A 57,671-nucleotide genomic window follows, 5' to 3' on the forward strand; every position below is an offset into this window, starting at 1 on the left:
ATCATGATCGTGCCGTGCATCGTGAACAGCTGGTTGTACTGCTCGTGGGACTGCACGAGCTGTAGGCCAGGCGCGAGCAGCTCAGCCCGCATCAGCAGAGCGAGCACGCCGCCGATCATGAAAAACCCGAACGAGGTGACCAGATAGAGGTACCCGATCACTTTGTGGTCGGTCGAGGTCACCCACGACACGAGCGTCTTCCCCCAGTGCTGTCTGCGCGGCGGAAGTCCAGGTACGACTCCGGTGGGCAACTCAGCGGTGGCAGCCATCACAGGCTCCTTTCGATGTCAGAGCCGGCCGGCCGGCCACGGGAGCATTCCCTCGGCCACGGTGCCCCCGCTTCGACGGGCAGACAGTCAATGAGATAATTGCCAGATGGGAGCGACCGGCACCGTGCACGGACGACCTGCCGGAGCGGGTTCGACCCGGGTACGTGTGTTGCAGACGCTGCGTGACGTGCCCGAGGGTCTGGGTGCGCACGAGCTTGCCGCCAAGCTCGACCTGCACCCCAACACGGTGCGATTCCACCTCGGCCGGCTCGAGCAGGACGGCTTGGTGCACCGTCGGGTCGCTCACCCGAGCGTTCCCGGGCGTCCCCCGCTGCGCTTCACCGCGGCCCCGCAGCCCAACGCGCTCGGCACACGGCGAGAATTTCGGGCTCTGGCAGAGGCACTGGCCAGCGTCCTCGCCGATCAGGTGCCCGGAGCGCCCGAGCTGACCGAACAGACGGGCCGGGCTTGGGCGCAGCGTCTGACGGAAGCCTGGACCGGCCCACCACCTGACGCGAACGAGGCGATCGACATGCTGGCCGACGCCTTGGCCGGCATCGGATTCGATCCGCAGATCACGTCGGACCGTCACCAGCTCTCGCTGTTGCAGCGGCACTGCCCGTTCCTCGAGGTCGCGCAGGAGCACCGGGACGTCGTCTGCTCGCTGCAGCTGGGAGTGATCCGCGGCGTGCTCGAACGTCTGGGCGCGCCCGTCGAGGTCACGCGCTTGGTGCCCTTCGCCCTTCCCCAGGGATGCTTGGTGCAGTTCACGCAGAAATAAGCGTTCCGGATCGCCGTGCCACGTACGAGCAGACGGGATCCGTGTCGTCGACGATCGGCGCCGACCTGAGCGCGCCCACCGGCTGTCCATGGAGTCACCGAAGGCTGGGCCCGTGGTCAAGGCAAGGCACGCACTTCGCGACGTAGCGCTCGCCGCGCGGCTCCCGTCGCACATGCCCCCGTTCGTCCGGTCCGGGAGTCGCGGCGAACCCGCCCCCGCCGGGACGACACGGGGACGCCACCGGGCACACAACGGGCGCTCGTGCACCCAGGTTCGGCCGCTTGCCACCGATGCACGAAACCCAAGTTCGTCGCTCACATCTGCCTCCACATGTAGGCCCTTGCATCCTCCGACGTTCCGGGAGTTAATACAAGGAGTAGTTGTACAAAGAGGAGGCGGGTGTCATGAATTCACGTGGCGCGTCGGGGTCGCCACAGAGTCCGACCGAGGGGCGTCACGCCGAGCTGTCGTCGCGGCTGACTGAGCACGCCTACGCCCTGATCGAGGCCGTGGCGCGGGCAACGGATACCGCCCCGCGAGCACCGTCCATCGAGCACGTCGTAGCCATGCGCCGCGAGTTGTCGGACTACCTCAACGGGGAGGTCCTGCCCCATCTGCGCACGGAGGAGGAAATCCTCTACAACTTCGCCCGGGGTGCCGGGCAGGGGACGCTCGTCGCCTCGATGGAGGTCGACCATCGGGCCATGCTTCGCCAGGTCGAGCAGGTTGACCGGGCCGCGAGCCCGCTCGATGCGGCCATGGCGGCCCGGGCGGTGCTGCTGCTGTTCGCCCTGCGGATCGAGAAGGAAGAGGAGGTGCTTCTACCCGGCCTCGCTCAGGTCGGGATCGACGCGGCCCTGGTGCTGGGCCGTCCTCACCACGTGCTCGGCACGCTGCCGCGCACGTAGCTGCTCCCAGGGGTGCGCCATGACCGTGAATACCCAGGACGAGACGGTGCTCGCACGCAGCCGTGGCGGGCCGGCCGAGGTGGTCGACCATGGCAGGACCGGGCCCCGCCGGCGCCGGCCTGCGGCAGAGGCTGGTGCGCCCATCGACTACGACGTCCCGCGCAAGAACGAGGACGGCGTCCAGGTGAACGCGACGACGGACGTCGAGGTCCGGCGTCCGCAGGGCTGGGCCGGGGTCGACGAGGAAGATCTCGTCGCCGGGGAGGGGCTCGAGCTGCCCGGGGCCGACCTATCGGGCGAGGAGCTCACCATCGAGGTGGTGCCACAGCAGACCGACGAGTTCGTCTGCACGCGCTGCTTCCTCGTCCACCACCGCAGCCAGCTGGCCGGCGACGTCGCCGGGCAGCCGGTGTGCAACGAGTGCGGCGCATGATCCAGGCCCCGCACGTGAGGTACGCCCGGCAGCAGTGCACGGGCCAGTCCGAGTCCATCAGTCTCGGCAGCAGTGATCGCCAGAGCACGACACCGGTAACGGGACACAACCAACACAGGGAACGCGCGCCATGCAGGCGCACCCCGGGAGGACACCATGACCATCCGCGTCGGCATCAACGGCTTCGGCCGCATCGGCCGCAACTTCACCCGCGCCGTGCTGGCCGAGGGCGCCGATATCCAGATCGTCGGTGTCAACGACCTGACCGACACCCGAACGCTTGCGCACCTGCTGAAGTACGACTCGGTCCTGGGCAAGCTCGACGAGGAGGTCACCTCCACCGAGGACTCGATCAGCGTCGGGGCCCTGAGCTTCCGGGCGTTCTCGGAGAAGGACCCGTCTGCACTGCCCTGGGGCGACCTGGGGGCGGACATCGTCATCGAGGCGACCGGCCGCTTCACCGATGCCACCAAGGCCCAGGTGCACCTCGACGCCGGCGCCAAGATGGTCATCATCTCCGCACCGGGCAAGAACGAGGACGCGACGTTCGTGATGGGCGTCAACCACACCGAGTACGACCCGGCGAAGCACCACATCATCTCCAACGTCTCGTGCACCACCAACTGCCTCGCCCCGCTCGCGATGGTGCTGGACGAGGAGTTCGGCATCGTGCACGGGTTGATGACCACCATCCACGCCTACACCGCCGACCAGAACCTCCAGGATGGCCCGCACAAAGATCTGCGCCGGGCCCGCGCCGCAGCCATCAACATCGTGCCCACCACCACCGGCGCCGCGAAGGCCGTCTCCCGCGTCCTACCGAACCTCAAAGGCAAGCTCGACGGCTACGCCCTGCGGGTCCCCGTCCCCACCGGCTCCGCCACCGACCTGACCTTCACCGCCGCCAAGCCCGTGAGCGTCGAGGCCGTCAACGCGGCGATGAAGAAGGCTGCCGCGAGCCCCCGGTGGCAAGGCCTGCTGTTCTACACCGAGGACCCCATCGTCTCCTCCGACATCATCGGCGACCCACACATCTCCATCTTCGACGCGGGCCTGACCAAGGTGACCGGGGACCTGGTCAAGGTCGTGAGCTGGTACGACAACGAGTGGGGCTACGCCCACAGCCTGGTGGAGATCACCACGTACGTGGGCGAGCGCCTCACTGCCGAGACGGCCCGGAACGCCCGGCCGTCACGGGCCAGGCGGCCCGACGGCGTCCACCCACCGTTGGTCCGGCGAGGGAGCCGACCATGACCGTCAACAGCTTCGATGCGCGCGGCGAGCTGCAGGTGGGTGACCGGACCTACGAGATCTTCCGGCTCGACCGGGTACCGGGCGCTGCCCGGCTGCCGTACAGCCTGAAGGTCCTGCTGGAGAACCTGCTGCGCTGTGAGGATGGCACGGCCGTGACCGCCGAACAGGTCACCGCCCTTGCCGGCTGGGACCCAGCGGCGACCCACGGCGCGGAGATCCAGTTCACCCCCGCGCGGGTGCTGATGCAGGACTTCACCGGAGTGCCCTGCGTCGTCGACCTCGTGGCGATGCGCGACGCGATGGCCGCGTTCGGCGGTGACCCACAGCGGATCAACCCCCTGATCCCTGCCGAGCTCGTCATCGACCACTCGGTGATCGCCGACGCCTTCGGGCCCGGCGCCTTCCAGATCAACGCCGACCTGGAGTTCGCCCGCAACCAGGAGCGCTACCAGCTGCTCCGGTGGGGCCAGCAAGCCTTCGACGACTTCCTCGTGGTGCCACCCGGCACCGGGATCTGCCACCAGGTCAACCTCGAGTACCTCGCCCGCGTGGTCTTCACCCGGGAGGCGACGGCGGCGTCGGGACTGCCGCAGGCCTATCCCGACACGTTGGTCGGGACCGACTCGCACACCCCCATGGTCAACGGCCTCGGAGTACTGGGCTGGGGCGTGGGCGGCATCGAGGCGGAGGCCGCCATGCTCGGTCAGCCGATGAGCATGCTCATCCCGCAGGTCCTCGGCCTCAAGCTCACCGGTGCGCTGCCCGACGGTGCGACCGCGACGGACCTGGTCCTCACCGTCGCCCAGCTGCTGCGGGAGGAGGGCGTGGTGGGCAAGTTCGTCGAGTTCTACGGCCCGGGTGTGGCCGGGGTGCCGCTGGCCAACCGAGCCACGATCGGGAACATGAGCCCCGAGTACGGCTCGACCTGTGCGATCTTCCCCATCGACCACGAGACGCTGCGCTACCTGCGCCTGACCGGCCGGCCCGAGGCGCAGGTGGCCCTGGTCGAGGCCTACGCCAAGGCCCAGGGCCTGTGGCACGACCCCGACCACGACCCGGTGTACTCCCAGACCATCGAGTTCGACCTGGGCTCCGTCGTCGCCTCGATCGCCGGGCCGAAACGCCCCCAGGACCGCATCGCCCTGTCCCAGGCGCGCCGGGTGATCGGGCAGATCCTCGCCGAGGGGTCGCAGGTGCCAGCCGAGCTCGTGGGCCTGGACGAGGCGTCCGCCGAGTCCTTCCCCGCCTCGGACCCCATCGCGTTCGGGCGCATCGAGGACCACCAGCGCCCGGTGGACAGGTCCCGCTCGCGCACGGACACGGCCTGGCCGTCCGCCGCGGTGCCGGTGACGATCGGCGGCCGGTCGGTCGACGTCGACCACGGCCACGTGGTCATCGCCGCAATCACCTCGTGCACCAACACCTCCAACCCGTCGGTGATGCTCGCCGCCGGCCTGCTCGCCAGGAACGCCGTCCGGCGGGGCCTGACCAGGCGCCCGTGGGTCAAGACCTCCCTCGCTCCTGGATCCCGGGTGGTCACCGACTACTACGAGCAGGCCGGCCTCACCCCCTTCCTGAACCAGCTCGGTTTCGACCTCGTCGGCTACGGCTGCACTACCTGCATCGGCAACTCCGGCCCGCTGATCCCGGAGGTGAGCGCGGCCGTGACCGCGCACGACCTGAACGTCTCGGCGGTGCTCTCGGGCAACCGCAACTTCGAGGGCCGCGTCCACGCCGAGACCAAGATGAACTTCCTCGCTTCACCGCCGCTGGTGGTCGCCTACGCCCTCGCCGGGACGATGAACATCGACCTCAGCACCGACCCGCTCGGCCACGGACCCGACGGCGAACCGGTGTACCTGCGCGACCTCTGGCCCAGCGCCGACGAGGTCGAGGCGGTGGTGGGCCAGGTCGTGCAGGCCCGCATGTTCACCAAGGGCTACGCCGACGTCTTCGCCGGTGACGAGAACTGGCGCAGCCTCGACCTGCCCTCGGCCGAGATGTTCGCCTGGGACGAGACCTCCACGTACGTGCGGCGCCCGCCCTACTTCGACGCGATGTCGCGCGAGCCCGAACCACTGCGCGACATCACCGGCGCGCGGGTGCTGGCGATGCTGGGGAACTCCGTCACCACCGACCACATCTCCCCCGCCGGCGCGATCCGCAAGGACTCCCCCGCCGGCCAGTATCTCCTCGACCATGGCGTGAAGGTCCGCGACTTCAACTCCTACGGCTCCCGGCGTGGGAACCACGAGGTGATGATCCGCGGCACCTTCGCCAACATCCGCCTGCGCAACCAGCTGGTCCCCGGCACCGAGGGCGGGTTCACCCGCCACCTGCCGGGTGGGGCGCAGATGAGCATCTTCGACGCCGCCAACGCGTATGCGGCCGATGGCGTGCCCCTGATCGTGCTCGCCGGCGCCGAGTACGGTTCCGGGTCCTCCCGCGACTGGGCTGCCAAAGGCACCGCGCTGCTGGGCGTCCGGGCCGTGCTCGCCGAGTCCTTCGAGCGGATCCACCGGTCCAACCTCATCGGCATGGGCGTCCTGCCGCTGCAGTACCGGCCCGGGGACTCCGCCCAGAGTTTCGCCCTGACCGGGGAGGAGACGCTCACCATCACCGGGCTCGCCGGCGCCGACGCCGTGCCCAGCGAGGTCACGGTCCGGGTCGAGAACGACGGCGCACAGCGCGAGCTCACGGCGCTCGTGCGCATCGACACTCCCGCCGAAGGGGAGTACTTCCGCCACGGCGGCATCCTGCGATACGTCCTGCGCCAGCTCCTGACGAGCGAACGGGGGGAGGCCAGCTGACGACATCACCACGCGAGCCCACCCGCCGAGATCAGGTGGCTGTCCGCCCCACCTGGACGCGACGCAGACGGGGCGCGGACGAGCAGAGATTCACAGCGAGACCACAACGGAATCAGGAGGCCAAGCGATGAGCACGTCAGCAAGGCGCGTGGACCCGGCGGGAAGAGGACATCCCGCCCGTGGACGTTTCGACCAGGGGCAGGCCAACGACACGGAGCTCGGTGCCGAGACGAAGAAGCCCCGCGGGCGGTACGACGACGGCGAACCAACCGGCATCCGCCCACAGCGCAGAACGCGGCGCAGCCGCCACGAGGGGCGTGGCCGTTACGACGAAGGTCAGGCCGAACGCGAGAGCCTCGTGGCCGCGATGAAGAAGGCCGACGGACGCTACGACGACGGCGACCTGACGGCAGCCGCCGTCGAACACTGAGAGGGAAGGAGCAGGACGGTGGCGCTTCCCAGAACGAGGCTGCTCGACAGGAAGGTCGTCGCCGAGGGCACCATGGCGTTCTACTTCGAGAAGCCGCCAGGTTTCGAGTACACAGCTGGTCAGTTCGCCGACTACACGCTGCTCGACCCCGCCGAGACCGACGCCGAGGGCGACACCAGGGGGTTCTCGCTGACCAGCGCCCCGTACGAGCCGCGACTGATGGCCACCACCCGTCTCCGCGACACCGCGTTCAAGCGCGTCCTGAGGGACCTGCCCATCGGCGCCGAGCTCGCACTCGACGCGCCGTACGGCTCCTTCACGCTCCACCACAACGTGGCCAGGCCCGCGGTCTTCCTCACCGGCGGGATCGGTATCACCCCGGTACGCAGCATCGGGCTCCAGGCTGCCCATGACCGCACCGCCCACAAGATCATCGTGCTCTACTCCAACAAACGGCCCGAAGATGCCGCGTTCCTCGACGAGCTCCGCGGACTCGACGAGACACACGGGAACTTCACCCTCGCCGCCACCATGACCCAGCCGGAGACCTCACGGCTCGGCTGGGACGGCGAGACGGGCCACGTGGACACCCCCATGCTCTCGCGGTACATCGACGACCTCACCGCCCCCGTCTACTACCTGAGCGGCCCCGCGACCATGGTCAGCGCGATGCGCGGGGTGCTCACCGCCGCGGGCGTCGACGCGGACGACATACGGACCGAGGAGTTCACCGGCTACTGACACTCCCCGTGCCCGTCCCTCCACCTCCCTCGGCCTGCCAGGCCGCCACGTCGTCCATAGCTGTTGACAACCAGTGGCGGTGGGAGGAGTGTAAAAGCAAGGTTCATCACTTTTAGAAGGAGAGATTGCGATGACTGCCAACGCCGCCAGGACCCCGGTCTCCCAGGGAACAGGCAATGTCTTGCTCCGGGCCCGAACGGACCCTGCTTACGGAGCGTTCGCCCTGCTGCGCATCGGCTTCACGGTCCTGCCGATCGTCTTTGGCGTGGACAAGTTCACCAACGTGCTGACGAACTGGGAGGCCTACCTCGCCCCGTGGATCGTCGACCTGCTGCCATTCAGCGCGGGGACCGCCATGCTCGTCGTCGGGGCGGTAGAGATTCTCGCCGGGGTCCTGGTGGCGCTCAGGCCGCGCTACGGGGCGTACGTGGTCGCACTGTGGCTCGCCGGCATAATTCTCAACCTCGTGACGTCCGGTGACTTCTACGACGTCGCCCTGCGCGACTTCGGGCTCCTGCTCGCCGCGCTCACCCTGGGCCGGCTCGCCAGCGTCTACGACCCTGCCCGCCGGACCCCCGCCGTCGGCACCCGCTGAGGCAAAGACCACGAACCGGATCACCGTCGGACCGGCGTCGTCCTGCAGCGACGGCGCCGGTCGGCGGCGGTGGCCGCCCGGGCCCGCGAACGTCCCCCGGGCGACGGCGGTGCCGCCGGAAGTCACCCGACGGGGAGGAACGAAGGGAGATCGCGTTGGAGCAGGCCACGGTGGCGTCGGCGGTCATCTCGGTCGCCGACCTCGACCGATCGGTAGATTTCTACCGCGACGTCTTCGAGTGCAAGGTCAGCCTGCGTGAGGGAGAAGCCGCACTGATGCTGGCCCCCGGAGGCTTCCAGCTCTATCTGATCGAGAAGGGCAGTCGAGCGCAGCATCCCTCCGGCGGCATCGGTGTCCAGTACCTGATGTGGGCGATCGCCAGCCCCGCGGGGCTGGCGAGGTTGGAGCAGTCGCTGCACGCTCGCGACCGCCACACACATGCGCACACCAGCGGCGGGGTGCGGTTCGTCGAGAGTCAGGACCCGGACGGGATCCGTCTCGTCATCGCCCAGCCGAGCCCGGACGAACGTCCGCGCTCGATGCTCGACCTTCTCCTCTACGTCTGATGGCCGGGTCCCGTCCACCGTCTCGGACCACGCCTTCGAGCCCGCGTCCTGGCAACGGACCATGACGCTGGGCAGCGCGATCGGTCGGACATCGCGTCGTGCGGGCTTCGCCCCGCTGCGGTCCTACGCGGTGATCGGGGACGGTCGCACGGTCGCCCTCATCGCCGACGACGGCGCGATCGACTGGCTCTCGTGGCCGGATCTGGACTCGCCGAGCGTCTTCGCCGCACTGCTCGACCCCGAGGGGGGCAGCTTCACGCTGGCACCGACGGTGCCGTTTCGCACGACGCGGCGATACCTGCCCGGCACCAACGTGCTCGAGACGACGTTCATCACCGAGGTCGGGGTCGCACGTGTCGTCGACGCGATGACGCTCCGCGGCAACGGATTAGGTCCCTCACGAGAGCTGCAGCGCCGCATACAGGGCGACGACGGCCGCGTGCCGATGGCCTGGCAGGTCCGGCCGCGGTTCGACTACGGCCGGCGCCCCACCCACATCGCACGGCGCGCCGGTGTAGCGGTGGCCAGCTCGGGGAGCGACGCGCTGGCCGTCCTGGTGTCCCCCCTGACCAGCACCCACATCGACGCGTCGACCATCCGCGGCACCTTCGACGCCACTCCGGACACGCCGGTGCTGATCGCCCTGTCCGGCGCGCATCAAGAACCGCTGGTCTTTCCCACCCGCCGCGAGCTGGACGAGCGGTTCGCCCACACCGTCACCAGCTGGCGCGAATGGACGGCCACGCTGACCCTCCCGGGATCCTGGCGAGACGCGGTGGCGCGGAGCGCACTTGCACTGAAGCTGCTGGTGTTCGCCCCATCCGGTGCGGTGGCCGCGGCCGCGACCACCTCCCTGCCGGAGGAGCTCGGCGGCGAGCGCAACTGGGACTACCGGTTCTCGTGGGTGCGGGACTCGGCGTTCACCCTGAGCGCGCTGCTGCGCCTCGGGTGCGCGCCGGAGGCGCAGGCGTACCTGTGGTGGCTGCTGCAGGCGACGCAGCTGACCCACCCCCGGCTGCAGCCGCTGTACAGGCTCGACGGTGGTCCGACCGCCACCGAGAGCGTGCTGCGGATGGCCGGTTACCGGGACTCGGGGCCGGTGCGGGTCGGCAACGCCGCCGCCCGCCAGCACCAGCTGGACTCCTACGGGGAGCTGCTGCAGACCGTCTGGCTCTACACCGAAAGCGGTGGGCGGCTCGACTCGGAGATCGGACGGCGGATGGCCGAGATCGCCGACCTGCTCTGTCGCTCGTGGCACGAACGCGACGCGGGGATCTGGGAGGTCCGCAGCGCGCCCGCACACTTCACGCACTCCAAGATGATGTGCTGGGTCGCCCTGGACTGCGCGGGCCGCCTGGCGGATCGTGGCCTCATCCCGGACAAACATCGCGCCCGGTGGCGCGCCGAGGCCGAGACGTGCAGGGACTTCATCGAGCAGCGCTGCTACTCCGAAGTGCACCGGAGCTACACCAGGCACGCCGATGGTGAGGAGCTCGATGCCAGCGTGCTGCTGGGGCTGCTCTCAGGTTACGGCGAGGCCGGCTCCGCACGCTGGCACACCACCGTCGACGCGCTCCGCCGTCACCTCGGCCACGGCCCCTACCTATACAGGTACACCGGCGAGGACGGCCTGACAGGGAGCGAAGGTGCGTTCGTCAGCTGCTCGTTCTGGCTCGTCGAGGCTCTCGCCCGCACCGGGCGGGCAGCCGACGCCACGACACTGATGGACGAGCTCATCACGTTGTCCAACGACGTCGGGATCTACGCCGAGGAGATCGACCCGGAGACGGGTGCCTTTCTCGGCAACCTTCCGCAAGGCCTGAGCCACCTGGCCCTCATCAGCGCCGCCACCGCGATCGCCGAGGAACGAGCGAGATGAGCGTCTGGGCTGCCCTGGCCGGCGGCTTCGTCGGAACCGCCGTCCTCACCACCGTGCTGCGCGCCGCCAGCGAGGCACATCTGACCCGGATGGACCTGCCGTTCCTGCTGGGCACGGTCGTCACCGCTCACCGGACGCGGGCGAAGGCACTCGGGTACGCCGCCCATTTCGTCTTCGGCCTCATCTTCTCGCTGGGCTACTACGCCATCTTCTCCGCGCTCGGCCGTCATGACTGGTGGCTAGGAGCGCTTCTCGGGCTCGGGCACGGCATTGCGGCCACCACGATCCTCATCAACGTGCTGCTGCCCCTGGTACATCCACGGATGGGCTCCCCGCTCAGCGATGCCACCACCGTGGCCCTGTTGGAGCTGCCGGGATTCCTCGCGCGCAACTACGGCCCGCAGACTCCCACGGTCACACTCCTCGCCCACGTGCTCTACGGCACGGTCATCGCAAGCTTCCTGACGCTGGCGCGCTGAGGTCGCCGACCCCGGGACGGCCACCGGCACAGCCGGCGGCGACGGCATCCGCCAGGTGGACTCCGCTGTGGCGGTCGAACACGCTCCTCGTCGGGCTACGGGTCCGTCGCGAGCGGTCGCTCCACGACGCCTGACGCGTTCGCACAGCTGTCGGTGCACGCCCCGATCGGTGCCGGTTCGCCACGGGTGGCGCCCGGACTCGCGCCCTGCTGCGGCGCGCGACGACTGACTTGGCCCTCGACCCTGGCGTGCCGGCAGTGCCGGGCGTACCGTCGAAAGCACTACGGGTCACTGGTCAACGACGAAGTGGGCGAACAGCGATGAGCATGATGACGGACATGATGAAGGCCATGCCGATGCCCTCGATGACGGGCATGAACATGGATATGACGATGATGCAGGGCTGCATGGAGGCGTGCTCGGCGGCGGCGATGGCGGCGACGATGTGTGCCGACGCCGACAGCGGCGAGAACATGGGCCGTTGTGCGTCCATGTGTATGAACACCGCCGACGTCGCCACGGCGACGATGCGCATGATGATGCGCACGGGCGGCTACGACATGAAGGTCATGTCGTCGATGATGACGGCGTGCATGGTCATGGGCGAGGCGTGCGCGGCGGAGTGTGGGAGCCACGCCGAGATGTCCGAGCACTGCCGGATCTGTGCCTCGGCGTGCCGAGCCATGGTCGAGGCGTGCTCGAAGATGATGTCCGGGATGAAGGGCTAGCGCGCCTCGTCGACCCCGATGAGGGGCCGCGCCGCGTACCAGGTGCTACCCACCGCGACCACCTCGGCCACGGGATGGACCGCGACGGGTTCGCCTACCTCAGGGGTGGCCCCGGTCATCAGCGTGCCCTCGGACCCGTCCAGCAGGGCGATGGTCAGTGCGCCCGGCTGCTGCGACACGACGAGGCCGTCGCGCCATGCGCTCGGCGAGGCGTTGGCGACAACCTCTTGGATGGGCAGGACGTCGAACAGGGTGCGGTCGATCACGTCGGTTCCTTCGGCGTTCGAAAGCTCAGGCTGGTTCGGGACCGACGCCGAAGTCTGGCTTCCGCCAGGAGACATGCGGTGTCGGGATGTGCCACCGTGCAGCGGGTGGGGTCCGCGCGCCACGGTCCAGGCGAGAAGGCCTGCGGGCGCGCTCGTCAGAGCTGCGGCTGGGTCAGCGACACATTCGACACAGGCGCCGGCGGGTCGACAGCATGTCGACGGAACCCGCGGGGTGCGGGTTCGCTGGCACTGGCCGGGCCGGGAACATGTGGACGAGTCTGCGGGAGGAGTTCGGAGAGTGTCAACGGGCATCAACGGGCCTCTCACATGGCGGACGCCGGTCATCCCCGCTCAGCCGCCTGGTCACCGGCGTCGGCCCCACCCCGGCGTGCCAGGTTTCCCGGCACGGTCAGCACATGGGCCAGCCGCTTCGACACTCCTTGCACAGTCCGGCCACCGATGCGGGCGCGGACTCCTACGTCGCCCGTCGTGGGCTTACTGAGCAGCGCCCGCGGCGCACCGCGCATCGTTCTGGCAAACCCGGTCACACGGCCTTGTCCCTGTCGAACCCGTCCAGGGGTACATTCGCACCTGGGGCACCCGTGACGCGCGGCTGGCCGCTCACACCCAGGTCGCGACGCATTCCGCTGGAAGGTCCGATGACCACGCCCAGGTTGCAGACGAGACGAAGCGCCGGAGACCCGACTGATGTCGTCGACGCGCCGCCGGACGTCGCTCGCGAGGCCGCCGGCGTACGCGGCCGTCGGCAGCCAGCGGGCTACCCCGCACCGCCCCCCGTCCCGCATCCCGGGCCGACACCCCATGTGCCCGGGCCCAGACTCCTCATCGCCTCGACGGCGGACGGACGACAAGTGACAACCAGCCACGACCCGTTCTGGGCCGCGACCGTGGTCGGGCGTTCGCTGGCGATGCCGTGCTCGACATCGGTGATCGGGAGTTCCGGATGGCCCACTGGCACGTCGCGGAGCGTGCCGTGAACGGCATGGTGGTCAGCTTCGACGTGGCGTGTCGCCCGGAGCCGGTCTGATGGCCGCCGACCCGGCCCTGGCTGACCCGGACGTTCTGGTCATCGGCGGTGGGCAGGCCGGGCTGGCGATGGGCTACCACCTTGCGCGGCGCGGCCTGCGGTTCCAGATCGTGGATTCGGGCCCGGAGATCGGCACGGTCTGGCGCTCCCGCTGGGACTCGCTGCAGCTGTTCACCTCCAGCCGTTACAGCAACCTGCCAGGGCTGCGCTTTCCGGCGCCCGCGGACACCTACCCGGGCCGGGATGACGTCGCGCACTACTTGCGGGTCTACGCGGCGACGTTCGCCCTGCCGGTCCGGCTCAACACGACCGTGACATCGCTGGCCCGCGCCGAAGACGGCGGCTACCTGGCCCGAGCCGGCGCCGACGCGGTCCACGCGCGCCACGTCGTCGTCGCCACAGGCCCCTTCCAGGTCCCCTTCACCCCGTCCGTCGCTGGGGGGCTGGCGCCGGACGTGCACCAGCTTCACAGCGCCGATTACCAGCGGCCGGAGCAGCTGCCCACGGGCCGGGTGCTCGTCGTCGGCGCGGCGAACTCCGGCTGCCAGATTGCCCAGGAGCTGTCCGCGACCCGGGCCGTGGACCTGGCAGTGGGCACCCGCATCCCGGCGGTGCCGCAGCGGCCGCTGGGACGAGACGTCTGGTGGTGGGCCTCGGCGGCGCGGCTGGACCGGGTGACTGCCGGCTCGCGAATCGGACGGCGGCTGGCCGGCCGCGACCAGATCGTCGGAACCAGCCCCAAGCAGCTCGCTCGCCGGCACGGCATCACGCTCCGACCCAGGGTCGACGCCGTGGTTGGCAGGAGCATCCGTTTCGCCGACGGCACCCATTCCGAGTACGACTCGGTCGTCTGGGCGACCGGATTCCGGACAGATGATTCGTGGATGCACGTCCCCGAAGCCACCGACGCGCACGGAACGCTGCAGCAGTCCCGCGGCATCACCCCATCGCCGGGCCTGTACACGGTCGGGAGGACGTGGCAGCACACCCGCGGCTCGGCACTGCTCGGTTGGGTCGGCGACGACGCCGCCTTCGTCGGTGAGCAGATCACGGACCGGATGAACGGCTGACGGGCATGATCGCTTCCCAGCATTCCCCCGGCCGCCCAGCGCGGGACACCACCCGGTCCTTCCGCGGCGATCTACGCGCACCTGTGGCCTGGGGCGTGGTCTGGGGTGTGCTGCAGGCGGCGTCACCACTGGCCTTCTTCTGGCTCGACGACGCCACGGTCTACGCGCTGGGGCTCGTCCTGATCGCGGCGGTCTACATCGGATTCAGCGTCGCCGACGGGCGGGGCAAGGTCATCGCCGTCGAGACGGGCGTCGCCACGGTGTTCGTCGTCACTGCCGCGGCCGCGGTGACTGGATCGGCCTGGCTGCTCGTGGCCGGGCTGGCCGGCCACGGCCTGAAAGACCTGTGGCAGCACCGCACTGGATTCGTGGCCAACACCCGGTGGTGGCCCCCGTTCTGCGCCACCGTCGACTTCGTCGCCGCCGCCCTGATCGCTGTCGCGATCCTCACTGATTTCCACGTCGGACGGTGAGCAGATCGGCAGATCCCTCCGGGTGGGGACATCGCCGGCGGCGCGCATGGCACGCCGTACTGGGTCGAGCGCACCGTCACCGATACCGACGGTAACCCGGTCCCGAACGCGCGGATCGAGGTGTGGGAGGCCGACGAAGACGGCCTCTACGACGTGCAGTACGACGACAACCGGGTGGCCGGGCGGGCCTGGCTCGCTTCGGACGAGGCGGGCAAGTACTGGTTCTGGGGCCTCACCCCTACCCCGTACCCGATCCCGCACGACGGCCCGGTGGGCAAGATGCTCGCCGCCGTGGGCCGCTCTCCGGTCCGGGCGGCGCATCTGCACTTCATGATCACCGCGCCCGGCTACCGCACCCTGGTCACGCACGTCTTCGTTGAGGGGGACCCCAACTCGCCCTCGGCGACTCAGTGTTCGGCGTCAAGGACTCCCTCATCAAGCGCTTCGAGGACCAAGCCCCCGGCACCCCCACCCCGGACGGGCGCCACCTCGGCGATGAGGCGCCTGGGCCCGCACCCGCTTCGACATCGTTCTCGCCCCCGACAACACCGAAACCTGCGGAGCCCGCACCGAGCAGCGTTGGTGTCAAACCTCCGAGGCGGCGCCCGTGAACCTCCGGCGCGGATCGTTGCGCGTCGCGCGGCCGAGCCGGCACGACCGCCCCAGAGAGGCCAAAGTGGAGGGTTTGCGGACGGTGGATCAAGTCTCTACACACCTCAGGCCCGGGAATCCTTGGATTCCCGGGCCTGATCTCGTAGCGGGGGCAGGATTTGAACCTGCGACCTCCGGACGCCGTCAGAGGCGTCGCGACCACTACGGTGTCGGGCCGAAAGCTACCGATTCACGCGGTGTGGTGCGGGATTCGCCCACACTTCCAGTTCTCAAGATAGCCCTTCGGTGCGGTGTAGGACGGACCCAATGTGGACCCAAAATGGACACTGGCCGAATCACGTCATGGCGCCCCGCTCGGGCTCGGCCCTGTGTCGACAAGATCTCCGGCGCGGGTGTGGACATGCCGCGCAGCCCATAGCCGGATGAGCTCCGACCATCGGACGCCCGCGACGTTGACGAGGTCGAGCCCCAGCTCGGACTGGAAGAGTCCTGCCATGTCGTCGAGCCGTTGGAAGAGGTTGCCCTTCCCCTTCAAAATTCGCCGAACACCTCATTTGCACCGGAGACGAAGCAGACGAGTCGCAGCTCAGGTGAACGCCCACCAGGTCGAGAGGGCTCTGGACACGATCGTGAGCCGCCTGGATGACGACAGATTGTCCGACCTCACCCTCCGGGAAACCCAGGACGGTTCAGGTGTGAGAACTTGCACCTACGGAATGCCCGTCTTGAGCGGGCGATGCGGACCTTAGACAAGTCGCATTTTCCTAGGCTAGAAGGGCATTCCCGTGTTCCGCGCCACCCGCGGCTCTCAGCCCATCGGTGGATCCAGGTTTCGCTACCCATCCTGAGGTTCTCGGTTCTTTTTGCCGCTGCTATGAAGGCCGAGGCACAGGTCAGGCAGGCTGAGGCCGGTCAGCCGTTGGCGGCTTGGAGATTTGAGGCGAGAGCCATGGTTGCGGGGGTGACGACGTCCGAGAGCACTATCACGGCCTTTTTGTGGGTGCGGTCCAGGCCGAAGTAGGAACTGTACCCACCGGTCTCGCCCGTGTGCCAGGTGATCGTCTCGCCGTCCCGCGACGTTGAGATCGCCCAGAAGAAGCCCATGTCCATGTCCGTCTCGGGGGTGCCGGTGACCGGGTCAAGCGCAGCCATACCCGGTGCCGATCCGTCCAGGATTGCTGTGGCCAGTCGTGCCAGGTCTTCGGTGGTGGAGACAGCAGCCCCGGCCGGTGCGTACGCGTTGACAACCCACGGGTGCACGCTGAGTCCTGTCTGTGACTTCCCGCCGGGGACGAGTGCCTCGTCGTCCTGGATGGCGGTGTCGTTCATTTTGAGGGGCTCGAACAAACGCGTGCGCATGAGCTCGGAGTAGCTCATCCCGGTCGCTGCGGCGACCGCCTGCCCCGCGGTCGCTGCGCCGAGGTTCGAGTACGCCCATGAGCCGCGGCCTACCAGGTTCTGCCCTCGGATCTCCTCTGTCATCTGCTCAGCGTTGGTGGTGAGGAAGTTGAGGCCCAGCGGAGCGCTCCACGCCGCGCGTTGCTGGGTTGACGGGCCGAAGTCGACGTATCCGGCGGTATGAGTCACGAGCTCGTGAAGGGTGACTGCGCCAGCGGGCGATCCGACGAGTTCAGGAAGGTAGCGGGATACGGGCTCGTCCATCTGAACCTCTCCGCGGTCCACGGCATCGGCGATGACGAGGCCGGTCATCGCCTTGGCCAGCGACCCGACCTCCATTTGCGTCGTCTGGGCAGCTCCAAGGCCCGCCAGACGCACCGGTTGCGGCGCGCCCAGATCGACGTGAGCGACCGCGATGCTTTCGAAACCGTCCAAAGCGCCCACGAGTTGTTCGGCCTGGAGCTGGTCGAGGAGTACCGGGTCGCCGGTCCCCGACGTGGACAAGGTCGGGGCGAGCAGTGCGGACGAGACGGCGACGGCGAGCGATGAGACCGCGACCGTCAAGATGAGCCGGCGGGAGGCGAGATACACGCCGCCGAGTGCGACGCCCATCAGCAATGCTGGCCAGATGTCGGCGTACGCACCTGAGTTGAGCGAATGCTGCAGCATAGCGATCGGGAGCGCGAGCAGGACGAGTGCGACGAACAGCTTTCCGGTCCACCGGCGGGCGAAGGAGTCGGTGTCCCGCATCCACAGGAGGTTTAGGGGCCTACGACGCATCGCCCCGTTGAACGTAGCTCTCCGACTCCCGCGGCCAGCGGCCTTGGTCGCACCAATTTTCTCTGTGGTCATTGCCCAATCCCGTCAACAGTGGTACGTGGCGTACCTGATCTCGGCACCGACGGCGCCAAGGTTCCTTCAATCCGGAAGGTAAAAGGAGACGTGGTGAGCGAACATCACCAGAAGTGGTGATTCATGTGGTGATCACTTGCCCGGGCTCGAGGGGTGGCGCGGACGCCTCCTCCCTCTACGACGGGCAGTTGTTACCGGGAGACAGGACCCTTCGTCGGTCCATCGTCTCCCGCGTCATGGCGGTGGGCTTCCGGCTGCCTCGCATCGTCGGTGAGATTCAGGATTCGGGCCAGGTCGACCTCGGAGGCTCCGCCGGGGAACCCGGCACGAGACAAGAGCACGGCACCGAAGGTTGCACTCCAGAAGGTCCGCACTTCACGCGCGAGCTCAGGTGACGTCGACCAGCCGTCTCGGGCGCTCCGCTCACGGATGAATCGCTCCGACCTGACGAACAGGAGATCAAGGTTGCGCTGAATGAGGTAAGTCGAGCCGGGGGAATCACCGGCGATGCCGAGTGCCGAGACGACCAGGGGCAGCGACGGCATGAGCAGCGCGGTGCGGGCGAGGACCGAGCGGAACGCCGAGACCGACTTGGCTCGTGACCCGGCCGTGCGCAGCCGCGCGGTGTCGCGCAGAAGATTGGCGAACGCTGCGTCAACGAAGAGCGCGTCCTTCGATCCGAAATGGTGCGTGATCTGGTTCGGATACACCCCGGCGGCGGCGGCGATCGCGGCCACGCTCACCTCGCTGCGCGGGGCCCGGACGAACAGATCGGATGCCGCGTCACGGATACGCGCACGGGTCGCGGCCCCTCGCGGGGACGGAGCGGGCGGCTGTCTCGGGTTGGCCACGCGTTTATTGTATGTGATACAAGTCCACTCGTTTACTTGTATCGCATACAAGAAGGGTAGACCACGGTCGCGATTACAGGCATGGGAGCAGTGACCCCACTGGGGATCGGGGTCACTGCGCTCTGGGACGGGCTGCTGGCCGGAGCGTCTAACGTCGTCGATCTCTCCGCACGAGGTGAGGACTGGGCGAACCTTCCGGTTCCGGTGGCGTCTGTCGCTCCGGAACTCGGACCCGACGTCATCGACCCGATCCGGGCGCGTCGACTCGACCGGAGCCAGGCGCTCGCTGTCGTCGCGGCGGCAGAGGCTTGGGCGCACGCCGGAGCACCGGAGGTCGAACGCGACCGTTTGGCTGTCGTCATCGGCGCCGGCATCGGAGGGCTCCAAACCCTGCTCGATCAAGACGATGTGCTCGAGAACTCCGGGGCTCGGCGGGTCTCGCCCCGCACGGTTCCGATGCTCATGGCCAATGCTGCGGCGGCCCAGATCAGCATCGAATATGGCGCCGGTGCCGGCGTGTTCACCCCGGTCTCGGCGTGCGCAGCGGGAGCCGAGGCCGTCGCGATGGGTATGCGCTTGATCGATGGCGATGAAGCCGACGTCGTCATCGTGGGCGGAGCCGAAGCGCCGATCATGCCACTTACCCTCGCGGCATTTGCCCGAGCGCAGACCTTGGCGAAGCCGAGCCGGGCGCTCGACCAGCTCTCGCGCCCCTTCGACCTGCACAGGTCCGGATTCGTACTGGGAGAGGGCGCGGGAGTGCTGATCCTGGAATCAGAGCGGCACGCCGCGGCCCGGCGCGCTCCGACCATCGCGCGCATCGCCGGCTTTGGCATCTCCTCCGATGCCCACCACATGACAGCACCCGATCCCACCGGCACCGGGCAGGTCCGCGCCATGACGACAGCCGTTCGCCGGGCCGGTCTGAAAGCTGGAGACGTCGACCACATCAACTGCCACGCCACCGGAACGGCGGTCGGCGATCGAAGCGAAGCTCTGGCCATCCGAACGGTCTTCGGCGAGCAGGTCCCCGTCACCGCCCCGAAGGCCTCCATCGGACATCTGGTCGGCGGCGCGGGCGCGGTAGAGGCCATCATCACCGCGCTGACTATCGACACCGGAATCATCCCGCCGACGAAGAACCTCGACGATGCCGATCCCGAACTGATGCTCGACGTCGTGACCACCGAGAAGCCTGGTCCGGTCTCCGCCGCACTCACCAACTCCTTCGGGTTCGGCGGTCATAACGCCGCCCTGCTTCTCTCGGCGCCATGACTGAGCGGCCTCATCCTCCGCGTTGGCCGCTCGGGACCGAAAACCAGTCGATGACACCGAAGTGCCGGACCGTGTGAATCGACACCCCAGTCCGTCCAGCGAACTTCCCGTTCTGCATCATCGATCCCTGCGACTCCTCCATCCAGCCAGTGTGCCCACCATGCCGGTGCGAGCGCTCCTAGACACGGACTGTGCTCTGCCTGGTTCAGCGCCTCCCTGAGTCATAAGGCCCGCGCAACCCTGTGGTTCATGACGCCCTCCCTAGCGCCCGCGGTCTCACGGGTTCGTGAAGAAGCGCGATGGACAGCACTGAAAGTGCCCCTGGTCACAGGGCGCCGAGGTCGAGCCGTCGGGCCTCTGCTGCGGCGCGTTCTGAGGCACGTGCGCGGGTGTAGCGGACGAGCATGTCGGTGCGGGTCCAGCCGGCGATCGCCATGAGACCGGACTCGGAGCCGCCCGCGGCGAGCCAACGGTGGGCAGCAGTGTGCCGCAGCCGGTGCGGCCGGAAGCCGTGCACGCCGGCTCGCTTGGCTCGGCGTCGCGGCGAACGGGCGAGTCCTTCGCGGCCGAACCGCTTGCCGCGGCTGCCCAGCCACAGGTCAGCGGTCCCGGCGAGCGGATGCTCCTCACGTTCGCCGAGGTAGGCCAGGAGTGCCTCGGTGGTGGCCTGCCCGATCGGGACAATCCGGCCGCGTCCTCCCTTGCCGCGGCGGATGGTGATCAGGCGCCCAAGGAGGTCGAGGTCGTCGAGCTGGAGGTCCACGACTTCGCCGGAGCGGATGGCGGTCTCGAACATGAGGCGGATGATGGCCTCGTCGCGGCGGTGGTGCAGCGTCTCCACGGCGGCTGTCGAGCCTTCGGGCACCGTGCAGGTCTTAACCAGGGCGCGCAGCTCGTCGTCGGTCAGCGGCTCGACCAACGGTGGCTCGACGCGGGGCGCCTTGACGCCGGGGAACGGGTCGGCGGGGATCTCGCCGCCGGCGGTGAGCCAGGCGGCGAAGCGGCGGACGGCGAGCTGGCGGATCCGGGCGGTGCCCGGTGCGGCGCCGGCGTCCAGCAGGCCGGCGATCCATAGGTTGAGTGCGGCGCGGCTCATCGGGAGCTGGTCGCGCTCGGCGCACCAGCGCAGGTAGCGGGTGACGCCGTCGGCGTAGAGGGTGACCGTGCCGGGCGCCTTGATCTCGGCGCGCAGCGCGGTCTGCCAGTCACTCAGTCGGTCGATAGCGTCGGTGGCGGACATGCCGATCAGGTGGGTCATGCCCACACCGCACAGCCAGCCCTCCTCGGCGCCTCGCGAGGCGGCGGCGGTGTAGGTCACCCTCGGCGGCGCCGCCGAGGGTTGTCCGGGAAACCCGTCACTAAGTGGACACTCGATCATGTCCGTAAACGCCTCCAGGCTCGGAATCCGTAGATTCCGAGCCTGGATCTCGTAGCGGGGGCAGGATTTGAACCTGCGACCTCCGGGTTATGAGCCCGGCGAGCTACCGAGCTGCTCCACCCCGCGTCGGTAAGTACAGGTTACGTCGCGGTGAAGACAGAGTGCAAATCGCCCAGACGTGCCCTCGCTCACAGCGTCACCAGGTGCGCACCCGGGCTTGCGTACGCACACCACCGACCCGGGAAGCCGAGACCGGGGCCGCCCGGAAGGGCGGCCCCGGTCACCGGGTCAGTCGGCACGTCAGGCGGCCTGGTCGCCGCGAGCCGGGCTCTGCTGAACCTCCTACGCGGCCGGTGTCTCGCCGTCGGCCGGGGCCTGCCCATCGGCCGGGGCCTCTGTGGCCGGTGCGTCCCCGCCGGCTGCGGCAATCTCCTGCTCCGCGGCCAGGGCGTCCGAGATGGCCGAGCTGAGCCGGCCCTGGGCCTCGCCGTACTTCGCCCAGTCACCAGAGGACAGCGCGGCGTTGCTGTCGGCGAGCGCCTGCTGCGCCTTGGAGAGCGCCTGCGTCAGCCGCTCCTGGGCGGCCGCCGGCACCTCGGTGGTGCCGGACGGCGGCTGCTCGCCCTCCGCCGGCGGGGTCTCGGGCTGGACGCCCGCATCGCCGGCCGCGGCACCGGAGTCGCCGCCGAAGACCTGGTCCAGCGCCTCATCGAGCGTGGAGGCGAACCCGATCTCATCACCAAAGGCCACGAGGACACGCTGCAGCAGCGGGTACGACGTGCCCGCCGCCGACTGGACGTACACCGGCTGGACGTAGAGCAGGCCACCGCCCACCGGCAACGTCAGCAGGTTGCCCAGCCGCACGTCCGAGCCACCCTGGCGCAGCAGGTTCAGCTCGGTGGAGACGGTCGGGTTCGAGTTGAAGTTGTTCTGCACCTGGCCGGGGCCGGGCACGGTCACGTCGCTCGGGAGCTCGAGCAGTCGCATCTGGCCGTAGCCCTCACGGATCTCCCCCGGAGTGTTGCCGGTCTCCGAATCCACCGCGAGGAACCCGGTGAGGATGTTCCGCTCGGTCTGCCCGCCAGGGATGAAGCTCGAGGTCAGTGAGAAACGCGCGTCCTCCTGACCGGGCATCTGCAGCGTCAGGTAGAACGGGGGCTGGGCGACGTCGCCGGTACCCGTCGGGTCGGCGGGGATGTTCCAGAAGTTCGAGCCCGAGTAGAACGACGCCGCGTCGGTGACGTGGTACTCGCTGAGCAGCTCGCGCTGGACCTTGAACAGGTCCTCCGGGTAGCGCATGTGGCTCATGAGGTCGCCGCTGATCTCGCTGACCGGCTGGATCTGGTCGGGGAAGACGTTCTCCCAGGTCTTCAGGATCGGGTCGGCCTCGTCCCACCCGTAGAGCGTGACCTCGCCGTCGTAGGCGTTGACCACGGCCTTGACCGAGTTCCGGATGTAGTTGACCTCGGGAGGTGCGGCCCCGACGGTGGTCGGCACACCGTTGACGGTGGTCAGCGAGTCGCTGACGGCCTCCTGGAGGGACTCGCGCGCGGAGTATGGGTAGTCGTTGGTGGTGGTGTACCCGTCGACGATCCAGACCAGCTCCTTGGGCGTGTCCGGGTTGTCGTCCATGTCGACGACGGCCGGGTAGGCCCGCTGGTCGAGCGTGAGGTACGGCGCGACCTTGGCGACGCGGTCGTGCGGGTCGCGGTCGAACAGGATCTGCGACTCCTCGGTGACGCGGTCGGAGAAGAGGAGCTGCATGTCCCCGAATTTCAGGGCGTAGAGCACCTTGTTGAAGATGTTGCCCACGGAGGGGCCGCCGTCGCCGGTGTAGGTGTTGTTGACCTGGCCGTTGGGGGCGTCGTCGTCGGGGTAGTCCAGCTCCCACGGGTCGGTGCCCTCGGGTGCGCCGACGATCGAGTAGTCGGGGCTGTTCTGCCCGAAGTACACGCGCGGCTCGTAGTCGCCCAGCTGTCCGACGCTCGGGATGCCCTGCTCGAAGAAGGCCGGGCGCCCGTCCGCGGAGAGGGTGTTGCCGTAGGCGGCGACGGCACCGAAGCCGTGCGTGTACACGGTGTGGTCGTTGACCCAGGTGCGCTGGTTCTGGCCCAGGCCGTTCTGGTTGAGCTCGCGGACCGCGATGACGGTGTCGCGGCTCTCGCCCTCGATCTCGTAGCGGTCCACCGCCAGGGTGTCCTGGAAGCTGTAGTACTGCCGGTTCTGCTGCAGCTGGTTGAAGGTCGGGGAGACGATGTTGGGGTCGAGCAGGCGGATGGACGCCGTGGACTGGCTGTCCGCGCGCAGCTGGCCCGCCTCGGCCTCGGTGGTGGCCGAGTAGGTCTCCGCCTTGACGTTGTCGAGCTTGTACGCCGCGAGGGTGGCGTCGATGTTGCGTTGGATGAAGGGCCGCTCGACCTCCTGGGCGTTCGGGTCAACCTGGAAACGCTGGACGACGGCGGGGTACGCCGTCCCCACCACGATGGCCGAGAGGATCATCAGGGCGATCCCCGCCACCGGCAGGCGCCAGGTGCCGCGGAACGCCGTGATGACGAAGAGGATCGCCACGACGACCGCGATGCCGGCAAGGATCGCCTTGGCGGGCAGGTTGGCACTGATGTCCGTGTAGGAGGCACCGGCGAAGCGCCCGGCGTCGCCGACGAGCAGCGAGTACCGATCGAGCCAGTAGCTTGCGGCGATGAGCAGCGAGAAGGTCGCGGCCAGCACGGCCAGGTGCACGCGTGCCGCCGCGCTCACCCGCTGCTGGCGCGGGGCGAGCGAGATGCCGCCGTAGAGGTAGTGGGTGACCACCGCGGCCGCAGCCGAGATGAACACGACGGTCATCAGGAACGAGACCAGCGAGCGGATCACCGGCAGCGTGAAGACGAAGAAGCCGATGTCCAGCCCGAACTGCGGGTCCACCTGCCCGAACTGCTCGCGGTTGAGCCAGGTCAGCACGGGCCGCCACTGGCTCGACACGCTGGCGCCGGCGAACAGGCCCAGGACGACCGGGGCACCGATCATCACCAGGCGGCGCAGCGGCTCGACGCTCTCGCGGTAGCGGTCGAGGTTGCGCTCCTCAGGCGTGGTGGGAGGGTAGATCTCGCGGCGCGAGTAGGCCAGGTGCAGGTTGAGCAGGACGGCCCCGCCCATCACTGCGAAGCCGACGAGGAAGAGAATCACCCTGGTGACCCACTCGGTGACGAGGACCTGGGTGAAGTCAAGGTGCTGGAACCACTGCACCTCCGTCCACACCTGGGCCATCGCCATGATGATGGCGGCCAGGATCGCCAGGACGACGATCGTGGGGATGAGTGCCCCACGACGCTGTCCCTCCCTCCTCGGGCTGGGCGGACGGGGGACGGATGCGGACGTCACGGAGCAGCACCTCGGGTTGATCGAGCAGGAACAGGGTGTGGACGTGGCCGGGAACGGCGCGCGGCCTTCCCCGGAAGAACGTCCGGTCCACCACCAAGGTTCCCACACGTACGGTCACCGAGGTGGCAAAGGCCACCCGCCAGAGGGCCGGCCAAGCCCGCACGGGACGGGCCGGCGCGGCTCGGCCCGCGGGTGCGCGATCATGGAGCCATGAGCGAGGAGCAGACGACGGCAGAGCCGTCCGCGCGCGAGCAGGCACTGCGCGCCGCGGTGCGGGACCTCGAGCGGCACGTGGCGTCCCTGGGCTGGGACGGCCAGGTGTTCGTCTTCGCGCTCGTGCGCACGGCCGAGGCCCTCGAGAAGACGCCGGAGCTGGCGCGTGAGCTGCCCGAGGAGGCGGTGCGCACGGCGGCCGTGGAGCCCGAGCACCTGACCGGGATCCAGCAGGAGGGGCTGCCCGACTCGGACACGCTCGAGGAGCTGCTCGGCCAGCTCGCGTGGCCGGACTCGGTGGACGGCGCCGCGGTGGTCGTCGAGCGGATGGTCGTCCCGCCCGAGGCGGAGTCCGGCATGCCGAAGGAGCCCGCCGCCGCGGTGGAGTACCTCATGAACCATCCTGACCGGCAGGACGTGCGGATGGCCACCGGCGTGCTTCGCACGGGAGAGTCGTGGTGCGCGCTGCGCAGCCGCAGCCACGACTTCGACGACGCCGTGGCCGGCTCCCCCGACGCGGTGCCCGGGCTGGTCGAGGCGCTGCGGGCCACGCTCGCCTGACGACGGCGCTGCGGGGCCACGCTCGCCTGACGACGGCGCTGGGGGCCACGCTCGCCTGATCGCGGCGGCTCAGGCCGGCGCGCACGACGGCAGGCTCGCGCCGTCGCCCTCCCCGATCGTCTCGACGGCGTGATGTGCCTCCTCCATCGTGGCGACCGCGACCACCTGGAGGCCGTCTGGCACGTGCCCGACGACCTCGTCGCAGTTGCGCAAGGGGGCGAGGAACCACTCCGCCCCGTCACGGCGGGCACCGATGAGCTTTTGGCGGATCCCGCCGATGGCGCCGACCTCCCCCGCCAGGTTCATGGTCCCGGTGCCCGCGATGTCCTGCCCGCCGGTCATCTCCCCCGGCGTCAGGGTGTCGATGATGCCGAGCGCGAACATCGTCCCCGCGCTCGGCCCGCCGATCTTCTCGATGTCGAAGCTGACCTCGACCGGCAGCTCGACGTCCGGCTCCAGGACCACGCCCAGCAGGCTGCCCTCCGGGGCGTCGGCCCCTTCGAGCGCGGGCTGCTGCTCCGGCGGCGCCATCGTGACCACCTCGACGCTCTCCTCGCGCCCGGCGCGCTCGACGCCGACCGTGACGCTGGTCCCTGGTGCCGTCGCCGCGAGCACCTCGGCGAGGTCGGAGAAGCTCCCAACCTGCGTGACGTCGCGGCCGGGCGGCTGGATGGAGATGATGACGTCGTCGCGCAGCAGCACGCCCTCGGCGCCGGACCCGGGTGCCGCGGAGGAGACGGTGAGCACCATCGGCACGGGGTACCCCAGCTCCTCCAGCGCCGCGACGGTGGCGTTGGTCTGCGAGGACGTCATCTGCGCGCCCGCCTCCTGGTCGATCTGCTCGCGTGTGCTGCCCTCGGGGAAGACCGCCTCGCGGGGCAGCACCACCTGTTGCCCCGACAACCAGCCGGCGAGCACGTCCACCGCGGTGACCTCGAAGCCCGGCCCGCCGGCGACCGACACCGTGGTGAGCCGCAGCTCCCCGCTCGTCGGATACGTCTCGGCGCCCTCGACGGTGATCAGGGGCTCGCCGTCCACCTCCCCCAGGGTGTTGACCGTGGGGCCGGGACGCTGGATCGCGTACGGCAGCGGCACCAGGACGGCGACCAGCAGCAGCAGCGTCAGCAACCCGCCGGCGACCACGAGGGTGACCGACCGGCGCGAGACCAGCTGGAGCTCCTCGAGCAGGGGCAGCGGCTCGGGCCGTCGGGGCCGACCGGCGCCGCCGTCGGCACCCGGGCGGCGCCGCGGGGCGTCGGGCTCGCGGAGGTCGGCGCTGCGGCGTCCCGGGCGGATCACCGGCTCATCATGCCGCATGGGGCTGGGGGCCTCGTCGTGCGCCCTGAGCGAACCGGCGCCCCGGCGCGCCGGCCGGCCCTGCCCCCGGGCTGACCAGCCGGTTACCGTGGTGGTCCACGACACGAGGAGCAGCAGATGAGCCAGGACCCCGCACGTCCCGAGGGCGGCGAGCAGAACAGCTGGGAGGAGCTGTTGCGCTCGATGATGGGCCCCGAGGCGGCGGAGGAGGCCATGCGCGCCATGCGGGCGAGCGGGCTGGACCCCGAGGCGATGTCACGCGCGGCGGGGCTGCCGACGGACCGCAACCAGCTGATGATGATGCTCAGCCAGATGCAGCAGCTGCTGTCCTCGGGCGGCGGCGGACCGGTCAACTGGAACCTCGCGCAGAACCTCGCCCGGCAGACGGCGCACACCGGTGGTGACCCGTCGGTGACGGCCGCCGAGGCGGAGCAGGTGCGCTCCGCTCTGACGGTCGCAGATCTGTGGCTGGACGCCGCGACCGAGCTGGCCCCGGCCGGCGGGCGTCAGGAGGCCTGGAGCCGGGCGGACTGGGTGGAGCGCACCCTGCCCACCTGGAAGCGGCTCTCCGAACCGGTGGCCGCGTCGGTCGCGCAGGCCCTGGCGGACACCATCGCCGCGCAGAGCGAGCACATGCCCCCTGAGATGCAGGCACTCGCTCAACAGATGGGCGCGGCGGAGGGCATGCTGCGCCAGCTCGGCGGCGCCGTCTTCGGCATGCAGCTCGGCCAGGCAGTAGGCACCCTCGCCCGCGAGGCGTTCGGCCCCGCGGACACCGGCCTGCCGCTCGTTGAGCAGCCGGTCTCGGCGCTCGTGCCCGCCAACGTCGCCGCCTTCACCGAGGGGCTCGACGCACCGGCTGAGGAGGTCCGGCTGTTCCTGGCCGTCCGCGAGGTGGCGCACGCACGGCTCTTCGCGCACGTGCCGTGGCTGCGCGCCCACCTGCTGGGGATCGTGGCGTCCTACGCAGGCGAGATCACGATCGACACCGAGGCGATGGAGGAGGCCGTCCGCGGCATCGACCCCACCAACCCGGAGCAGCTGCGCGAGGCGTTCTCCGGCGGGGTCTTCGCCCTCGAGCAGTCCCCCGCCCAGAAGGCGGCGCTCGTTCGGCTCGAGACGGCGCTGGCCCTCGTGGAGGGCTGGGTCGAGGAGGTGACCGCGCAGGCGGTCGCCCCCCACCTGCCCCACGCGGTGCCCCTGCGCGAGATGCTGCGACGACGGCGCGCGACCGGCGGCCCGGCCGAGCAGACCTTCGCCACGCTCGTCGGGCTCGAGCTGCGACCGCGGCGCCTGCGTGAGGCGGCCACCCTGTGGGCCCGCCTGGGCGAGGCACGCGGCGTCGAGACCCGTGACCGCCTCTGGTCCCACCCCGACCTCATGCCGACGCCGGAAGAGCTCGACAACCCGGACGGTTTCGTCGCCTCGCGGCAGGCGGCCCGAGCCGCCGAGGAGGACGTCGACGCCGCCCTGGCGGCCCTGCTCGACGGCACGCTCCCGGACGAGGCAGGTCGGTCCCCGCACGACCCGGCCCCCGGGACGTCGCCCTCCCCCGGCTCCGGTTCGCCGGCGGACGGCTCGGGCGGCGAGCCTGGCGGCGACCGCACGAAGGACGCACCCGACGACGACGCGCCCAGGGGCTAGGGCGACGCTCGGCTGCCGCGCCCTCTCGGCTGCCGTCGGCACCGGACGCACTGTCCACAGGCCGGGAGCCGACGGCGGCACCTCCCCGGTCCCGCATGTCACGCTCGTTCCCGGGCCGGTCGTCGACCGGCGGGGAGGGGGCGCACCGTGCACCTGCGACCTGGTCTGAGCGTGCTGTGGCGCGGACCGGGCGAGAGCCAGGTCGGGGTCGACCCGCGCTGCGCCGTCGTCCTCGACGGGCTGACGCCCGGCGACCAGCGGGTGGTCGAGCACCTCACGCGCGGCCCGACGCCGGCCGACCTGCAGCGCGTCGGCCGGGCCGTCGGCGTCGAGCCCGAGCGGGTGCGTGAGCTGGTCGCCCGGCTCAAGGCCGCCGGTGTCCTGGACACCCGGCCCACTCGGTCCAGCTGGTCCCTGGCGGTTCCCGACACCGAGGAGTCCTACTGGTCCCGGCTGCGGGACGACGGCGACGGCGCCGCCGTCCTCGCGGTACGCGCCTCCAAGCGGGTGGCCGTCGTGGGTCTGGACCGCGTCGGGTCCTTCCTCGCCACGTTCCTGGCCATGGGCGGGGTCGGGACGCTGCTCCTCGACGACGTGTCGGCCGTGACCGAGGCCGACCTCGGCGTGTTCCAGGCGCGGGACGTGGGTGGCCGCCGCGCGACACGTGCCGTCACCCACCTGCGCGCCGCCTTCCCGCGCCTGCGGACCTCGGCGCCGGCCGGCACGCGGCCCGATCTCGTGGTGACCGTCTCCACCGCCGTCGCCGACCCTCTGCGGTTGCGTCACCTCCGGCGGGCCGCGATCGCTCACCTTCCGGTGGTGGTCGGGGAGGTCGCCGTCGTCGTCGGTCCGCTCGTGGTGCCCGGGCGCGGGCCGTGCACGCGGTGCCTCGACCTGCACCGGGTGGACGCCGACCCCGCGTGGCCGGCCCTGGCCGCCCAGCTGCTGACGTCGGCGCCCACCGGGACGCCGGCCACGCTCGCCCAGCTGGGCGCGGCGCTCGCGGCCCACCAGGTCCTCGCGGCGCTCGACGACCGGACCGTGACGGTCACCGGCGCCACGCTCGAGGTCACCGCGCTCGACCCCGTGCCGCTGGTCCGGCAGTGGGCGCCGCATCCCGCGTGCGGGTGCGATGCGCCATCGGCGCCGGCCACTGACCCGGCCGCGGCGACGACGACCCCGGACCAGGCCGCCGCAACCACAGCGGCAACCACAGACCCAGCCGCGGTAGGGCCCACCTCGGCAGACGGGGAAGAGGACGGCGACGGGGAGCCGGCCCGCGCCGATGCCCTGGCGCCCGCCGGGTCAGGGGGCCGCGCATGACGGCGCCGCCGGCGGCCGGGCTCGTGCAGCCCCGGCCGCCGGCGGCGCCGGTAAGTGCCCTCGAGGTGGACGCGCCGCGAGAGGCGCGGCCGAGGCCGCGGACCGCAGGGGCTCAGCTGGGGCTACGCGGCGGACTCGTCCTTGCGGGGGCGGCCGCGTCCGCGCTTGCGCGCCACGACGACGCCGTCCTGGAACACCTCGCCGCCCCACACACCCCACGGCTCGCCGCGATCGAGGGCGCCCTCGAGGCATGCCTCACGCACGGGGCAGGTGCGGCACACCGCCTTGGCGCGCTCGACGTCGGCGGTGCGCTCGGCGAACCACAGGTCGGTGTCCTCGGCCTGCTGGCAGGGGGTGATGGCACCGGGTGACGCCGGGGTGGACAGCACGCCCCAGCCGGCGTCGCCGGTGAGGCTGTGCTCTGCGGTGGTGCTGGGCAGGGCCGGCCAGGACACGGACGTTCCTTGGCTGATCTGGTCGAGTAGGGCGGTGAGCTGCACGGAAGTGCTCCTGGGTTTCGTTCACTTGTCCGGGGCGTGGGCCCGCGTGACCGTCGCAGAACGACGGCGGCCGCGAGTCCCATTGAGGGTCCGCGGCCGGTGAACCTGCAGCTCGTGCAGTCTTAGTTCCGGGGGGCGGTTCCCTGGGAGGTGCCGATGGGCGCGATGCGACGACGCACCTTTGCCACGGCGGGGCCAGCGATGAAGGGGCAGGCATCGGACGCCGGCGTGTACACGGCGAGCTTGTTGCTCATCACCTCTGACACCTCCTTCGGCAGCGGGGATCCCTTTTGCTGGCTAGGCGGGGACCCGATCAACTCGGACACGTAGGACCCTAGACCCGGGTCAAGGAGCCGGGCAACGCATTATTCGAGATTCGCCCAGATTTCACCCGGGAGGATGAGCCGGGCTCGTCCCTCAGGACGATTCCCGGCCCGCGTACCGGCCCAGGCAGCACCGCGCCGCGGCACCGTCATCATGGCGGCGCCGTCAGCGCCGTCCGTCGGCGCCGCCCGTCAGCGCGCCAACCACTCCTGGACATCGATGTCCTCACCGCGCACGACGGCGAGCACCTGCGGCCCGTACGCCTCCAGCTTGCTCGCGCCGATGCCTCTCAGCACCGCGAGCTGGCGTAGGTCCTTCGGTTTGGCGGTGGCGATCGCCTGCAGTGTGGTGTCGTGCAGCACCGTGTACGCCGGCTTGCTGACGGCGCGCGCCACCTCACCGCGCCAGTTCCGCAGCCGCTCGAACAGCTCCGCGTCCTTCGGGTTGTCCTCCATGAACCCCTCGGTGCGCGCCTTGGCGGCGGCGCGGCGGGAGAGCTTGCCGGAACGGAATCCGTCTGCGCCGTCGGGCCAGACGCCGTCGAGGAAGCGTGACCGCTTCCGCGAGGCCCGCCCGCCCACGGTGCGGGCCCGCGCGAAGGACAGCTGCAGGTGCTCACGGGCGCGGGTGATACCGACGTACAGCAGCCGCCGCTCCTCGGCGATCGCGTCCTCCCCCTCGGCGAGCGAGATGGGCAGCAGGCCCTCGGAGACCCCGACGAGGAACACGGCGTCCCACTCCAGGCCCTTCGCGGCGTGCAGGCTGGCCAGCGTGACGCCGGCGACCGTGGGGGCGTGCTGGGCGGCCATGCGGTCGTCGAGCTCGGCGATCAGGCCCACCATGTCGGCGCCGCGGCTGCTGTGCAGGTCATCGGCGAGGGTGACGAGGGAGTTGAGGGACTCCCAGCGCTCGCGCACCGCACCGCGGGCCGAGGGTGGCTCCGCGGACCAGCCCACCGACGACAGCACGTCGCGCACCGCCTCGGTCAGGGGCTGGTCGGCGCTGGAGCGGGCGGCACCGCGCAGCAGCACGATGGCCTCGCGCACCTCGCGACGGGAGAAGAAGCGCTCGCCGCCGCGCACGAGGTAGCCGATGCCCGCGTCTGCGAGGGCCTGCTCCAGCGCCTCGGACTGGCTGTTGGTGCGGTAGAGGACGGCGATCTCGTTCAGCGGCACCCCCTCACGCTGGAGGGCGCCGACGCGCTCGGCGACGCCGCGCGCCTCCGCCAGGTCGTCGTCGTAGGTCTCGAAGCGCACCGGGACCGAGGAGGGGCGCTGGGCCACGAGCTCGACGGCGGCGGACGAGAGGTGCCGGCCGGCCCGGGCGAGGACCCGGTTGGCGAGGTCCACCACCTGTGGGGTGGAGCGGTAGTCGCGTACCAGCCGCACCACCTGCGCACCCTCGTAGCGGCGGGAAAAGTCGGTGAGGTAGGAGGGGGTGGCCCCGGTGAAGGAGTAGATGGTCTGCGAGACGTCGCCGACCACGCAGATCTCCCGGCGGTTGCCCAGCCACAGGTCGAGCAGGCGCTGCTGGAGCGGGGAGACGTCCTGGTACTCGTCGACCACGAAGTGTCGGTACTGGCGGCGCACCTCGGCGGCGACGTCCTCGCGTTCGAGCAGGATGCCCACGAGGAGGAGCAGGACGTCCTCGAAGTCGATGACGCCGCGCTCGTTCTTGACGTCCTCGTACACGGAGATGAGCCGGGTGATCGTGGCGTGGTCGTGGCCGGCCGCGCCCTCCCGGCCGGTGCTGGCGGCCTTGGCGGCGTAGTCCTCCGCCGTGACGAGGGAGACCTTGGACCATTCCACCTCGCCGGCGAGGTCCCGGATCGCGACCCGGTCCGCGCCCAGGCCGAGCCGGCCGGCGGCCTCGGCCACCAGGGAGGCCTTGTGCTCGGCGATGCGCGGCAGCGTGCCGCCGATCGCCGTGGGCCAGAAGTAGGAGAGCTGGCGCAGAGCGGCGGCGTGGAAGGTGCGGGCCTGGACTCCGCCGACGCCGAGGTCGCGCAGCCGCGAGCGCATCTCACCGGCGGCGCGGGCGGTGAACGTCACGGCGAGCACGGTGTTCGGGCTGTAGACGCCGGACCGCACGCCGTTGGCGATGCGGTAGGTGATGGCTCGGGTCTTCCCGGTCCCCGCACCTGCCAGCACGCACAACGGGCCGGTGAGGTGCTCGGCCACGGCGCGCTGGTCGTCGTCCAGGGCCGCCAGCAGTTCGTCGGTACTCATCCCGGCCAGTCTCTCAGCCGCCACGGACATCGTCCGGCCGCGGCCGGTCGGCGGTGCACGGCGAGGTCCGTCGACGCTCTCCACCGATGCGCGGCGGCGTGGATCGCCGGGGCCGTGTCGTCGCGTACCGGTGAGACGCATCACTTCCGCGCACGCGCCCGCGCCGTCGGGAAGAATCGGAACGGAAGTGACGTTTGAGCGGGCAACGACGGAGAGGAGTCCTCATGACGACGCAGGCGCCCGAGGCCGGCACGATCACCATGTACTCGACCACCTGGTGCGGCTACTGCCGCCGGCTGAAGACCCAGCTGGACAGCGAGGGCATCGCTTACACCGAGGTCAACATCGAGGAGGACGAGACCTCGGCGAAGTTCGTCGAGTCCGTCAACGACGGCAACCAGACCGTCCCCACGGTCGTGTTCCCGGACGGCTCGGCCGCGACCAACCCCTCGCTCTCCGAGGTCCGCAAGCGCCTGGCGACCGCCAACTGACTCCGGTCGGCCCCGCCCACCTCTGGTGGGCGGGGCCGACCTCTGCCCGGTCGCCGGTGCCCGTGCGGTGCCGCAGCCCGAAGCCGTTCACCGCAGCGGGCCGCCGAACCACTCCTCGATGAGCGCGAGCGCGATGGAGGAACGCATCGGCAGCAGCACCTCGCCGTCGCGCACCGCGGCGGAGAGCTCCTCCCGCGAGAAGAACCGGGCGGCGGTGATCTCCACGCCGTCGACGCTGACGTCGGTGCTCGCCCCCTCGGCCACCTTCGCGCGGAAGCCCAGCATCAACGACGCTGGGAACGGCCACGGCTGAGAGGCCCTGAACTCCACCTCGCCGACGGCGATCCCCGCCTCCTCCGCGACCTCGCGCCGCACCGCGGCCTCGATCGACTCCCCCGGCTCGACGTAGCCGGCGAGGGTCGAGTACCGGCGGGCCGGCCAGTGCGCGGCGTGCCCGAGGAGGACGCGGTCCTCGGCGTCGGTCACCGCCATGATCACCGCTGGATCGGTGCGCGGGTAGTGCAGGGAGTGGTCGGCGGTGCAGCGACGCACCCAGCCCGCCTCCACCACCTCGGTCATCTCCCCGCACCGGGGGCACCGCGGGTGCCGCGCGTGCCAGGCGGCCAGGGCGACGGCGGTCGTCGCCAGGCCGGCGTCGCGGTCGGGTAGGGCGTCTCCCACGTCGCGCAGGTGCGAGAACGTCAGCCCGTCGACGAAGCCCACCAGTGCGGCGTCCTCCTGGATCGGGACGCCGTCGAGGTCTCGCTCCTCCCCCAGCGTCTCGGGCAGGGTCAGGGCGAGGTAGGCGCCGTCGGCGTCCTTGCCGAGGTAGGTGAGGTGCTCGGGGTCCCAGGTGGCGCCCGCGACGTCGGACGGGGCGTGCAGGTCCAGGGCGCCGTCCCGGGAGGCCACCAGCCCGCGCCGCAGCAGGAGCACCCGGGTGGTGGGCGCGGAGACGAGCGCCGCGACGACGCCGGGCCGCGTCCGTGCCGCGGCATCGAGGTCGACGGTGGAGCGGGCCAGCGGAAGATCGTGCACCACCTCACCGTAGGGCGTCCGGGCGGACCGGAGGGGGCAGCTGCCACTGGAGTGGTCAGCTTCCATCGGACCTCCGGGCGGACCGGAGGGTCAGCTGCCACTGGAGTGGTCAGCTTCCATCGGACCTCCGGACGGACCGAACGGGTCACCCGCCGTCGAGCACACCTGCCACGTCCGAGATCAGCCAGGCCTGCTCCGCGGTGGCCCCGGAGAATACGACGAGCAGATCGGCGCCGACCGCATGGACGGACGCGCCGTCGTACGCGCCGCGGCTTGGCAGCCGGGCCCACCGCCAGTCCTCGCCCTCGCGTGAGAGCCACACCACCGGGCCTTCGTGCTCGGGAGTGCTCAGGTGCCCGGCGGCGGCGAGACCGCCCTCGACCTCGTGCGCGGCGTGGCGGACGACGCCGTCGGGCAGGCGGCCGGACTCCTCGACGGCGAGCCCGTCGCCGCTGCGCCAGGTCACCGTGGCGCCGGCCGCGCTCCCGCCGATGACGAGTCCGTCCGGGCCTGTGCGGCACCACGAGAACGCGGTCCCGACGGCACCGGCGTGGCCCCGCGTCCACACGCCCTCGACCAGCCGCCATATCGCCGCCCGTGTGCCGTCGACGTCGTCGTCCGACCAGCCCACGGCAACCAGTCCACCGTCGGGAAGCTCACAGACGTCCCTCATGGCGGAGTCGTCGCCCTCGTCGGCGTAGTCGCCGGCCATCGGGTCCAGGTACGGCCGTCCGTGGAGGTCCAGACCATCGCCGTCCGCGCCTCGTCGAAGAACAGGGTGGGTGCCACCCGGCCGAGCGCGTACCAGCTCAGGGCGACGTGTTCGAGGTGGGTGGCGTACACGAACCCACCGCCGGTGATGCCGGTGACCGCCTCCCACGGGGCGCCGGGCGCCGTCCGTACCCAGCCGGCGGTGTGCACGTCCGGGTCGCCCGCGCGGCCGGCGCCCAAGAGCACCGTGACGCCGTCCGCGTCGGCGCCAGACCCCGCGCCCGCGTCCGCGACTGCACCTGCGCCTGGGCCTACGCCTGGGCCTGCGAGGGAGGTCACCTTCGCGTACTGGCCGAGCCCGTCTGGCCCCCACGGTCCCGGGCGCACCCGGGCGCCGTCGAGCACCATCGGCGCGGCGGCGGTCCCGGTGGCCCACCCCTCCTCGAGCTCCTCGAAGTACGGACGGGACCCGACGACCCCGACGACGTCGTCGACCACGTGCACCGAGTCGACGCGGGCGGGGCGCACTGTGCCGGCCAGCGGGTGCGCCTCCAGCAGTCCGGTAGGCGACAGGGCCTGGACCTCGGCCGAGTTGGCGAAGTGGACGAGGAACCAGTCGTCGCCGTCGGGCGAGTGCCACGTCATCCCCGCGGCGTCCGCCCCGTCCACCGGCTTGCTGCGGTCCCACGCCTCCCACCTTCCCGGCGCGACACGCTCGACGGCGACCAGGTCCCGGCCCGGCGCGAGGGACGCCGCGGCGGTGACCGTGGCGTCGGCGATCGGGCGGCCGAGGGAGACGTCGTCCGACGGCTCATGCCAGGTGCCGAACTTGTCGAGGTCGAATGCCTCGGCCACCCACGTCAGCCCGTCCGCTGAGGACCAGGCCGCCGGAGACCTTGCACCACGGGTCTCGTCGTGCGCCGAGCCGGTGGCGACGTAGTCGGTACCGCTCCACACCGCCCCGGCTACGGCGGAGCGGGCTGCGGCGATCGGGTGCGGGCCCTGCCAGGTGCGGCCGGCGTCGTCGGAGACATAGGCGACCGCTGTCGACGGCCCTCCGGCGCGCCGCAGCTGGGCGGTGACGAGCAGCTGATCGCCGTGCCCGGAGGCGGAGGTCAGTGTCAGCTCCTCTTCCGCGGCGGACGGTGGCAGCGCCACCACCCGCACGTCGGTGGCGTCCTCGGCATCGACGACGACGGCCCACGCGGTCTCGTCCACGTCCTCCCCCACCGCGACCAGCGTGCTACCCACGACGCCGACGGCGTCGAAGCGCACTGCGCTCGCCGCGTCGCCGAGCGTGACGCTGCCGAATGTGCGGCGGTTGGGCGCGAGGGAGAGGAAACCCCGCTGTTGGGTGCCGTCCGAGGACCATCCCGCGACGGCGAGGATCTCTCCCGAGGACGCGCCGCTCACGCTCTCCACGTGGCCGTCGATGCCGAGCCGGCCGGGTTCGATGGCACCTTCGAGGTCGAGTCGCCACACGCCGACGTCCGCCGGTCTTCCCGGTTCCTCCACGACGCCCACGGCGACCGGAACCGGCCGGGTCCCGTGCCCGGGGAGCAAGGTCCAGCTCCACGCGGCCGGGCCGGTGGAACGGGTCTCGGGCGGCAGCGCGACCTCGGTCAGCGGGACGTCGATCCGTTGTGACGACGGCTGGTCGGGCGGCGGGGCGCTCTCCGCCTGCCCGCTCGTGCAGCCGGCGAGGGCGAGGAGCGCCACCAGGGACGTCACGAGCGCCCTCCGTGCCGACATGGTCGAGCGGGCCTGCCCCATGTGACCTCCGTGGTTGCGCACTTGTCGGTCGGTGTCGGGCTCAACGTACGGATCGAGGTGGGCCCAGGGATACGGGGGCAATGCCACCTGTGGACAGAGCCGGGCCAGCTCGTGCGACGTCGTCGTGGGTGCGCCACCCTCGCGGCTGCCGGTCGCCGTCGTCGCCACGTTGTGAGGCCCAGACCCGCAGGTGTGACGGGGCCCTAACCCGCAGACCTTTCATCCTGTTCGGCAACCGCACCGCGCCCTACGCTCGATAGCAAGATCGCTTTCCGCAAAGGAGCGGACGATGTCACGTGCGTACGACTTCTCTTCCCACCTTCCCGTCCTCGCGGATTTCTCCGCCGAGGACCGCAGGCTCGCCGAGGAGGCGCTCCGGGAGCGCGTCGCCGCACGACGCAACGCGAACGACGCGCGGGCCCGGGCGGCCGAGGAGCTGACCCGCGCCGTCGACGCGCGACTGGTCGGGCTGCTCGGCGGCGAAGGTCTGACCCAGCTGCGCCGCGCGCTGCGCCGCGAGCAGCTCGACCTTCGCGGTCTCCGCGAACCCCCTCAAGGCCTCTGGCTCGACCACCAGGAGGCGAACGCCGCCCGCAAGGCCCGCGTCGCCGCCCTCCTGCGCGGGCTCGGCGCGGACCTCCCGGACCTGCGACGGATAGCGACGGAGACCACACCGACCTGGCGACGGATCGTCGAGAGCATCCCCGACCGGTCGACCCCGGGGTTGAGCGTGGCGAGGAACCTCGACGCCTGGCTGGAACTCTCACCGCTTCACAAGCAACCGCTGCCGTGGGGTGGAGGCGGCCCCGACACGATCTTCGGGTGGCAGATCTACCGACCGCCGTTCGCCGACTTCGTCACCTCCTTCGAACCGCTGGCTTCCAGCGGCTTCCGCGTCGAGCGGCTCCACACCGTGCACCCGTATGCCGGACTCGTCGGCAACGACACCCGCATGGACTGCGACGACGCCAGCAACTGGGACTACGCGCACGCGATGGTCGAGACGCAGGTCGCGTTCGCGTTCGTGCCACCTGTCACCGGGCAGGTTGAGGTGCTCATCGACGCGCAGTGCGCTGTCGGCACACATGACTTGCGCACCGAGAACGAGTTCGGCTTCTCCACGCACTGGACGTACCAGAAGAACTACCTGATGGCCGACGTGCTCCATCCCGACGTGGCTGGACCATCGTTGGCCCTGATGTCCCAGACCTACTCCGAGACCGAGGAGGACGAGACGATCCACCGCGAGAACGTCTGGCCCGGCCAGCACTACTACGCCCGACTCTTCAGCACCGGACGCGTCCCCGGCGGGCAGTCGGTCATCGTGACCGTAGGCACGCGGACCTTCGACATCACCCGCGCTGACGACATGGAGGTCCACAGCCGCACCAACTTCCGCTGGTTCATCAGCTCCGTCGAGGTGCGGATATCACCCGAAGGCGGCGTTCTGGACCCCAGCCCGGCGTGATCGCGCCGTGCCAACGAGGATGAAGGAGTAGCCCATGGACGACCGCCGGCTCACCGACTGGATGGAGGGCTACGTACGGGCCTGGAACTCCAACGATCCGGCCGACATCGAGGCACTGTTCACCGAGGACGCCGTCTACCTGACGGAGCCGTATGCCGAGCCTTGGCAGGGCCGGAAGGCGATTGTGCGCGGGTGGCTCGAGATCAAGGATGAGCCTGGCCAGACCACGTTCCGGTGGGAACCGCTCGCAGTCGACCACGATCTCCACCTCATCGAGGGCCGCACTGAGTACCACGTCGATCCACCTCGCAACTACCGCAACCTCTGGGCGATTCGACTAGACGGTGAGGGCCGGTGCTCCGAGTTCACGGAGTGGTGGATGAAGGAGCCGCTGCCTGAGTGACGGCCGCCCGGATCGGCGGCTCTGGAACTGACGTTGATCGGCGGCTCTGGAACTGACGTTGCGGGAATCGCGTTCAGGCGGCGAGCTCGACGTTACCGATGACGCTGCCGTCCTTGCGGAGGAACACCCACTGACCGTTGCGTCGCTCGATACTGATGCCCTGAGCGTGGACGTAGTCGTGGTGGAACCAGCAAAGGAGGATGCCCAGTCTGACGCTGGTGGTCCCGAACTGCGCCCACCACCAGATCGAGTGGTGAATTTCCCCCTCACCCGGGGGCGCGTTGCACCGGGGGTACTGACATCGCTTGTCGCGGGCGATGATCGCCCTGGTCTGGGCGGCGGTGAACAGGCGCTTCTCCCGCCCGACGTCCAGCACCTCTGACTCAGGCCCGAAGACCACGCGGTGCATGTTGCTGGCGCATGCGAGCCTGCCCAGCAGCGCCGGTGGGATCGGGGAGCCGTCCTCGAAGGTGGCGGGTTCGACGCCGGACATCATCGCCGGGTCCAGCTCGGTGCCGATGGCGAGAGCCGCACCGCAGTCACAGGCGCCTTGGTCTTCGCCGTCATGCTGGTGCGTCGTAGCGGCGGCAAGCGCGGCGGTCGTGTCCGGTGCGGCGGTGGGAGTCGACGCGTGGTCCGCGAACCGGGAGCCGTCGGGCGCCATCCCGAACACGGCGCCCGGGTAGGTGCCGATCGTGCGGCAACCGGGACGGTGCTTCGGCGCGGACGCGGCGATCAGTCGCTGGAGGGTCTCGAAGGGCACCGTGACCGACAGGTGCGGCCGAATGCGAGCGCCCGGGCGTAGCACACCGGAGTCCAGTGCAAGGCTCGCGAGCCCGGTCAGGGCCGCTGCCCGCCGCTGGGCCGGTGTGCGGCTGTCGCCTTTCGTCCGCGGGCCCATCCGCGCGTCCAGCGCCGTCTGGAGCAGCTTGCCGTTCGCCGTGGAGAGCCATCCACTGGGGACGTAGCCGCCCGTGGTCTCGGCGAGGTGAAACTCCTCGGTGGCCATGTCCTCGCGGTACGCACGGTCGGCTGCCTCCGGGTCAGCCCGCAGACCCCACTGAGCGGCGGCGATGGCGAAGTCCGACGCATCGAGAGTTCGCGCGTACTCGAGCAGCATGTGCTCGCCAACCTCGGGGTCCACCAGCTTCTCGCGCCGGGACTCGGTGTTCGTGGTGTGACGGACGATCGCGCTGGCGTGATCGACGCTGATCTCCCCCGCGGCGAGAGCCTCGGCCGTCGCAGGCAGGTGGTCCCTCAGTGCCCGAGCCTGACGGATCTCCCGTGCGGCACTGGCGTGGTGCTTCCCCGACCGGCCGCGGTACCACGCGGCCATGGATCGGGCGCCGTCGACCGCCCAGGTGCCATCGGCTTCGATGGTGGCCAACGCCCGGGCAGTAAGGGCCTCGCTCTGCCGCTTGATCTTCTCCACCCGGTCCAGCACCTCGAGCACTGCCACGCCGTGGAGCTGGTGCAGCTCGATGGTGACCAGCTCCGCCAGCGTGGACTGGATCGTCGCCAGACCATTCACCAGGGCGGCGGCCGGCGTGCTCGATTCGTCTATCAATAACACCGTGACCACCCCCCTTTGGCGAACCAACTGCGAACAATCTATCGAACACACGTTCGACGCGCAAGAGGAAAGAGGCCTGTGGATTGAAGTTGCGACAGGGGTGATTGCTGCGAAGGAAGGAAGAAGAACTAAAAAAGGGGACCATCTTGACTGAAATGCTCGCGAACTCGCGTGGGACGGCGTCAGCGCGAACTTCCGTCACTGAACGCCGACGCTCCGGCGAAGTTGCGCCACTGAACTGCGAAGGCATCTATCGAGCACCAGCCCTTACCGGCCCGGACGCGGCGCACTCAAGCATGGACAGCGGCTCGCTTCACCCAACGGGGCCCCACCGGGAAGCGGTAAAAGGAAACCTAGGACCGGCTCCTGTGGAAATGGTGGCAAGAACAGCACATCGAGCCTGGCTATTGGCGCCGACACCCTTATTGCCATCATTCCCACAGAGCGGCAGCGAAGAGCACCACAACGCGGGAATGGACGCGACGACACCCAGCAGCAACCCACGTCAGAAATCAGCCGCCACGCGGCAAGAGCTAGACGTCTGCGCTGCGATCCGTCGCCGTGCTCGTACTCGGACGGTGCTCCGGGCGGGCCTGCCCGCGGCGAGCTCCGGAGATCGTGGCCTGGCCCAGCACACGGGTACCGGCGTAGGCCACGACCGACTGCCCGGGCGCGATACCGCGCAGCGGTGTGGCCAGTCGGACGTCGAGTCGACCACCCTCGGGACCCTGACCGCCCGCGCCTCCACCTGAGCCGTCACCCGTGCCGTCACCGGCGCCGTCACCCGCGCCTTCAACTGAGCCGTTACCCGCGCCGTCGTCGGCCGGACCCGCACCGGCCACCCGGCGCACCCGCGCCGCCACCGGGGCGCCGTGCGCGCGCACCTGAACCTCGACGTCGGTCCACTCCCCCGCCGCGACCTCGTCCGCGAGCCACACCGTCTGGTCGGCGGTCAACTCGTCCACGCTGAGGAGCTCGGCGGGCCCGACGACCACCTGGTTGGCCTGCGGCCGCACCTCGAGCACGTATCGGGGCCGGCCGTCGGCCGCGGGACGGGTCAGCCCGAGGCCCTTGCGCTGCCCGACCGTGTACGCGTAGGCCCCGTCGTGCCCGCCGAGCACCCGCCCGTCGGCGTCCACCACCTCACCCGGCCGGGAGCCGAGGTGAGACCTCAGGAAGCCCTGGGTGTCGCCGTCGGCCACGAAGCAGATGTCGTAGGAGTCGGGCTTCGCGGACACCGAGAGGCCGCGGGCGGCCGCCTCCGCGCGCACCTCGGCCTTCGACGGAACGTCGCCGAGCGGGAACAGCGAGCGCGCGAGCCGCTCGGGCCCCATGACGGCCAGGACGTAGGACTGGTCCTTCTCCGGGTCGGCGGCGCGGTGCAGCTCACGACGCGGCCCACCCACGCCGTCGGGCACCTCGGCGATGCGCGCGTAGTGCCCGGTGGCGACCGCGTCGAAGCCGAGCGCGATCCCACGGTCGAGCAGGGCGGAGAACTTGATGTGCTCGTTGCAGCGCACGCACGGGTTCGGAGTGCGGCCGGCGGCGTACTCGTCTAGGAAGTCGGCCACGACCGTCTCCTCGAACTCCTCCGACAGGTCCCACACGTAGTACGGGATGCCGAGGACGTCGGCGGCGCGGCGCGCGTCCCCGGCGTCCTCGATCGAGCAGCACCCGCGCGAGCCGTTGCGGTGCTGGGCACGCGAGCGGGACAGCGCCATGTGCACGCCGACGACGTCGTGGCCGGCGTCGACGGCGCGGGCGGCGGCGACGGCGGAGTCCACCCCGCCGGACAGGGCGGCCAGGACGCGCATCAGCGGTCCTCCGCGTCACGAACGGCCTGTCCGCGGTCGGCGGGGGTGCCCGCGGCGGTCACGACCACCGGGCGGGAGCCCGCGCGGCGCGTGGCGTGCGCCCGGCGGGCGTTCTCGACCACTCCGGCCAGGACCGCTACCGCAGCGTCCACGTCCGCCGCGGTGGTGGTGCGGCCGAGCGAGAAGCGCACCGCCGAGCGGGCCTGCTCCTCGGTGTGGCCCATGGCGAGCAGCACGTGCGAGGCCTCGTGCACGCCCGCCTGGCACGCCGACCCGGACGACGCGTCGATCCCGGCCATGTCCAGCCCGAAGAGCAGGGCGTCGGCGTCGGCTCCCTCGACGGTGAGGTGGGTGGTGCCGGGCAGCCGGGCTCCGTCGTCGGCCGGGCCGGTCAGGTGCACGCCGGGCACGGTGAGCGCGGCGGCCACGAGCCGGCCGCGCAGCTCGCGCAGCCGGACGGCCTCCGCCTCGTGCTCGGCGACGGCGGCACTGACCGCGAGCGCCAAGGCGCGCGCCCCGGCCACGGCAAGGGTGCCCGAACGGACGCCACGCTCCTGCCCCCCGCCATGCTCGACCGGGGCAAGGGCGAGCCCCCGCCTGGCGAGGAGGGCGCCGGTGCCCACAGGTGCGCCCAGCTTGTGGCCGGACAGGCTCAGCGCGTCGAGCCCGGACGCGTCGAATCGAACCGTGACGTGCCCGACGGCCTGCACGGCGTCGGAGTGCACCGGGACCCCGGCGGCGTGGGCGAGCGCCACCACCCGTTCCACGGGCTGAAGCACCCCGGTCTCGTTGTTCGCCCACATGACGCTCACGAGCGCGGTCTCCTGGCCGTGCGCCGCCAAGTGGCGTTCCAGCGCGGCGACGTCGAGCACGCCGTCGTCCCCGACGCCGAGGACGTCCAGCTCAGCGCCGTCGTGGGCGGCGAGCCAGCTGCCGGCCTCGAGGACAGCGTGGTGCTCGACGGCGGAGATCGCCAAGCGCGTGCGTCGCGGATCGGCGCCGCGGCCGGCCCAGAACGCACCCTTGACGGCAAGGTTGTCGGCCTCGGTACCGCCCGAGGTGAAAAGAACCTCCGCCGGCTCCGCGCCGAGGGCCGCGGCGAGCTGCTCGCGAGCCTCCTCCAGGCGCCGGCGGGCCTCGCGGCCGGCGGCGTGCAGCGACGACGGGTTGCCGAGCCGGGTGAGCTCTTCCGCGTACACGGCGGCCACCTCGGGGCGTACCGCCGTCGTGGCCGCATGGTCGAGGTAGTGCCGGGTGCCGCTCACGGTCACCCAGTGTAAAGACTCGCGCCCCGCCCCCGCTGCAGGCCCCCGCCGTCACAGGCCCCCCGCCGCGACAGGCCCTCGCTGCGGCGGGAGGATCGTCCTGCACGCGCCGCACCGATCGACGTCGACCGGGACAGCCCGCCGGCGTCAGGGAAGGAACCCCATGGCCACGTACAAGATCGGCTACTTCGTAGGCAGTCTGGCCGCCGCGTCCATCAACCGGACCCTGTCCAAGGCGGTGATCCAGCTGTCGCCGCCGGAGCTGGAGTTCACCGAGATCCCGATCAAGGACCTCCCGCTCTACAGCTGGGACTACGACAACGACTACCCGCCCGAGGGCCGTGCCCTCAAGGAGGCGATCGAGGCCTCAGACGGCATCCTCTTCGTCTCCCCGGAGTACAACCGCTCGATCCCCGGCGCGCTGAAGAACGCCATCGACTGGGGCTCGCGGCCCTGGGGTCAAAACTCCTTCGCGCGCAAGCCCACCGCCATCATCGGCACGTCCCCGGGCGGCATCGGCACCGCCGTCATGCAGTCCAACATGCGTAGCGTCCTGAGCTTCCTCGACGCCCCGCAGTTCAACTCGGAGGGGTACATCACGTTCGACGCCGACGCCTACAACGAGAACGGCGAGTGCACGGACGAGTCGACGGCGGGCTTCCTGCGGCACTACATGTCGGAGTTCGCGGCGTTCGTCGAGCGCGTGCTCGTCGCGAACGCGCCCGGGCACATCGGCGACGCCGAGGTCGACTACGCCCGGAAGTAGAGCCGCCCACCGTCTGGCGCCACCGAGCCGACAGCAGCCACTCCCGGCAGCTGCGCCGTCAACCGCACGGCCGACGGCGGCGGGAGACTCAGCCCCGCAACCGCCGGAGCTCTTCCAACGCCTGCGGCAGCACGTCGCCCAGGTCGCCCACGATCCCGAGGTCAGCCATCTCGAAGATGGGGGCCTCAGGATCGTTGTTGACGGCGATGATCGTCTCGGCGGCCTGCATGCCGGCCGTGTGGTGGATCGCGCCGCTGACACCGACGCCGATGTACAGGCGCGGCGCGATGGTCACCCCGGTCTGCCCGATCTGGGCCGCGTGGTCGATCCAGCCCTCGTCGGTGGCCACCCGGGTGGCGCCGACCGCGGCGCCGATCTCGTCGGCCAGCTCCTCCACGAGGCCGAAGTCGCCCTCCACGCCCCGCCCGCCGACGACGACGGCCTTGGCCTCGGCGAGCGGCGCGCGGCCGCCGCGGGGGTGCTCGGTGCGTGAGACGACCCGCACGGCCCTGGCGACCTCGGACAGCTCCACCGGGACCGGGACGACAGCAGGCTCGGCCGCGTCGACGGCGACGGCGTCGACGGAGGTGGGCTTGACGGCGATCACCGGCAGCCCCCGCCTGACGGTGCAGGTGGAGTCCCAGCTGCCCTGCAGCACCACCTTCGTCACCGCCAGGGAGCCGTCGTCGGCCACCTGCACGCCCGTGGCGTCGACGATCGCGCCGGAGCCCAGCGCGACCGCGAGCCGCGCAGCCACCTCCTTGCCGGCGAAGCTGGAGACCAGCAGCACGGCTGCGGGCTGGGTGCGGGCGACGACGGCGAGGACCGCCTCGGCGGCGACGGCGGCCACCTCGGCCGACTGGCCGCCCAGTTCGGGGACGGCGACCTCGGTGGCGCCGTAGCGCCCCAGCGCGGGCAGGTCTGGCGACTCGAGCGCGACGGCGACCACGTCGCCGTCGCCGGCCAGCGTGCGTGCGAGCGTGAGGACCTCGGCCGAGGGCGTGGTGAGGACGCCGCCAGAGTGGTCGACGACGACGAGGACGGGCTTGTTCAGCGCGGTCAATGTTCTCTCCTGCCTCAGACCAGCTTGTTCTCGACCAGGTACGCGGCGAGCTGCGTGCCGGCGTCGCCGGAGTCGGTGATGATCCGGCCCGACGTGCGGGCCGGGCGTGGCACGGCGGCGAGCACGCGGGTGCCTGCGCCGGCGGTGCCCACCTCAGGTCCGCCGTCGGCCTCGGCACCGGTGGTGGCGAGGCTGAGATCGTCGAGGTCCCAGATGGTCACGGGCTTCTTCTTGGCGGCCATGATCGCCTTGAAGTTGGGGTAGCGCGGCTCGTTGGCCTGGTCGGTGACGGAGAGGACGGCGGGCAGATCGGCGGCGAGCACCTCGTCGGCGTCGCCGATCGTGCGGGTGATCGTCACGGTGGTGCCCTCGAGCCGGACGTCGCCCGCCAGTGTCAGCTGGGGCAGCTCGAGGTCGGCCGCGAGCGCGGCGGGCAGCATCGCGGTGAGCCCGTCCATCGAGGCCATGCCGGTGACCACGAGATCCACCGGCGTCTCCTCACCCAGCTTGCGCACCGCGGCGGCGAGCACCCGGGCGGTGCCCACGACATCCGAGCCGGCGATGCGCTCGTCGTTGACGTGCACCCCCTGGGTCGCACCCATCTGCAGGGCGCGGCGGACGGCGTCGACGGCGTCGTCCGGGCCCATCGTCAGGGCGATGACCTCGCCGTCGGTCTCCTCGGCGAGGGTCACCGCGGCCTCGACCGCGTTCTCGTCAAGCTCGTTGAGCACGTCGTCCTCGCCGCGGACCAGGCGGCCGTCCGGGCCGAGGGTCCGTTCGGCCTGCAGGTCGGGGACATGCTTCACGCACACGACGATCCTCATGTCCCCAAGACTGCCACCCGTGCCGCTTGCGGCGAGAATCGCCAGCGGTCCCGGGAGCTGTGATGTGTGCGGCGCCAGGCCGCTCGGACCTATCCGACCGGCCGCCGCGTGGACGTCTCGGGCGACAACGAGGTGGACGTCTCGGCCGCCGCATGGACGTCTCGGCCGACAACGAGGTGGCCCAAATGGTTGGATTCTTGACCAAAATCGCCATCTCGTTTGTCGCCACGGCAGTTCAGCCGCTCAGCGGGACGGCCCGGAGCCGGTGACCGCTCAGCGGGCAGGCCGGTGAGCCGCTCAGCTCAGCGGACCGACTGGCGAGCCGCTCAGCGGGTCGGCCGGGGAGCTAAGTGCAAGCGCTCGCGCGAGCCCGGAACTGCGGTGTCGGCGCCGTGGGGTTCAATGGTCGGGTGAGCACCACCGGTACCCGCGCGGCCGGGACGGTTCAGGCGCCCGGCGGGCCGCCCGAGCCGTCCGGGCAGGACCAGACCACCCCCCAGGCCCAAGCCACTCCGGCGTCGACCGACGCGGCCCCGACCACCCCACCCCCGAGCACCACGGCTCCGGCCGGCGCTTACGCCGACCTGCCCATCGAGCGCGCTCCCGGGCGGGCGCGGAGCCCGCGTCGGCTGGGCGCCCACCTGGTGGGTGATGGCGTGGACTTCGCCGTGCACGCCTCTCGCGCCGAGCAGGTGGTCCTCTGCCTCCTGGACGACGCACCGGACGGCACGCTCACCGAGCGCCGCTACCTCTTGCGCGGACCGGTGGCGGGGGTCTGGCATGGTCATGTGCCCGGCCTGCGCGCCGGCCAGCGCTACGGATTCCGGGTGCACGGCCTGTGGGACCCGGCTTCCGGGCTCACGCACAACCCCGCGAAGCTCCTGCTCGACCCGTACGCCCGCGCCCTGAGCGGTCGGGTGGACCTGCACCCGGCCATCTACGGCCACGCCGTCGATGACGCGCTCGCGCCGGTGGACGCACGCACGACGCCGTCGGACCTCGACTCCGCGCCGTACGTGGCGCACGGTGTCGTGGTGGACGACGGCTTCGACGGCGCTGTGCCGCCCCCGCGGGTGCCATGGTCCAAGACGGTGCTGTACGAGGCGCACGTGCGCGGCCTGACGATGCGACTGCCCGGCGTGCCGGCCGAGCTCCGGGGCACCTACGCCGGCCTCGCCCACCCCGTCACCATCGCGCACCTCAAGCGGCTGGGCGTGACGACGGTCGAGCTGCTGCCGATCCACGCCAATCTCGCCGAGCCGTTCCTCACCGCCAAGGGCCTGACCAACTACTGGGGCTACAACACCCTGAGCTTCTTCGCGCCCGAGCCCACCTACGCCACCCGGGCCGCCCAGGAGGCCGGCCCGCACGCCGTCCTGGCCGAGGTCAAGGGGATGGTCGCACTCCTGCACGCCGCCGGCCTGGAGGTCGTCCTCGACGTGGTCTACAACCACACCTGCGAGGGCGGCGCGGACGGCCCCACGCTGAGCCTGCGCGGGCTGGACAACACCGGTTACTACCTGAACGACGGCGCCCACCCGGCCAACCTGATCGACGTCACCGGTACGGGGAACTCCCTGGACTTCCGCCGCACCCGGGTGGTGCAGCTCGCCCTGGACTCGTTGCGATACTGGGCCGGCGAGATCGGCGTCGACGGCTTCCGGTTCGACCTCGCCGTGACCCTGGGCCGTCACGGCGCGGAGTTCACGCCCTACCACCCGTTCCTGGTGGCCAAGGCCACCGACCCGGTGCTCGCGGAGACCAAGCTCATCACCGAGCCGTGGGACCTCGGGCCGGGCGGCTGGCGCACCGGACAGTTCCCCGCGCCGATGGCGGACTGGAACGACCGCTTCCGCGGCGCGGTGCGCAGCTTCTGGCTGGCGGACGCCGGCGCGCAGTCCAAGGGCTCCCCGGGCCGGGACCTGCGCGAGCTCGCCACCCGCATGTCCGGCTCCGCGGATCTGTTCGGGCTCGGCGAGGTGCCGGGCGGGCGCGGCCCGCTCGCGTCGGTGAACTTCGTCACCGCGCACGACGGCTTCACCCTGGCGGACCTGGTCGCGTACGACCACAAGCACAACGAGGCCAACCTCGAGGACAACCGCGACGGCACCGACGACAACCGCTCGTGGAACCACGGGGTCGAAGGGGAAGTGCTGCGCGACTCCCCCTTCGCCGTCGTCCTCCCCCTGCGGCGCCGGTCGATGCGCAACATCCTCGGCACGCTGCTGTTCTCCGCCGGCACCCCGATGCTCACCGCCGGTGACGAGATCGGCCGCACCCAGCACGGCAACAACAACGCCTACTGCCAGGACAACGTCATCTCCTGGGTCGACTGGCGCATGATGCCGTGGCGGCAGGACCTGCTGGACACGGTGAGCTACCTGCTCACGCTGCGCCGCGAGCACCCCGTGCTGCGCCCCGCGCGCTTCGCCTCCGGCCGTCCCGCGCCGGGCGACGACGTCCCCGACCTCGCGTGGTTCGACATGCGCGGTGAGCCGATGGCCGCCCACCAGTGGCACGACCCGCACCACCGCGTGCTCCAGATGCTCCGCTCGGGCCGGCCTGCCGGTGACGGCGACGCCCTGGTCGTCCTCAATGGCTCGCTCGACCAGTGCGAGGTGGCCCTGCCGCCCGGCCGCGGGCGTGACTACGAGCTGGTGTGGGACTCGGCGTGGGAGCGTCCGCAGTTCTCCCGCGCCTCCTCCGAGAGCGAGCCGATGAGCATGCTGGCCTCCCCCGGGGAGGGCGTCGAGCTCGAGGCGCTGAGCATGCGCCTGTACCTCACCCGTCCCTGAGGGCAGGGCACGACCACGTGGCCCGCCACGACGTCGCGCCCGGCCCGCCTACTACAGTTCCCTGTACCGCCGCCCACCACGGCGGCCACCCCACGCCCCCTACGGCGGCCGTCGCGCGCGACCGGTCCGCCCACGCCGCACCACGAGGACACGCATGACCACGGAGCAGACCTCCCCCGCCCTGGCCGACGACGCCGACCTGGCCGAGTCCACCAACGACGCCTCGCTGGAGCGCACCCGCCGGCGCAGCGAGGAGATCGAGCGGCAGATCGCGGCGGACCCCTCACGGTTCCGCATCCTCACCGGTGACCGCCCGACCGGGAACCTGCACCTGGGCCACTACTTCGGCAGCCTGCTCAACCGCGTGCGCCTGCAGCAGGCGGGCGTGGAGACGATGGTGCTGGTGGCCGACTACCAGGTCATCACCGACCGCGACGGCGTCGGACCCGTCCGGGAGCGGGTGCTCTCCCTCGTGGCGGACTACCTCGCCCTCGGCATCGACGCCGAGCGGTCCACGATCTTCACCCACTCCGCCGTGCCGGCACTCAACCAGCTCATGTTGCCGTTCCTCAGCGTCGTCACCGACGCCGAGCTGCGCCGCAACCCCACCGTGAAGTCCGAGCTCGAGGCCACCGGGGACCGCCCGATGTCCGGCCTCATGCTCACCTACCCGGTGCACCAGGCCGCGGACATCCTCTTCTGCAAGGCCAACCTCGTGCCGGTGGGCAAGGACCAGCTGCCGCACCTGGAGCAGGCCCGCGTCATCGCCCGCCGCTTCGACGAGCGGTACGGCCGAGCAGGCGACGGTTCGCAGCCCGTGTTCCCGCGCCCGGAGGCCCTGCTCTCCGACGCCACCAACGTGCTGGGCACCGACGGGCAGAAGATGAGCAAGTCCCGCGGCAATGCCATCGAGCTCGGTATGGACGCGGACACCACTGCCAAGCTGCTCAAGCGGGCCGTCACCGACGCCGACCGCCACATCACCTACGACCCCGTGCTGCGCCCGGAGGTCTCGAACTTGGTGCTGATCACCGCCCTGGCCACGGGCCGCACGCCCGAGGTCGTCGCCGAGGAGATCGGCGACGGCGGTGGCGCGGCGCTGAAGAAGGCCGCCACCGAGGCGGTCAACGAGATGCTCGCCCCCGTCCGCGCGCGCCGGTCCAAGCTCGCGGCCGACCCCGGGCACCTGCTGCACGTGCTGCGTCAGGGCAACGAGCGCGCCACCGCCATCGCCGAAGCCACCCTGGGTGAGGTCCGCGAGGCCATGCAGATGGTCTACTGACCCCGCTCGCTCCACCGAGCCGGCGTATCTGACTTGCCGGCGGGGCTGACGAGCGGGCTCAGCCGGCCGAGACCCGGGTGAGCGAGACCACCTGCAGGGTCAACGCCAGCCCCACGGTGAGCAGCACGACGCCGCGGGCCATCAGGGCCGGCGCGCCATGCGTGCGCTCGGGCGCCGGGGCGTAGCGCTCCACGACCAGGGCCACGAGCAGGCCGTAGAGCACGAACACCGGCAAGAACACGGCCAGCGCCAGGAGCGGCCGCTCCAGCACGCGGAACTCGGAGTCGCGGGAGAACACCGCGCCGGGCACGAGCACGAGAAAGGCGGCAAAGACGGCGGCGCGTGCCCGGTCACGGCGCGGCAGGACGCCGCGGACGGCGAGGTAGAGGAGCCCGCCGAGCACACCGACGACCAGGCCCGCCACCAGCACGTCCGCCGTGCCGGACCACGTCAGCTCGCCGATCACCCCGCCCGAGAGCGTGCGAGCACCCGTCAGCTCCGCAGGCTCGGCGACGGCGATCAGCCGCATCGCAGTCCGCGCGCCCAGCCCCCCGACGACCAGGCCCACGGAGCCTCCCACGCCCACCGCGACGAGCACGCTGCGCACCCAGGACGGCATCGTCACCGCCACCTCCCCACGCCATTGTGTGAGCGGACACCCTACGGACTTCTGCCGTCACCGTCCTGGGTTCCGAGGTGGTGCTTAGCAGGGATGTCAGGCTGCCCGTGCGCGCGAGATGTCGCCTTGCTCGGGCGCAGGAGAAGGCGGTTGGTCGGGCGCAGGAGAAGTCGGGTTCACCCGTCGCCGTTCCGGGTGGGCCGGCCCGTGGTTTCCCCTACCGTGACCGCCATGGAGAGCGTCACGGGGGTCGTGCTGTCCGCCCTGGGTCTGTTCGCGCTGTACTGGGTGGTGCGCGCGGCCGTGAAGGACGGGCTGCTGGACGCCGCGCGCGAGCGGGAGACCCGCGACGTACCCGAGCCACCGCACGACGTGATCGCCTGACCAGCGGGCCCGCCCCGACGGCGCCCGGAATGGCGAAAGGGTCCGCACGCGGATGCGCGCGGACCCTTTCGTTCTCAGCTTCTCAGCGAGGTACCAGCGGCCCCTACTGCACCGGGGTGGCGGCGAGCCCGAGCTCCGTGAACCCGACCATCGCGTCGTTCCGGGGCACCACACGCACGGTGTAGCCGAACGGGCCGGTCTCTCCCAGGGCACGCTCGCCGGTGAAGGCGTAGCGCCCGCCCTCGAAGGTCTCGGAGACCTCGAGCGGCTGCAGCCGCAGGTCTGCGAGGTTGTCCTCCTCGTCCGGGCGTCCGGCGACGACCTGGACCTCGACGTCGTCGGGCTTGAGCGCGCCGAGGGAGACGTACGCGGTCACCGCGATGCGGTCACCGAGCTGGACCACCTCGCCCACGCCGTCGGCCTCGACGTGGTCCACGCGGACGGCGGGCCACGCCTCGCGGACGCGGGCCTTCCAGTCGGCGAGCGACCGGGCACCCTCGAGCCCGGAGCCGCCGTCGAGCTGGCGGGCGCTGCCGGCGGTGGGAGTGTAGAGCCGCTCGACGTACTCGCGGACCATCCGGGTGGCCTGGACCTTCGGGCCCAGGGTGGCCAGCGTGTGGCGGACCATCTCCATCCAGTGGCGTGGGACGCCGTCGGTGTCGCGGTCGTAGAAGCGGGGCACCACGGTGTCCTCGAGGATCTCGTACAGGGCCGCTGCCTCGAGCCGGTCGCGCTGCTCCGGGTCCTCCACGCCGTCGGCGGTCGGGATGGCCCAGCCGTTGCGGCCGTCGTACCACTCGTCCCACCAACCGTCGAGGATCGAGAGGTTGAGCGCACCGTTGAGCGCGCACTTCATCCCGGACGTGCCGGACGCCTCCAGCGGGCGCAGCGGGTTGTTCAGCCACACGTCGCAGCCGGGCATGAGGGTCTGCGCCATGGCGATGTCGTAGTTCGGCAGGAAGACGATGCGCTCGCGCACCCCCGCCTGGTCGGCGAACTGGACGAGCTGCTGGATCAGACCGACGCCGTGCTCGTCGTCGGGGTGGGACTTGCCCGCCACCAGGATCTGGATGGGGCGCTCGGGGTCGGTGAGCAGCCGGGTCAGGCGCTCGGGGTCCGAGAGCATGAGGGTGAGCCGCTTGTAGGTGGGCACGCGGCGGGCGAAACCGATGGTCAGGACGTCGGGGTCGAGGACGTCGTCGGTCCAGCCCAGCTCGGCCGGCGAGGCGCCGCGGTCGAGCCAGGACTTGCGCACCCGGTGGCGGGCCTCCTTCACCAGGTTCCCGCGGAGCTTGCGACGCACGTCCCAGAGCTCGACGTCGGATACGCCGCCCTCCTCCGGGGTGAGCCGCCAGCCCTCGCCAGACTCGACCTGGTCGGCGTCGAGGTGGCTGTACGCCAGCTCGGCGAACGCCGGGTCGACCCAGGTGGGCGCGTGCACGCCGTTGGTCACCGACGTGATGGGCACCTCGGTGACGTCGAAGTCCGACCACAGCTGGTGGAACATCCCGCGCGAGACCTTGCCGTGCAGCTGGGCCACACCGTTGGCGCGCTTGGCCGAGCGCAGGCCGAGGATCGCCATGTTGAACACGGCCGGGTTGCCGCCCTCGTAGTCCTCGGCGCCGAGCGCGAGGACCTTCCGCAGCGGGATGCCGGGCAGCTCGGCGCCGCCGCCGAAGTACTCCGAGATGAGGTCGGTGCTGTAGCGGCTGATGCCGGCCGGCACAGGGGTGTGGGTGGTGAAGACGGTGCCGGCCTTGACCGCCTCGAGGGCCGTCTCGAAGGAGACGTCCTCGGACTCGATGAGCTCACGGATGCGCTCGACGGCGAGGAAGCCGGCGTGGCCCTCGTTGCAGTGGTACACGGAGGGCTGCGGGGACCCGGTCAGCCGGGCGTACAGGCGCAGCGCCCGGACACCGCCCATGCCGAGCAGGAGCTCCTGCTGCAGGCGGTGGTCGGGCGAGCCACCGTAGAGGCGGTCCGTCACCCGGCGGGCGGCGTCGTCGTTCTCGACGATGTTGGAGTCCAGCAGCAGCAGCGGCACGCGCCCGACCTGGGCGAGCCAGACCTGCGCGCTCAGCGTGCGGCCGCCCGGCAGGGGCAGCCGGACACGAGCGGCGGAGCCGTCGGCCTCGCGAAGCACGGACAGGGGCAGGTTGTCCGGGTCGAGCACGGGGTAGGTCTCGTGCTGCCAGCCGTCGCGGGTGAGCGACTGCTTGAAGTACCCGGCGCCGTAGAGCAGCCCCACACCGACGATCGGCACACCGAGGTCGGAGGCGGACTTCAGGTGGTCACCGGCGAGGATCCCCAGGCCGCCGGAGTACTGCGGCAGGGCGGCCGTGATCCCGTACTCGGCGGAGAAGTAGGCGATCGCCTCCGGCTTGTCGGCGTCGGCGAAGTCGTTCTGGTACCACCGCGGCTCGGTCAGGTACCGCCGGAGGTCGGCATCGAGCTCGCCGATGCGGGCGACGAGGGCTCGGTCCTCAGCCAGCGTCGCGAGGCGCTGGGGGTCGATGGAGCCGAGCAGCGCGACCGGGTCGCCGTGGACACGCTCCCACAGCTCGGGGTCGAGCGAGGCGAACAGTTCCCGGGTCGGCGTGTGCCAGGACCACCTGAGGTTCTGCGCGAGCGTGTCCAGCGGGGCCAGGGGCTCGGGCAGGACGGTGCGGACGGTAAATCGACGGATGGCTCTCACGGGGTCGAGTCTAGACAACTTGAAACCGTTTCATAACCTTGCAAACCGAGTTTCACGAAGAGCGGACGGTGGCGCCCCGATATGTGCGGGTGCTCTTGGCGGCGCGTTCGGCGGCGACGACCTCGCCCGGCCCGCGGGACCCGGGTCGGTGCTTGCTCCGGCAACGCCCTGGACTGCTATTTCGTCGTGCTCTCGGTAGGTTCGGGGCGTGACCTCGAAGCCGCGCAAGGAACCCCGCCGTCCCCGGTGGTTCGCTCCCTTCCGGTCGGCACCACGTGAGGCGCCACGTGAGGCGCCAGCACCCACTGAGGAGCAGCCGGGCGCCGAGGACGCCGCTCCGGAAACGGAACCGGTGGCCGCCCGGTCGCCGGACGGGCAGCCGGAACCGTCCGAGCCCGCAGAACTGGTCGAGCCCACCGAGCCCGCCGAGCCCACGGAGCCCGCCAAGTCCGCCGAGCCCGCCAAGTCCGCCGAGTCCGCCAAGTCCGCCGAGTCCGGGGGAGACGCGGCCCAGCCGCCCGCCGTGGACCTCTCGGGCGGGACGGCCGACGACGCAGCCCAGCCCCCCGCTTCGACCGATGCGAACGAGCCGGTAACGTCACCATCGGCCGACCGCGCTCCCGCGCGCGAGGACCACGCGGACGTCGTCACGGATGCCGCGACGCCCACCGACGGACCGGCCGCGCCGGACTCCGCGGAGTCGTCCGCGGACGCACCGGCCGAGGCCCCGACACACTCAGAACTACCGACCGAGGAGCCCCCGCCCACCCCGGGTGACACGCCGATGACTGCCTCACAGACCCCAGCCCCCGCGACCGCAAGCGGCGCCATCTCAGGCGGTGCCACCGCGAGCAGCGCCAGCGAGAGCGCCGCCACCGCACAGAGCACCCCCGCGCAACCAGCCGGCGCCGCCGCTCCGCAGCCCGCCCCCTTCGCACCCATCGGCCGCATCCCCGTGGTAGAGGTCGCGCCCGTCGTGGAGGACGGCCGCTGGCCCGCCAAGGGCACGGTCGGCGAGGCGTTCCCGGTCCGCGCGACCGTCTTCCGCGAGGGCCACGACGCCGTCGCGGCGACCGCGGTGCTCGTCGATCCCGACGGCCGCGACCACTCCCGGGCCCCGATGCGGGACATCGCGACGGGCCTTGACCGCTACGAGGCCTGGCTGACGCCGGACGCCCCGGGCCACTGGGGCTTCCGGGTCGAGGGCTGGTCCGACCCCTACGGCACCTGGTCGCACGACGCGAAGGTGAAGATCGACGCGGGCGTCGACGTCGAGCTGATGCTCACCGAGGGCGCCCAGCTCCTGGACCGGGCGGCGGCGCGTGACCTGCCCGCGGCCGACGTCGCCGTCCTGAAAGACGCCGCCACCGCGCTGCGCGCCGACGATCGGCCCGCCGGCGCACGGCTCGCCGCCGGCACCAGCCCGGAGGTGCGGGCCGTCCTGGCCGAGCACCCGCTTCGCGACATGGTCTCGCCGTCGGCCACCTACCCGTTGATCATCCACCGCCAGCGCGCCCTGGTGGGCTCGTGGTACGAGATCTTCCCCCGCTCGATCGGTGCGCACCGCGACGACAACGGCGAGTGGGCCTCCGGCACGCTGCGCACGGCCGCCGACGGCCTGGGCCGGATTGCGGAGATGGGCTTCGACGTCGTCTACCTCACCCCGATCCACCCGATCGGCGCCACCAACCGCAAGGGCCGCAACAACACCCTCGACGCGCGGCCGGACGACCCGGGCTCGCCCTACGGGATCGGCTCCCCGGAGGGCGGCCACGACGCCATCCACCCCGACCTGGGCACGTTCGAGGACTTCGACTTCTTCGTGTCCCGGGCACGCGAGCTCGGCCTGGAGGTGGCCCTCGACCTGGCCCTCCAGGCCTCGCCCGACCATCCGTGGGTCAGCGAGCACCCCGAGTGGTTCACCACGCGGGCCGACGGTTCCATCGCCTACGCCGAGAACCCGCCCAAGAAGTACCAGGACATCTACCCGCTCAACTTCGACAACGACCCCGAGGGCATCTACAACGCCGTCCGGGACGTCCTCGAGGTGTGGGTCGCGCACGGCGTCACGGCGTTCCGCGTGGACAACCCGCACACCAAGCCACTGAACTTCTGGCAGCGGCTGCTGGGCGAGTTCCAGCAGACCCATCCCGAGGTCGTCTTCCTCGCCGAGGCGTTCACCCGCCCGGCGATGATGCGCACCCTCGGTGCCATCGGCTTCCACCAGTCCTACACGTACTTCACCTGGCGGACCGGCAAGGAGGAGCTCGGTGAGTACCTCACCGAGCTGGCCCACGAGACCGACGACCGCCTGCGCCCCTCCTTCTGGCCCACGACCCACGACATCCTCACCCCGTACATGCAGCAGGGCGGGACGGCGGCGTTCGCCATCCGGGCGGTGCTCGCCGCGACGTCCTCCCCCACCTGGGGCATCTACACCGGCTACGAGCTCGTGGAGAACGTGGCGCGGCCCGGCGCCGAGGAGCAGATCGACAACGAGAAGTACGAGTTCAAGCACCGCGACTGGTCCCTGGCCGCGAGTCTTGGCATCGCCGACCTGCTCGGCAGGCTCAACGCCGTCCGCAAGGCCCACCCCGCCCTGCAGCGGCTGCGCAACGTGACCATCCACCCCACCAGCGACGAGCAGATCCTGTGCTTCTCCAAGCGGCTGACGGCCGAGCAGTCGCCGACGGGTGAGGAGGACACGATCGTCGTCGTGCTCAACCTCGACCCGTACACCACCCGTGAGACGTTGCTGCACCTCGACCTCGAGGCCCTGGGGATCCCGGGCGACCCGCGGGCCCCGTGGCCCGTCATGGCCGCGACGGACGAGCTCGGCGGCGAGACCTACCTGTGGGGCGCCGAGCCGTTCGTCAAGCTCGACCCGCACAGCCGCTGCGCCCACATCCTCTCGGTGAGGGCCCTGTGAGGAAGGTGGACACCGGCGCCGGCCCCTCCCCGCTCACCGCCCTGCCGACGCCCGTGGCACCGGTCGCCGACCTGGCCCGTGAGCACCGTCCCGGACTGACCGACGACCCCGAGTGGTACCGCACGGCCGTCTTCTACGAGGTGCTGCTGCGCGCGTTCGGCGACTCGCGCGGCTCCGGCACGGGCGACCTGCGCGGCCTCATCGACCGCCTCGACTACCTGCAGTGGCTGGGCGTGGACTGCCTGTGGCTGCCGCCGTTCTTCCCGTCCCCCCTGCGCGACGGCGGCTACGACGTCTCCGACTTCACCGCCGTGGCGCCGGAGTACGGCACCCTCGAGGACTTCGAGGAACTCATGCAGCAGGCGCACGCCCGCGGCATCCGGGTGATCATCGACCTGGTCATGAACCACACCAGTGACCAGCACCCGTGGTTCCAGTCCTCGCGCTCCAACCCGGACGGGCCCTACGGGGACTTCTACGTCTGGAGCGACGACAACACCCGCTACCCCGACGCCCGCGTGATCTTCGTGGACACCGAGACCTCGAACTGGACCTTCGACCCGGTGCGCCGGCAGTACTTCTGGCACCGGTTCTTCTCCCACCAGCCCGACCTCAACTTCGAGAACCCGGCCGTACGGGAGGCGATGTTCGACGTCGTGCGCTTCTGGTGCCGGATCGGCGTGGACGGCTTCCGGCTCGACGCCGTGCCGTACCTGTTCGAGGAGGACGGCACCAACTGCGAGAACCTGCCGCGCACGCACCGGTACCTGCGCGAGGTGCGGGCGCTGGTCGACCGGGAGTTCCCGGGGACGATCATGCTCGCCGAGGCCAACCAGTGGCCCGAGGACGTGGTGGAGTACTACGGCACCGAGTCCGCGCCCGAGTGCCACATGTGCTTCCACTTCCCCGTCATGCCGCGCATCTACTACGCCCTGCGTGAGCAGCGCGCCAGCGCGATCAAGGAGATCCTGGCAGACACCCCCGACATCCCCGTCGGCGCCCAGTGGGGCATGTTCCTGCGCAACCACGACGAGCTGACCCTCGAGATGGTCTCCACCGAGGAGCGTGCCGCGATGTACGGCTGGTACGCCGAGGACCCGCGCATGCGCGCCAACGTCGGCATCCGCCGTCGCCTCGCTCCGCTGCTGGGCAACTCCCGCGCGGAGATCGAGCTCGCGCACGCGCTGCTGCTGT

General features: G+C 71.0%; 46 protein-coding genes, 1 tRNA gene and 2 pseudogenes (2 of these 49 running past the window's edge). 29 read left to right on the top strand and 20 right to left on the bottom strand.

Going from position 1 to position 57,671, the window contains the following annotated elements:
* A protein-coding gene (gene ctaD, locus FE374_RS13040) for an aa3-type cytochrome oxidase subunit I (RefSeq protein WP_139929625.1) crosses the window boundary here: on the bottom strand, nt 1-269 show its 5' portion. Its footprint begins 1,549 nt before the window's first position; the window shows 269 of its 1,818 coding nt (coding positions 1-269); the start codon lies at nt 267-269; its stop codon lies off the left edge, out of view.
* A gap of 106 nt (nt 270-375) precedes the next feature.
* Here ctaD and FE374_RS13045 point away from each other — a divergent pair, with 106 nt between their 5' ends.
* From FE374_RS13045 to FE374_RS13100, 12 genes and pseudogenes are all read left to right on the top strand, one after another.
* The gene (locus tag FE374_RS13045) at nt 376-1,050 is read left to right on the top strand and encodes a helix-turn-helix transcriptional regulator (RefSeq protein WP_139929626.1); all 675 of its coding nucleotides are present in this window, start codon (nt 376-378) and stop codon (nt 1,048-1,050) included.
* A 404-nt stretch (nt 1,051-1,454) separates the two neighbouring features.
* Nucleotides 1,455-1,958 (top strand): hemerythrin domain-containing protein, encoded by a 504-nt coding sequence (locus FE374_RS13050; RefSeq protein ID WP_139929627.1) that lies wholly within the window; start codon nt 1,455-1,457, stop codon nt 1,956-1,958.
* 142 nt (nt 1,959-2,100) lie between these two features.
* Complete coding sequence (locus tag FE374_RS13055) at nt 2,101-2,391, top strand: DUF4193 domain-containing protein (RefSeq protein ID WP_230978578.1); 291 nt, start codon at nt 2,101-2,103, stop codon at nt 2,389-2,391.
* A 156-nt stretch (nt 2,392-2,547) separates the two neighbouring features.
* Nucleotides 2,548-3,552: pseudogene (gene gap / locus FE374_RS13060) on the top strand (type I glyceraldehyde-3-phosphate dehydrogenase); the annotation flags it as partial.
* A gap of 89 nt (nt 3,553-3,641) precedes the next feature.
* The gene (acnA, locus tag FE374_RS13065) at nt 3,642-6,455 is read left to right on the top strand and encodes an aconitate hydratase AcnA (protein ID WP_139929630.1); all 2,814 of its coding nucleotides are present in this window, start codon (nt 3,642-3,644) and stop codon (nt 6,453-6,455) included.
* Nucleotides 6,456-6,582: 127 nt separating this feature from the next.
* On the top strand, nt 6,583-6,885 hold the full coding sequence (locus FE374_RS13070) for a hypothetical protein (RefSeq protein WP_139929631.1): 303 nt from the start codon (nt 6,583-6,585) through the stop codon (nt 6,883-6,885).
* An 18-nt stretch (nt 6,886-6,903) separates the two neighbouring features.
* The gene (locus FE374_RS13075) at nt 6,904-7,626 is read left to right on the top strand and encodes a ferredoxin--NADP reductase (RefSeq protein WP_139929632.1); all 723 of its coding nucleotides are present in this window, start codon (nt 6,904-6,906) and stop codon (nt 7,624-7,626) included.
* A 130-nt stretch (nt 7,627-7,756) separates the two neighbouring features.
* Nucleotides 7,757-8,221 (top strand): hypothetical protein, encoded by a 465-nt coding sequence (locus tag FE374_RS13080; protein ID WP_139929633.1) that lies wholly within the window; start codon nt 7,757-7,759, stop codon nt 8,219-8,221.
* 155 nt (nt 8,222-8,376) lie between these two features.
* Nucleotides 8,377-8,787 (top strand): VOC family protein, encoded by a 411-nt coding sequence (locus FE374_RS13085; RefSeq protein ID WP_223173533.1) that lies wholly within the window; start codon nt 8,377-8,379, stop codon nt 8,785-8,787.
* Nucleotides 8,788-8,848: 61 nt separating this feature from the next.
* On the top strand, nt 8,849-10,666 hold the full coding sequence (locus FE374_RS13090; RefSeq protein WP_139929635.1) for a glycoside hydrolase family 15 protein: 1,818 nt from the start codon (nt 8,849-8,851) through the stop codon (nt 10,664-10,666).
* Nucleotides 10,663-11,145: a hypothetical protein gene (locus FE374_RS13095; protein ID WP_139929636.1), complete on the top strand. Its 483-nt coding sequence runs from the start codon at nt 10,663-10,665 to the stop codon at nt 11,143-11,145. The genes FE374_RS13090 and FE374_RS13095 overlap by 4 nt, the downstream gene beginning before the upstream one ends.
* 320 nt (nt 11,146-11,465) lie before the next feature.
* The gene (locus FE374_RS13100; protein WP_230978304.1) at nt 11,466-11,873 is read left to right on the top strand and encodes an aldehyde dehydrogenase; all 408 of its coding nucleotides are present in this window, start codon (nt 11,466-11,468) and stop codon (nt 11,871-11,873) included.
* Here the strand turns inward: FE374_RS13100 and FE374_RS13105 are convergent.
* Entirely contained in the window at nt 11,870-12,139 is a 270-nt protein-coding gene (locus FE374_RS13105) for a nuclease (protein ID WP_139929637.1), read from the bottom strand. The genes FE374_RS13100 and FE374_RS13105 overlap by 4 nt on opposite strands.
* A 1,047-nt stretch (nt 12,140-13,186) precedes the next feature.
* On the opposite strand from FE374_RS13105, the gene FE374_RS13110 reads away from it, so the two are divergent.
* The 3 genes and pseudogenes from FE374_RS13110 to FE374_RS19895 all read left to right on the top strand — a co-directional run.
* Nucleotides 13,187-14,257: a flavin-containing monooxygenase gene (locus tag FE374_RS13110; protein ID WP_139929638.1), complete on the top strand. Its 1,071-nt coding sequence runs from the start codon at nt 13,187-13,189 to the stop codon at nt 14,255-14,257.
* A 5-nt stretch (nt 14,258-14,262) separates the two neighbouring features.
* On the top strand, nt 14,263-14,730 hold the full coding sequence (locus FE374_RS13115; protein WP_139929639.1) for a hypothetical protein: 468 nt from the start codon (nt 14,263-14,265) through the stop codon (nt 14,728-14,730).
* A gap of 9 nt (nt 14,731-14,739) precedes the next feature.
* Nucleotides 14,740-15,271: pseudogene (locus FE374_RS19895) on the top strand (dioxygenase family protein); the annotation flags it as partial.
* Between the two features lie 983 nt (nt 15,272-16,254).
* Here the strand turns inward: FE374_RS19895 and FE374_RS13125 are convergent.
* Nucleotides 16,255-17,490 carry a serine hydrolase domain-containing protein gene (locus FE374_RS13125; protein ID WP_168205683.1) on the bottom strand — a complete coding sequence of 412 codons (1,236 nt, stop codon included), beginning with the start codon at nt 17,488-17,490 and terminating at the stop codon, nt 16,255-16,257.
* Between the two features lie 293 nt (nt 17,491-17,783).
* On the bottom strand, nt 17,784-18,443 hold the full coding sequence (locus FE374_RS13130; RefSeq protein ID WP_139929641.1) for a TetR/AcrR family transcriptional regulator C-terminal domain-containing protein: 660 nt from the start codon (nt 18,441-18,443) through the stop codon (nt 17,784-17,786).
* 72 nt (nt 18,444-18,515) lie between these two features.
* Between FE374_RS13130 and FE374_RS13135 the strand changes: the two genes are divergently transcribed.
* Nucleotides 18,516-19,718, top strand: a complete 1,203-nt coding sequence (locus tag FE374_RS13135; RefSeq protein WP_269142071.1) for a beta-ketoacyl-[acyl-carrier-protein] synthase family protein — start codon at nt 18,516-18,518, stop codon at nt 19,716-19,718.
* A gap of 325 nt (nt 19,719-20,043) precedes the next feature.
* Here the strand turns inward: FE374_RS13135 and FE374_RS13140 are convergent, their stop codons facing one another.
* From FE374_RS13140 to FE374_RS13150, 3 genes are all read right to left on the bottom strand, one after another.
* Nucleotides 20,044-20,976: a tyrosine-type recombinase/integrase gene (locus FE374_RS13140; protein ID WP_230978305.1), complete on the bottom strand. Its 933-nt coding sequence runs from the start codon at nt 20,974-20,976 to the stop codon at nt 20,044-20,046.
* A 172-nt stretch (nt 20,977-21,148) separates the two neighbouring features.
* A tRNA-Met gene (locus FE374_RS13145) sits at nt 21,149-21,222 on the bottom strand.
* A 216-nt stretch (nt 21,223-21,438) separates the two neighbouring features.
* Nucleotides 21,439-24,474 (bottom strand): UPF0182 family membrane protein, encoded by a 3,036-nt coding sequence (locus tag FE374_RS13150; protein ID WP_223173534.1) that lies wholly within the window; start codon nt 24,472-24,474, stop codon nt 21,439-21,441.
* A gap of 210 nt (nt 24,475-24,684) precedes the next feature.
* Between FE374_RS13150 and FE374_RS13155 the strand changes: the two genes are divergently transcribed.
* Nucleotides 24,685-25,248: a PPA1309 family protein gene (locus tag FE374_RS13155; RefSeq protein ID WP_139929643.1), complete on the top strand. Its 564-nt coding sequence runs from the start codon at nt 24,685-24,687 to the stop codon at nt 25,246-25,248.
* Nucleotides 25,249-25,317: 69 nt separating this feature from the next.
* Here the strand turns inward: FE374_RS13155 and FE374_RS13160 are convergent, their stop codons facing one another.
* Entirely contained in the window at nt 25,318-26,547 is a 1,230-nt protein-coding gene (locus FE374_RS13160; RefSeq protein ID WP_230978306.1) for a YlbL family protein, read from the bottom strand.
* A 135-nt stretch (nt 26,548-26,682) separates the two neighbouring features.
* Between FE374_RS13160 and FE374_RS13165 the strand changes: the two genes are divergently transcribed.
* The gene (locus FE374_RS13165) at nt 26,683-28,209 is read left to right on the top strand and encodes a zinc-dependent metalloprotease (RefSeq protein ID WP_139929645.1); all 1,527 of its coding nucleotides are present in this window, start codon (nt 26,683-26,685) and stop codon (nt 28,207-28,209) included.
* Between the two features lie 147 nt (nt 28,210-28,356).
* Nucleotides 28,357-29,532, top strand: a complete 1,176-nt coding sequence (locus tag FE374_RS13170; RefSeq protein WP_139929646.1) for a ThiF family adenylyltransferase — start codon at nt 28,357-28,359, stop codon at nt 29,530-29,532.
* A gap of 122 nt (nt 29,533-29,654) precedes the next feature.
* Here the strand turns inward: FE374_RS13170 and FE374_RS19900 are convergent, their stop codons facing one another.
* Both FE374_RS19900 and FE374_RS13180 read right to left on the bottom strand, forming a co-directional pair.
* Nucleotides 29,655-30,032, bottom strand: coding sequence for a WhiB family transcriptional regulator (locus tag FE374_RS19900; RefSeq protein WP_139929647.1), 378 nt, complete (start codon nt 30,030-30,032; stop codon nt 29,655-29,657).
* 515 nt (nt 30,033-30,547) lie between these two features.
* Nucleotides 30,548-32,614 (bottom strand): ATP-dependent DNA helicase UvrD2, encoded by a 2,067-nt coding sequence (locus FE374_RS13180; protein ID WP_139929648.1) that lies wholly within the window; start codon nt 32,612-32,614, stop codon nt 30,548-30,550.
* 194 nt (nt 32,615-32,808) lie between these two features.
* Here FE374_RS13180 and FE374_RS13185 point away from each other — a divergent pair, with 194 nt between their 5' ends.
* Nucleotides 32,809-33,075, top strand: a complete 267-nt coding sequence (locus tag FE374_RS13185) for a mycoredoxin (protein WP_139929649.1) — start codon at nt 32,809-32,811, stop codon at nt 33,073-33,075.
* An 87-nt stretch (nt 33,076-33,162) separates the two neighbouring features.
* Here the strand turns inward: FE374_RS13185 and nudC are convergent, their stop codons facing one another.
* The 3 genes from nudC to FE374_RS13200 all read right to left on the bottom strand — a co-directional run bounded on the left by nudC (nt 33,163) and on the right by FE374_RS13200 (nt 36,555).
* Nucleotides 33,163-34,113, bottom strand: a complete 951-nt coding sequence (gene nudC, locus FE374_RS13190) for an NAD(+) diphosphatase (protein WP_330998416.1) — start codon at nt 34,111-34,113, stop codon at nt 33,163-33,165.
* Between the two features lie 145 nt (nt 34,114-34,258).
* A complete protein-coding gene (locus tag FE374_RS13195; protein ID WP_139929651.1) occupies nt 34,259-34,825 on the bottom strand; it encodes a hypothetical protein in 567 nt (188 codons plus the stop codon).
* On the bottom strand, nt 34,783-36,555 hold the full coding sequence (locus FE374_RS13200; RefSeq protein WP_139929652.1) for a hypothetical protein: 1,773 nt from the start codon (nt 36,553-36,555) through the stop codon (nt 34,783-34,785). Before FE374_RS13200 ends, FE374_RS13195 begins: the two co-directional genes overlap by 43 nt.
* Nucleotides 36,556-36,886: 331 nt before the next feature.
* Here FE374_RS13200 and FE374_RS13205 point away from each other — a divergent pair, with 331 nt between their 5' ends.
* Nucleotides 36,887-38,065, top strand: a complete 1,179-nt coding sequence (locus FE374_RS13205) for a hypothetical protein (protein ID WP_139929653.1) — start codon at nt 36,887-36,889, stop codon at nt 38,063-38,065.
* A 34-nt stretch (nt 38,066-38,099) separates the two neighbouring features.
* Nucleotides 38,100-38,468: a nuclear transport factor 2 family protein gene (locus FE374_RS13210; RefSeq protein WP_139929654.1), complete on the top strand. Its 369-nt coding sequence runs from the start codon at nt 38,100-38,102 to the stop codon at nt 38,466-38,468.
* Between the two features lie 73 nt (nt 38,469-38,541).
* On the opposite strand, the gene FE374_RS13215 is transcribed toward FE374_RS13210, so the two are convergent.
* Nucleotides 38,542-40,041, bottom strand: coding sequence for an HNH endonuclease signature motif containing protein (locus FE374_RS13215; protein ID WP_139929655.1), 1,500 nt, complete (start codon nt 40,039-40,041; stop codon nt 38,542-38,544).
* Between the two features lies 1 nt (nt 40,042).
* Here FE374_RS13215 and FE374_RS19225 point away from each other — a divergent pair, with 1 nt between their 5' ends.
* Entirely contained in the window at nt 40,043-40,195 is a 153-nt protein-coding gene (locus tag FE374_RS19225; RefSeq protein WP_168205684.1) for a hypothetical protein, read from the top strand.
* Between the two features lie 379 nt (nt 40,196-40,574).
* Here FE374_RS19225 and mnmA read toward each other — a convergent pair whose 3' ends face one another.
* Both mnmA and FE374_RS13225 read right to left on the bottom strand, forming a co-directional pair.
* Nucleotides 40,575-41,855: a tRNA 2-thiouridine(34) synthase MnmA gene (mnmA, locus tag FE374_RS13220; RefSeq protein WP_139929656.1), complete on the bottom strand. Its 1,281-nt coding sequence runs from the start codon at nt 41,853-41,855 to the stop codon at nt 40,575-40,577.
* Nucleotides 41,855-43,120 carry a cysteine desulfurase family protein gene (locus FE374_RS13225; RefSeq protein WP_139929657.1) on the bottom strand — a complete coding sequence of 422 codons (1,266 nt, stop codon included), beginning with the start codon at nt 43,118-43,120 and terminating at the stop codon, nt 41,855-41,857. Before FE374_RS13225 ends, mnmA begins: the two co-directional genes overlap by 1 nt.
* 163 nt (nt 43,121-43,283) lie before the next feature.
* Here FE374_RS13225 and FE374_RS13230 point away from each other — a divergent pair, with 163 nt between their 5' ends.
* On the top strand, nt 43,284-43,886 hold the full coding sequence (locus FE374_RS13230; protein WP_139929658.1) for an NADPH-dependent FMN reductase: 603 nt from the start codon (nt 43,284-43,286) through the stop codon (nt 43,884-43,886).
* A gap of 88 nt (nt 43,887-43,974) precedes the next feature.
* Here FE374_RS13230 and FE374_RS13235 read toward each other — a convergent pair whose 3' ends face one another.
* On the bottom strand, nt 43,975-44,949 hold the full coding sequence (locus FE374_RS13235; protein WP_139929659.1) for an electron transfer flavoprotein subunit alpha/FixB family protein: 975 nt from the start codon (nt 44,947-44,949) through the stop codon (nt 43,975-43,977).
* 14 nt (nt 44,950-44,963) lie between these two features.
* The gene (locus tag FE374_RS13240; RefSeq protein WP_139929660.1) at nt 44,964-45,773 is read right to left on the bottom strand and encodes an electron transfer flavoprotein subunit beta/FixA family protein; all 810 of its coding nucleotides are present in this window, start codon (nt 45,771-45,773) and stop codon (nt 44,964-44,966) included.
* Nucleotides 45,774-46,357: 584 nt separating this feature from the next.
* Here FE374_RS13240 and glgX point away from each other — a divergent pair.
* On the top strand, nt 46,358-48,568 hold the full coding sequence (gene glgX, locus FE374_RS13245) for a glycogen debranching protein GlgX (protein WP_139931590.1): 2,211 nt from the start codon (nt 46,358-46,360) through the stop codon (nt 48,566-48,568).
* A 154-nt stretch (nt 48,569-48,722) separates the two neighbouring features.
* Nucleotides 48,723-49,850 (top strand): tryptophan--tRNA ligase, encoded by a 1,128-nt coding sequence (trpS, locus tag FE374_RS13250; protein WP_139929661.1) that lies wholly within the window; start codon nt 48,723-48,725, stop codon nt 49,848-49,850.
* 58 nt (nt 49,851-49,908) lie between these two features.
* Here the strand turns inward: trpS and FE374_RS13255 are convergent, their stop codons facing one another.
* The gene (locus FE374_RS13255; RefSeq protein WP_139929662.1) at nt 49,909-50,475 is read right to left on the bottom strand and encodes a hypothetical protein; all 567 of its coding nucleotides are present in this window, start codon (nt 50,473-50,475) and stop codon (nt 49,909-49,911) included.
* A 225-nt stretch (nt 50,476-50,700) separates the two neighbouring features.
* Here FE374_RS13255 and FE374_RS19230 point away from each other — a divergent pair, with 225 nt between their 5' ends.
* Complete coding sequence (locus FE374_RS19230; RefSeq protein ID WP_168205686.1) at nt 50,701-50,853, top strand: hypothetical protein; 153 nt, start codon at nt 50,701-50,703, stop codon at nt 50,851-50,853.
* 103 nt (nt 50,854-50,956) lie between these two features.
* Here the strand turns inward: FE374_RS19230 and glgP are convergent, their stop codons facing one another.
* Nucleotides 50,957-53,548 (bottom strand): alpha-glucan family phosphorylase, encoded by a 2,592-nt coding sequence (glgP, locus tag FE374_RS13260; RefSeq protein ID WP_139929663.1) that lies wholly within the window; start codon nt 53,546-53,548, stop codon nt 50,957-50,959.
* Nucleotides 53,549-54,332: 784 nt separating this feature from the next.
* Between glgP and FE374_RS13270 the strand changes: the two genes are divergently transcribed.
* Together FE374_RS13270 and treS are read left to right on the top strand one after the other, a co-directional pair.
* Nucleotides 54,333-56,477 (top strand): alpha-1,4-glucan--maltose-1-phosphate maltosyltransferase, encoded by a 2,145-nt coding sequence (locus FE374_RS13270; RefSeq protein ID WP_139929664.1) that lies wholly within the window; start codon nt 54,333-54,335, stop codon nt 56,475-56,477.
* Nucleotides 56,474-57,671, top strand: partial view of a maltose alpha-D-glucosyltransferase gene (gene treS, locus FE374_RS13275; RefSeq protein ID WP_388044309.1) — the 5' portion only. The gene runs 1,076 nt beyond the window's last position; the window shows 1,198 of its 2,274 coding nt (coding positions 1-1,198); it begins with the start codon at nt 56,474-56,476; its stop codon lies off the right edge, out of view. Before FE374_RS13270 ends, treS begins: the two co-directional genes overlap by 4 nt.

The sequence above is a fragment of the Georgenia yuyongxinii genome (assembly GCF_006352065.1).
Taxonomy (GTDB): Bacteria; Actinomycetota; Actinomycetes; order Actinomycetales; family Actinomycetaceae; genus Georgenia; species Georgenia yuyongxinii.

Coding starts and splice junctions, on each gene's coding strand:
- FE374_RS13155 (WP_139929643.1), top strand. CDS start 24,685: ATGAGCGAGGAGCAGACGACGGCAGAGCCGTCCGCGCGCGAGCAGGCA.
- FE374_RS19230 (WP_168205686.1), top strand. CDS start 50,701: ATGGAGAGCGTCACGGGGGTCGTGCTGTCCGCCCTGGGTCTGTTCGCG.
- FE374_RS13140 (WP_230978305.1), bottom strand. CDS start 20,976: ATGACCCACCTGATCGGCATGTCCGCCACCGACGCTATCGACCGACTG.
- acnA (WP_139929630.1), top strand. CDS start 3,642: ATGACCGTCAACAGCTTCGATGCGCGCGGCGAGCTGCAGGTGGGTGAC.
- FE374_RS13070 (WP_139929631.1), top strand. CDS start 6,583: ATGAGCACGTCAGCAAGGCGCGTGGACCCGGCGGGAAGAGGACATCCC.
- FE374_RS13240 (WP_139929660.1), bottom strand. CDS start 45,773: ATGAGGATCGTCGTGTGCGTGAAGCATGTCCCCGACCTGCAGGCCGAA.
- FE374_RS13100 (WP_230978304.1), top strand. CDS start 11,466: ATGAGCATGATGACGGACATGATGAAGGCCATGCCGATGCCCTCGATG.
- FE374_RS13050 (WP_139929627.1), top strand. CDS start 1,455: ATGAATTCACGTGGCGCGTCGGGGTCGCCACAGAGTCCGACCGAGGGG.
- FE374_RS13045 (WP_139929626.1), top strand. CDS start 376: ATGGGAGCGACCGGCACCGTGCACGGACGACCTGCCGGAGCGGGTTCG.
- FE374_RS13270 (WP_139929664.1), top strand. CDS start 54,333: ATGACTGCCTCACAGACCCCAGCCCCCGCGACCGCAAGCGGCGCCATC.
- FE374_RS13210 (WP_139929654.1), top strand. CDS start 38,100: ATGGACGACCGCCGGCTCACCGACTGGATGGAGGGCTACGTACGGGCC.
- FE374_RS13185 (WP_139929649.1), top strand. CDS start 32,809: ATGACGACGCAGGCGCCCGAGGCCGGCACGATCACCATGTACTCGACC.
- FE374_RS13080 (WP_139929633.1), top strand. CDS start 7,757: ATGACTGCCAACGCCGCCAGGACCCCGGTCTCCCAGGGAACAGGCAAT.
- FE374_RS13195 (WP_139929651.1), bottom strand. CDS start 34,825: ATGGCCGGCGACTACGCCGACGAGGGCGACGACTCCGCCATGAGGGAC.
- trpS (WP_139929661.1), top strand. CDS start 48,723: ATGACCACGGAGCAGACCTCCCCCGCCCTGGCCGACGACGCCGACCTG.
- FE374_RS13125 (WP_168205683.1), bottom strand. CDS start 17,490: ATGCGGGACACCGACTCCTTCGCCCGCCGGTGGACCGGAAAGCTGTTC.
- mnmA (WP_139929656.1), bottom strand. CDS start 41,855: ATGCGCGTCCTGGCCGCCCTGTCCGGCGGGGTGGACTCCGCCGTCGCC.
- FE374_RS13165 (WP_139929645.1), top strand. CDS start 26,683: ATGAGCCAGGACCCCGCACGTCCCGAGGGCGGCGAGCAGAACAGCTGG.
- FE374_RS13180 (WP_139929648.1), bottom strand. CDS start 32,614: ATGTCCGTGGCGGCTGAGAGACTGGCCGGGATGAGTACCGACGAACTG.
- FE374_RS13205 (WP_139929653.1), top strand. CDS start 36,887: ATGTCACGTGCGTACGACTTCTCTTCCCACCTTCCCGTCCTCGCGGAT.
- FE374_RS13230 (WP_139929658.1), top strand. CDS start 43,284: ATGGCCACGTACAAGATCGGCTACTTCGTAGGCAGTCTGGCCGCCGCG.
- FE374_RS13090 (WP_139929635.1), top strand. CDS start 8,849: ATGACGCTGGGCAGCGCGATCGGTCGGACATCGCGTCGTGCGGGCTTC.
- FE374_RS13115 (WP_139929639.1), top strand. CDS start 14,263: ATGATCGCTTCCCAGCATTCCCCCGGCCGCCCAGCGCGGGACACCACC.
- FE374_RS13095 (WP_139929636.1), top strand. CDS start 10,663: ATGAGCGTCTGGGCTGCCCTGGCCGGCGGCTTCGTCGGAACCGCCGTC.
- FE374_RS13110 (WP_139929638.1), top strand. CDS start 13,187: ATGGCCGCCGACCCGGCCCTGGCTGACCCGGACGTTCTGGTCATCGGC.